General features: G+C 41.9%; 58 protein-coding genes (2 of these 58 running past the window's edge). 34 read left to right on the top strand and 24 right to left on the bottom strand.

Annotated elements, in window-relative coordinates; genetic code table 11:
• The 3 genes from bamB to HRT96_RS04325 all read left to right on the top strand — a co-directional run.
• A protein-coding gene (bamB, locus tag HRT96_RS04335) for an outer membrane protein assembly factor BamB (RefSeq protein WP_293152726.1) crosses the window boundary here: on the top strand, nucleotides 1-589 show its end. 602 nt of this gene lie to the left of the window's left edge; only the last 589 of its 1,191 coding nucleotides appear in the window; its start codon lies off the left edge, out of view; the stop codon is at nucleotides 587-589.
• 110 nt (nucleotides 590-699) lie between these two features.
• Nucleotides 700-2,181, top strand: coding sequence for a ribosome biogenesis GTPase Der (der, locus tag HRT96_RS04330; protein WP_293152723.1), 1,482 nt, complete (start codon nucleotides 700-702; stop codon nucleotides 2,179-2,181).
• A gap of 242 nt (nucleotides 2,182-2,423) precedes the next feature.
• Nucleotides 2,424-3,005, top strand: coding sequence for a flavodoxin family protein (locus HRT96_RS04325; RefSeq protein WP_293128706.1), 582 nt, complete (start codon nucleotides 2,424-2,426; stop codon nucleotides 3,003-3,005).
• 23 nt (nucleotides 3,006-3,028) lie between these two features.
• Here HRT96_RS04325 and HRT96_RS04320 read toward each other — a convergent pair whose 3' ends face one another.
• Nucleotides 3,029-3,493: a GAF domain-containing protein gene (locus HRT96_RS04320; RefSeq protein ID WP_293152720.1), complete on the bottom strand. Its 465-nt coding sequence runs from the start codon at nucleotides 3,491-3,493 to the stop codon at nucleotides 3,029-3,031.
• Nucleotides 3,494-3,796: 303 nt separating this feature from the next.
• Between HRT96_RS04320 and HRT96_RS04315 the strand changes: the two genes are divergently transcribed.
• Nucleotides 3,797-4,258, top strand: coding sequence for a tRNA-uridine aminocarboxypropyltransferase (locus tag HRT96_RS04315; protein WP_293152717.1), 462 nt, complete (start codon nucleotides 3,797-3,799; stop codon nucleotides 4,256-4,258).
• On the opposite strand, the gene HRT96_RS04310 is transcribed toward HRT96_RS04315, so the two are convergent.
• The gene (locus HRT96_RS04310) at nucleotides 4,239-5,297 is read right to left on the bottom strand and encodes an AraC family transcriptional regulator (RefSeq protein ID WP_293152714.1); all 1,059 of its coding nucleotides are present in this window, start codon (nucleotides 5,295-5,297) and stop codon (nucleotides 4,239-4,241) included. The genes HRT96_RS04315 and HRT96_RS04310 overlap by 20 nt on opposite strands.
• Nucleotides 5,298-5,490: 193 nt before the next feature.
• Between HRT96_RS04310 and HRT96_RS04305 the strand changes: the two genes are divergently transcribed.
• The 3 genes from HRT96_RS04305 to HRT96_RS04295 all read left to right on the top strand — a co-directional run bounded on the left by HRT96_RS04305 (nucleotide 5,491) and on the right by HRT96_RS04295 (nucleotide 8,489).
• Nucleotides 5,491-7,533, top strand: a complete 2,043-nt coding sequence (locus HRT96_RS04305; RefSeq protein WP_293152711.1) for an NADPH-dependent 2,4-dienoyl-CoA reductase — start codon at nucleotides 5,491-5,493, stop codon at nucleotides 7,531-7,533.
• A 256-nt stretch (nucleotides 7,534-7,789) separates the two neighbouring features.
• Nucleotides 7,790-8,131 (top strand): hypothetical protein, encoded by a 342-nt coding sequence (locus HRT96_RS04300; protein WP_293152708.1) that lies wholly within the window; start codon nucleotides 7,790-7,792, stop codon nucleotides 8,129-8,131.
• A 94-nt stretch (nucleotides 8,132-8,225) separates the two neighbouring features.
• On the top strand, nucleotides 8,226-8,489 hold the full coding sequence (locus tag HRT96_RS04295; protein WP_043994121.1) for a DUF5062 family protein: 264 nt from the start codon (nucleotides 8,226-8,228) through the stop codon (nucleotides 8,487-8,489).
• A gap of 58 nt (nucleotides 8,490-8,547) precedes the next feature.
• Here HRT96_RS04295 and HRT96_RS04290 read toward each other — a convergent pair whose 3' ends face one another.
• The 3 genes from HRT96_RS04290 to suhB all read right to left on the bottom strand — a co-directional run bounded on the left by HRT96_RS04290 (nucleotide 8,548) and on the right by suhB (nucleotide 11,786).
• Complete coding sequence (locus HRT96_RS04290; RefSeq protein ID WP_293152703.1) at nucleotides 8,548-9,384, bottom strand: patatin family protein; 837 nt, start codon at nucleotides 9,382-9,384, stop codon at nucleotides 8,548-8,550.
• Nucleotides 9,385-9,629: 245 nt separating this feature from the next.
• Nucleotides 9,630-10,640 (bottom strand): alpha/beta hydrolase, encoded by a 1,011-nt coding sequence (locus tag HRT96_RS04285; protein ID WP_293152701.1) that lies wholly within the window; start codon nucleotides 10,638-10,640, stop codon nucleotides 9,630-9,632.
• 342 nt (nucleotides 10,641-10,982) lie between these two features.
• The gene (suhB, locus tag HRT96_RS04280; protein ID WP_293152698.1) at nucleotides 10,983-11,786 is read right to left on the bottom strand and encodes an inositol-1-monophosphatase; all 804 of its coding nucleotides are present in this window, start codon (nucleotides 11,784-11,786) and stop codon (nucleotides 10,983-10,985) included.
• Between the two features lie 276 nt (nucleotides 11,787-12,062).
• On the opposite strand from suhB, the gene trmJ reads away from it, so the two are divergent.
• The 9 genes from trmJ to iscX all read left to right on the top strand — a co-directional run bounded on the left by trmJ (nucleotide 12,063) and on the right by iscX (nucleotide 18,585).
• Nucleotides 12,063-12,779: a tRNA (cytosine(32)/uridine(32)-2'-O)-methyltransferase TrmJ gene (trmJ, locus tag HRT96_RS04275; RefSeq protein WP_293152695.1), complete on the top strand. Its 717-nt coding sequence runs from the start codon at nucleotides 12,063-12,065 to the stop codon at nucleotides 12,777-12,779.
• Between the two features lie 123 nt (nucleotides 12,780-12,902).
• Complete coding sequence (iscR, locus tag HRT96_RS04270) at nucleotides 12,903-13,376, top strand: Fe-S cluster assembly transcriptional regulator IscR (RefSeq protein WP_293128697.1); 474 nt, start codon at nucleotides 12,903-12,905, stop codon at nucleotides 13,374-13,376.
• A gap of 87 nt (nucleotides 13,377-13,463) precedes the next feature.
• Nucleotides 13,464-14,678 (top strand): IscS subfamily cysteine desulfurase, encoded by a 1,215-nt coding sequence (locus HRT96_RS04265; protein ID WP_293152692.1) that lies wholly within the window; start codon nucleotides 13,464-13,466, stop codon nucleotides 14,676-14,678.
• 54 nt (nucleotides 14,679-14,732) lie between these two features.
• On the top strand, nucleotides 14,733-15,116 hold the full coding sequence (gene iscU, locus HRT96_RS04260; RefSeq protein WP_293128695.1) for a Fe-S cluster assembly scaffold IscU: 384 nt from the start codon (nucleotides 14,733-14,735) through the stop codon (nucleotides 15,114-15,116).
• Between the two features lie 9 nt (nucleotides 15,117-15,125).
• On the top strand, nucleotides 15,126-15,449 hold the full coding sequence (gene iscA / locus HRT96_RS04255) for an iron-sulfur cluster assembly protein IscA (protein WP_293145282.1): 324 nt from the start codon (nucleotides 15,126-15,128) through the stop codon (nucleotides 15,447-15,449).
• A 74-nt stretch (nucleotides 15,450-15,523) separates the two neighbouring features.
• Nucleotides 15,524-16,042 carry a co-chaperone HscB gene (gene hscB, locus HRT96_RS04250; protein ID WP_293152689.1) on the top strand — a complete coding sequence of 173 codons (519 nt, stop codon included), beginning with the start codon at nucleotides 15,524-15,526 and terminating at the stop codon, nucleotides 16,040-16,042.
• Between the two features lie 30 nt (nucleotides 16,043-16,072).
• A complete protein-coding gene (gene hscA / locus HRT96_RS04245; protein WP_293152686.1) occupies nucleotides 16,073-17,932 on the top strand; it encodes a Fe-S protein assembly chaperone HscA in 1,860 nt (619 codons plus the stop codon).
• Between the two features lie 3 nt (nucleotides 17,933-17,935).
• Nucleotides 17,936-18,274 carry an ISC system 2Fe-2S type ferredoxin gene (gene fdx / locus HRT96_RS04240; RefSeq protein ID WP_293152683.1) on the top strand — a complete coding sequence of 113 codons (339 nt, stop codon included), beginning with the start codon at nucleotides 17,936-17,938 and terminating at the stop codon, nucleotides 18,272-18,274.
• A gap of 113 nt (nucleotides 18,275-18,387) precedes the next feature.
• Nucleotides 18,388-18,585, top strand: a complete 198-nt coding sequence (iscX, locus tag HRT96_RS04235) for a Fe-S cluster assembly protein IscX (protein ID WP_293152680.1) — start codon at nucleotides 18,388-18,390, stop codon at nucleotides 18,583-18,585.
• 721 nt (nucleotides 18,586-19,306) lie between these two features.
• Here the strand turns inward: iscX and HRT96_RS04230 are convergent.
• A complete protein-coding gene (locus HRT96_RS04230) occupies nucleotides 19,307-19,834 on the bottom strand; it encodes a hypothetical protein (RefSeq protein ID WP_293152677.1) in 528 nt (175 codons plus the stop codon).
• A 1,262-nt stretch (nucleotides 19,835-21,096) separates the two neighbouring features.
• On the opposite strand from HRT96_RS04230, the gene HRT96_RS04225 reads away from it, so the two are divergent.
• Nucleotides 21,097-22,020 carry a tetratricopeptide repeat protein gene (locus tag HRT96_RS04225; RefSeq protein ID WP_293152675.1) on the top strand — a complete coding sequence of 308 codons (924 nt, stop codon included), beginning with the start codon at nucleotides 21,097-21,099 and terminating at the stop codon, nucleotides 22,018-22,020.
• Between the two features lie 262 nt (nucleotides 22,021-22,282).
• On the opposite strand, the gene HRT96_RS04220 is transcribed toward HRT96_RS04225, so the two are convergent.
• From HRT96_RS04220 to HRT96_RS04205, 4 genes are all read right to left on the bottom strand, one after another.
• Nucleotides 22,283-22,798, bottom strand: a complete 516-nt coding sequence (locus tag HRT96_RS04220) for a metal-dependent hydrolase (RefSeq protein WP_293152672.1) — start codon at nucleotides 22,796-22,798, stop codon at nucleotides 22,283-22,285.
• Entirely contained in the window at nucleotides 22,795-23,274 is a 480-nt protein-coding gene (locus tag HRT96_RS04215) for a hypothetical protein (protein WP_293152669.1), read from the bottom strand. The genes HRT96_RS04220 and HRT96_RS04215 overlap by 4 nt, the downstream gene beginning before the upstream one ends.
• Nucleotide 23,275: 1 nt before the next feature.
• On the bottom strand, nucleotides 23,276-23,524 hold the full coding sequence (locus HRT96_RS04210) for a hypothetical protein (RefSeq protein ID WP_293152666.1): 249 nt from the start codon (nucleotides 23,522-23,524) through the stop codon (nucleotides 23,276-23,278).
• Between the two features lie 148 nt (nucleotides 23,525-23,672).
• Entirely contained in the window at nucleotides 23,673-24,413 is a 741-nt protein-coding gene (locus HRT96_RS04205) for a hypothetical protein (protein WP_293152663.1), read from the bottom strand.
• A 272-nt stretch (nucleotides 24,414-24,685) separates the two neighbouring features.
• Here HRT96_RS04205 and pepB point away from each other — a divergent pair, with 272 nt between their 5' ends.
• Nucleotides 24,686-25,996 carry an aminopeptidase PepB gene (gene pepB, locus HRT96_RS04200; RefSeq protein WP_293152660.1) on the top strand — a complete coding sequence of 437 codons (1,311 nt, stop codon included), beginning with the start codon at nucleotides 24,686-24,688 and terminating at the stop codon, nucleotides 25,994-25,996.
• A 135-nt stretch (nucleotides 25,997-26,131) separates the two neighbouring features.
• Here pepB and fadE read toward each other — a convergent pair whose 3' ends face one another.
• A complete protein-coding gene (gene fadE, locus HRT96_RS04195; RefSeq protein WP_293152657.1) occupies nucleotides 26,132-28,648 on the bottom strand; it encodes an acyl-CoA dehydrogenase FadE in 2,517 nt (838 codons plus the stop codon).
• Nucleotides 28,649-29,084: 436 nt separating this feature from the next.
• Between fadE and lpcA the strand changes: the two genes are divergently transcribed.
• Nucleotides 29,085-29,675, top strand: a complete 591-nt coding sequence (lpcA, locus tag HRT96_RS04190) for a D-sedoheptulose 7-phosphate isomerase (RefSeq protein WP_293152654.1) — start codon at nucleotides 29,085-29,087, stop codon at nucleotides 29,673-29,675.
• 169 nt (nucleotides 29,676-29,844) lie between these two features.
• Nucleotides 29,845-30,621, top strand: a complete 777-nt coding sequence (locus HRT96_RS04185) for a class II glutamine amidotransferase (RefSeq protein WP_293152651.1) — start codon at nucleotides 29,845-29,847, stop codon at nucleotides 30,619-30,621.
• Between the two features lie 99 nt (nucleotides 30,622-30,720).
• On the opposite strand, the gene purN is transcribed toward HRT96_RS04185, so the two are convergent.
• Together purN and purM are read right to left on the bottom strand one after the other, a co-directional pair.
• Nucleotides 30,721-31,368 (bottom strand): phosphoribosylglycinamide formyltransferase, encoded by a 648-nt coding sequence (gene purN / locus HRT96_RS04180; RefSeq protein WP_293152648.1) that lies wholly within the window; start codon nucleotides 31,366-31,368, stop codon nucleotides 30,721-30,723.
• Complete coding sequence (gene purM / locus HRT96_RS04175; protein WP_006031183.1) at nucleotides 31,368-32,408, bottom strand: phosphoribosylformylglycinamidine cyclo-ligase; 1,041 nt, start codon at nucleotides 32,406-32,408, stop codon at nucleotides 31,368-31,370. The genes purN and purM overlap by 1 nt, the downstream gene beginning before the upstream one ends.
• A gap of 227 nt (nucleotides 32,409-32,635) precedes the next feature.
• Here purM and upp point away from each other — a divergent pair, with 227 nt between their 5' ends.
• On the top strand, nucleotides 32,636-33,262 hold the full coding sequence (gene upp / locus HRT96_RS04170; protein WP_006031182.1) for a uracil phosphoribosyltransferase: 627 nt from the start codon (nucleotides 32,636-32,638) through the stop codon (nucleotides 33,260-33,262).
• An 87-nt stretch (nucleotides 33,263-33,349) separates the two neighbouring features.
• Here upp and HRT96_RS04165 read toward each other — a convergent pair whose 3' ends face one another.
• Nucleotides 33,350-33,466, bottom strand: coding sequence for a uracil phosphoribosyltransferase (locus HRT96_RS04165; RefSeq protein ID WP_293152645.1), 117 nt, complete (start codon nucleotides 33,464-33,466; stop codon nucleotides 33,350-33,352).
• Between the two features lie 170 nt (nucleotides 33,467-33,636).
• Here HRT96_RS04165 and HRT96_RS04160 point away from each other — a divergent pair, with 170 nt between their 5' ends.
• Both HRT96_RS04160 and hda read left to right on the top strand, forming a co-directional pair.
• Entirely contained in the window at nucleotides 33,637-34,683 is a 1,047-nt protein-coding gene (locus HRT96_RS04160) for a DUF2066 domain-containing protein (protein ID WP_293152642.1), read from the top strand.
• A 97-nt stretch (nucleotides 34,684-34,780) separates the two neighbouring features.
• Complete coding sequence (hda, locus tag HRT96_RS04155; RefSeq protein ID WP_293152639.1) at nucleotides 34,781-35,494, top strand: DnaA inactivator Hda; 714 nt, start codon at nucleotides 34,781-34,783, stop codon at nucleotides 35,492-35,494.
• Between the two features lie 151 nt (nucleotides 35,495-35,645).
• On the opposite strand, the gene HRT96_RS04150 is transcribed toward hda, so the two are convergent.
• The 3 genes from HRT96_RS04150 to HRT96_RS04140 form a co-directional block, all read right to left on the bottom strand.
• Nucleotides 35,646-36,221: a DUF2069 domain-containing protein gene (locus HRT96_RS04150; RefSeq protein WP_293152636.1), complete on the bottom strand. Its 576-nt coding sequence runs from the start codon at nucleotides 36,219-36,221 to the stop codon at nucleotides 35,646-35,648.
• Nucleotides 36,222-36,234: 13 nt separating this feature from the next.
• Nucleotides 36,235-36,585: an arsenate reductase (glutaredoxin) gene (gene arsC / locus HRT96_RS04145; protein WP_293137626.1), complete on the bottom strand. Its 351-nt coding sequence runs from the start codon at nucleotides 36,583-36,585 to the stop codon at nucleotides 36,235-36,237.
• An 82-nt stretch (nucleotides 36,586-36,667) separates the two neighbouring features.
• Complete coding sequence (locus tag HRT96_RS04140) at nucleotides 36,668-38,158, bottom strand: M48 family metalloprotease (RefSeq protein ID WP_293152633.1); 1,491 nt, start codon at nucleotides 38,156-38,158, stop codon at nucleotides 36,668-36,670.
• 235 nt (nucleotides 38,159-38,393) lie between these two features.
• Between HRT96_RS04140 and HRT96_RS04135 the strand changes: the two genes are divergently transcribed.
• The gene (locus tag HRT96_RS04135) at nucleotides 38,394-39,113 is read left to right on the top strand and encodes a YebC/PmpR family DNA-binding transcriptional regulator (RefSeq protein WP_293152630.1); all 720 of its coding nucleotides are present in this window, start codon (nucleotides 38,394-38,396) and stop codon (nucleotides 39,111-39,113) included.
• Nucleotides 39,114-39,243: 130 nt separating this feature from the next.
• Here the strand turns inward: HRT96_RS04135 and HRT96_RS04130 are convergent, their stop codons facing one another.
• A complete protein-coding gene (locus tag HRT96_RS04130) occupies nucleotides 39,244-39,813 on the bottom strand; it encodes an alkylphosphonate utilization protein (RefSeq protein ID WP_293152627.1) in 570 nt (189 codons plus the stop codon).
• 195 nt (nucleotides 39,814-40,008) lie between these two features.
• On the opposite strand from HRT96_RS04130, the gene HRT96_RS04125 reads away from it, so the two are divergent.
• Together HRT96_RS04125 and yiaY are read left to right on the top strand one after the other, a co-directional pair.
• Nucleotides 40,009-41,130: an enoyl-CoA hydratase/isomerase family protein gene (locus HRT96_RS04125; RefSeq protein ID WP_293152624.1), complete on the top strand. Its 1,122-nt coding sequence runs from the start codon at nucleotides 40,009-40,011 to the stop codon at nucleotides 41,128-41,130.
• 206 nt (nucleotides 41,131-41,336) lie between these two features.
• The gene (gene yiaY / locus HRT96_RS04120) at nucleotides 41,337-42,485 is read left to right on the top strand and encodes an L-threonine dehydrogenase (protein ID WP_293152621.1); all 1,149 of its coding nucleotides are present in this window, start codon (nucleotides 41,337-41,339) and stop codon (nucleotides 42,483-42,485) included.
• A gap of 131 nt (nucleotides 42,486-42,616) precedes the next feature.
• On the opposite strand, the gene HRT96_RS04115 is transcribed toward yiaY, so the two are convergent.
• Together HRT96_RS04115 and HRT96_RS04110 are read right to left on the bottom strand one after the other, a co-directional pair.
• A complete protein-coding gene (locus HRT96_RS04115; protein WP_293152618.1) occupies nucleotides 42,617-43,531 on the bottom strand; it encodes a helix-turn-helix transcriptional regulator in 915 nt (304 codons plus the stop codon).
• Nucleotides 43,528-44,412 (bottom strand): formate dehydrogenase accessory sulfurtransferase FdhD, encoded by an 885-nt coding sequence (locus tag HRT96_RS04110; RefSeq protein WP_293152615.1) that lies wholly within the window; start codon nucleotides 44,410-44,412, stop codon nucleotides 43,528-43,530. The genes HRT96_RS04115 and HRT96_RS04110 overlap by 4 nt, the downstream gene beginning before the upstream one ends.
• 205 nt (nucleotides 44,413-44,617) lie before the next feature.
• Between HRT96_RS04110 and HRT96_RS04105 the strand changes: the two genes are divergently transcribed.
• The 8 genes from HRT96_RS04105 (at nucleotide 44,618) to HRT96_RS04070 (ending at nucleotide 53,316) form a co-directional block, all read left to right on the top strand.
• Nucleotides 44,618-45,100 carry a DUF3305 domain-containing protein gene (locus HRT96_RS04105; protein ID WP_293152612.1) on the top strand — a complete coding sequence of 161 codons (483 nt, stop codon included), beginning with the start codon at nucleotides 44,618-44,620 and terminating at the stop codon, nucleotides 45,098-45,100.
• Complete coding sequence (locus HRT96_RS04100; RefSeq protein WP_293152609.1) at nucleotides 45,090-45,746, top strand: DUF3306 domain-containing protein; 657 nt, start codon at nucleotides 45,090-45,092, stop codon at nucleotides 45,744-45,746. Before HRT96_RS04105 ends, HRT96_RS04100 begins: the two co-directional genes overlap by 11 nt.
• Before the next feature lie 273 nt (nucleotides 45,747-46,019).
• Nucleotides 46,020-47,723, top strand: coding sequence for a 4Fe-4S dicluster domain-containing protein (locus HRT96_RS04095; RefSeq protein WP_293152606.1), 1,704 nt, complete (start codon nucleotides 46,020-46,022; stop codon nucleotides 47,721-47,723).
• A 24-nt stretch (nucleotides 47,724-47,747) separates the two neighbouring features.
• Nucleotides 47,748-48,347: a molecular chaperone TorD family protein gene (locus HRT96_RS04090; RefSeq protein WP_293152603.1), complete on the top strand. Its 600-nt coding sequence runs from the start codon at nucleotides 47,748-47,750 to the stop codon at nucleotides 48,345-48,347.
• Nucleotides 48,348-48,369: 22 nt separating this feature from the next.
• Entirely contained in the window at nucleotides 48,370-48,573 is a 204-nt protein-coding gene (locus tag HRT96_RS04085; RefSeq protein WP_293152600.1) for a formate dehydrogenase subunit or accessory protein, read from the top strand.
• A 12-nt stretch (nucleotides 48,574-48,585) separates the two neighbouring features.
• Nucleotides 48,586-51,441, top strand: a complete 2,856-nt coding sequence (locus tag HRT96_RS04080) for a formate dehydrogenase subunit alpha (RefSeq protein ID WP_293152597.1) — start codon at nucleotides 48,586-48,588, stop codon at nucleotides 51,439-51,441.
• 12 nt (nucleotides 51,442-51,453) lie between these two features.
• Entirely contained in the window at nucleotides 51,454-52,071 is a 618-nt protein-coding gene (fdh3B, locus tag HRT96_RS04075) for a formate dehydrogenase FDH3 subunit beta (RefSeq protein WP_293152594.1), read from the top strand.
• Nucleotides 52,072-52,242: 171 nt separating this feature from the next.
• A complete protein-coding gene (locus tag HRT96_RS04070) occupies nucleotides 52,243-53,316 on the top strand; it encodes a formate dehydrogenase subunit gamma (RefSeq protein ID WP_293152591.1) in 1,074 nt (357 codons plus the stop codon).
• Nucleotides 53,317-53,399: 83 nt separating this feature from the next.
• Here HRT96_RS04070 and HRT96_RS04065 read toward each other — a convergent pair whose 3' ends face one another.
• From HRT96_RS04065 to HRT96_RS04050, 4 genes are all read right to left on the bottom strand, one after another.
• Nucleotides 53,400-55,037, bottom strand: coding sequence for an ABC transporter ATP-binding protein (locus tag HRT96_RS04065; RefSeq protein ID WP_293152588.1), 1,638 nt, complete (start codon nucleotides 55,035-55,037; stop codon nucleotides 53,400-53,402).
• A 10-nt stretch (nucleotides 55,038-55,047) separates the two neighbouring features.
• On the bottom strand, nucleotides 55,048-55,908 hold the full coding sequence (locus HRT96_RS04060) for an ABC transporter permease (protein ID WP_293152585.1): 861 nt from the start codon (nucleotides 55,906-55,908) through the stop codon (nucleotides 55,048-55,050).
• 1 nt (nucleotide 55,909) lies between these two features.
• Complete coding sequence (locus tag HRT96_RS04055; protein ID WP_293152582.1) at nucleotides 55,910-56,863, bottom strand: ABC transporter permease; 954 nt, start codon at nucleotides 56,861-56,863, stop codon at nucleotides 55,910-55,912.
• A gap of 222 nt (nucleotides 56,864-57,085) precedes the next feature.
• Nucleotides 57,086-57,671, bottom strand: partial view of an ABC transporter substrate-binding protein gene (locus tag HRT96_RS04050; protein WP_293152579.1) — the 3' portion only. It continues 899 nt past the right edge of the window; 586 of the gene's 1,485 nt are visible here — the last part of the coding sequence; its start codon lies off the right edge, out of view; it ends in the stop codon at nucleotides 57,086-57,088.

Here is a 57,671-nt window from a genome sequence, read left to right as displayed (position 1 = left end):
GCCAATCACCACCAATGGAGCAGCGATTTATGGTCGCAGTGATGGTAAACTAGCCGCCGTCTTTCTCGCTAATGGTCGATTGATCTGGGAAGTGAATGTTGCTAAGCCAAAAGGCGCCAATGACATTGACCGTTTAGTTGACGTTAATGGCCAAGCGGTTGCTCGTGGCTCAGAGGTTTATACCTCGGCGTTTAACGGTGAGTTAATGGCGATTGAACTACGTTCAGGTAAGGTACTTTGGAAGCGTGCATATGCATCGGTAAAAGATCTTACCGTTGCCGGCTTTGAACTGTTCTTAACCGATACTGAAGGTCGTATTCATGCAATCGATCGTCGTAATGGTTTGACCTTATGGTCACAGAATCGTTTAGCGTTGCGTGGTGTAACAGCACCCACTGTCTCGGGCAATAATATTGTTGTCGGCGACAAAGAAGGTTACCTGCACTGGCTAGACCGTAAAACCGGAAAGTTAGTTGCACAACAATTAATTGATAGTGATGGATTATTTTCTAAAGCCTTGAACTCAGATGAATATCTCTATGTTCAAAGCCGTGGTGGTGACTTGGTTGCGGTAAAAAAACCAATTTAACCGATTAGATAGAATATCATCGACCTAATTTATTGCGCCGAGAGGCGCATTTTGTCCTTTTAAATAAGTGACTTTATTTTACTAGAGCCGTATTGAGGCTGAGGTTAACTATGACCCCTGTAATTGCATTGGTTGGACGCCCTAATGTTGGTAAATCAACATTGTTCAACCGCTTAACTCGTACCCGGGACGCACTTGTTGCCGATTTCCCAGGGTTAACTCGTGACCGTAAATATGGACAAGCTAACTTAGCTGGTCGTGAGTTCATTGTTGTTGATACCGGCGGTATTAATGGCGATGAAGAAGGGATTGATGCAAAAATGGCTGATCAGTCGTTACTTGCGATTGAAGAAGCTGATGCCGTATTATTTATGGTCGATGCTCGAGCAGGCCTAATGGTAGCTGATCAAGCAATTGCCGAACATTTACGTAAGCAAGAGAAGAAAGTATTTCTTGTTGCCAATAAAGTAGATGGCCTTGATGGCGATGTTGCTGTTGCTGAATTCTATGCGCTTGCACTTGGTGATATTTACCAAGTTGCTGCATCGCAGGGACGTGGCATTAACATTCTTATTGAAGAAGCATTAGCACACGTTGAAGTTGCTGATGCTGAAGATGAAGAAGAATTCTCAGATGCAGACCCTTTTGTAAATGGTGAGTTATTACCAGAAGAAGAGGAAGGTGAGGAAGATGAGCAAACTGCGGAAGATTACGCGCGTTTACCAATCAAACTAGCCATGATTGGTTGCCCTAACGTAGGCAAATCAACACTGGTTAACCGTATTTTAGGTGAAGAACGTGTTGTTGTTTATGATATGCCGGGCACTACCCGTGACAGTATCTACATTCCGATGGAGCGTGCTGGTCGTAACTACATGCTTATCGATACTGCTGGTGTACGTCGTCGTAAAAATATCAATGAAGCCGTTGAGAAGTTCTCGATTGTTAAAGCATTACAAGCAATTGATGATGCTAACGTGGTATTAATGGTGTTGGATGCGCGTGTTGGTGTTACCTCACAAGATCTAACGCTATTAGGTTTTGCGATTAACTCAGGCCGTTCAATTGTGATTGCCATCAATAAATGGGATGGTTTAGATGCTGGCGTGAAAGATCGCATTAAATCTGAATTAGATCGTCGCTTAGGCTTCATTGACTTTGCACGTATCCATTTCATCTCGGCATTGCACGGTACGGGTGTTGGTAACTTATTTGAATCGATTACAGAAGCATTCGATTCATCAACTAAGCGTGTATCAACGTCTATGCTAACGCGTATCGTACGTATGGCTGTTGATGATCATCAGCCGCCAATGCATGCTGGTCGTCGTGTTAAGCTGCGTTATGCGCATGCGGGTGGTTACAATCCTCCACTGATCGTTGTGCATGGTAACCAAGTAACCAAATTATCGGGTTCATACCGTCGTTACTTAATCAACTACTTCCGCCGTTCATTAAAAATTATGGGCACGCCGATTAAAGTTGAATTCCGTGACAGTGACAATCCGTTTGCAGATAAGAAAAATAAGTTATCATTATCGCAACAGAAAAAACGCCGTCGTATGATGTCGCATTACAAAAGTAAAAAATAATAGCGTCGGTTATTATTGATGAAAAGGTCTGTTTTTACAGGCCTTTTTTTATGCCTGTGGATCAGTAAAAGGTTAGCTTTAGTCATATTTTAGTTATATTCTCGCTGTTAAGGTATATACCTTAACGTAAAGACTGTTACTATTTGTGGCACTATATAGTTACTTCAAGGTGTTATGTAAGCGGCTAGCTGGGTATCGAATAGGATATGGATAATGAATATGGATAGCATGAGAGGTTTTATTTGACCATAGTTGCAGTTGTGTATTTTTCGGAGTCTGGTTCAACTCAATCGCTTGCTCGTGAAGTGGTAATGGGTATCAACACCGTTGAAGACGTAAAGGCCATTGAATGTCAGGTGCAGGCCTGGGATTTAGTTGAAGGTCGTTTTGATAACGATGAGCTGATGTGTTTATTGGATAACGCCGATGCTATTATATTTGGTTCGCCAACCTACATGGGGGGGGTATCTGCACAGTTTAAAGCGTTTGCCGATGCGACAAGTGAGCGTTGGGATAGCCAACAATGGCGTAATAAATTTACCGGTGGTTTTACTGTTGGTAGTTGCCTTAACGGTGACCAAACTAACACGATTCAATATATGGCAACATTAGCGAGTCAGCATGGCATGTTATGGATTGGGCTCGATATTGCGGGTGGTTATAACAGCGTGGGGCTAAATCGTCTAGGATGTCAGTTGGGTGTAGTTGGGCATAATCCAGAAGGAGAAGTGCACCGCAGTGATCTCGATACCGCGAAGTACTTGGGGCGTCGTATTGCTATCATCACCAAGACCTGCGCTTCTCAGCTACAGGCCTTATCATGATTTATTATTTACTGTGCTATCAGTTATTCGGCGGTTAAACGCTTCACAAGTTGGGTAACCAGTAATTCTGCGCCGACTAAGTCATCATTATCAAACCGGCCAATACTTGGGCTATCGATATCCAGTACGCCGATTAATTTATCATTAACCACAATCGGTACCACAACCTCTGAGTTGCTGGCTGCATCACAGGCAATATGGCCTGGAAAGTCATGTACATCTGTGACTAATTGAGTTTGTAATGTACTTGCTGCTGTGCCGCACACACCACGCCCGACTGGAATGCGGATACATGCAGGTTGGCCTTGGAATGGACCTAATACTAACTCGTCATTCTCGTAAAGATAAAATCCTACCCAGTTAATATCTTCTAGTTCCATAAATAATAAAGCACTTAGGTTAGCTAAATTGGCAATTAAATGGCTTTCTTCAGCCATTAAAGCGTCAGCTTGTTGGGCAAGACGCTGATAAAGTTGGATCTTAGACATGTATTCCCTTTATGAATAGATAAGATGAAAGTGTAAGACGCATCTTATCTATGATAGTAATGTGTACCTTATCTGATGGTTATATCGTCATAAAGGTTATATTGGTTTGAGCAGGTTCGTTAGGACGAAAAAACAGTGATAAGATATAGTGTAATTTACTGATGATGTGTTTACTCAATGTGAACATAGTAGATCCTCGTCATACTTACAGCTAGTTAAGACTTACTGTAGAGTATAATGATAGCGGTTACTTTACCTCTTATTTAATATTTATCCTGTTTTATCGACAGAAGTTAGAAATTCATGCACATATACTTAGTTACCCACGAGAGAGAGTTCTCGCGCCGCAGTAATACTGGCAAATTAGTTAAACAGTTTCTCCCCGATGAAACAAGTGTTGTGCCTTGGCGTCGTAAAGAGCCGGATAGTAAATTGTTAACGGCGATCAAATCCGGTCGGGTGGCAATTTTGGCACCAGACGCAGAAGGCGAACATGAAATAAGTGATTTTGATAGTTTGGTATTGCTGGACAGCACCTGGCAAGAAGCCCGGAAAATGTATAGTCGCAGTGACTATTTAAAAGATTTACCTAAGGTCACCTTAACTGCGCCACAAGCATCTGAGTTTATTTTACGCGCCAATCAAGTTGACGGCGGGTTAAGTACCGTTGAATGTGTGATTGAACTGCTACGTTTGCAGCAACGCGAACCTGAAGCAGAACAACTAAGATTAGAATTTAAGGCATTTATTCGCGCTTGTTTATAAACGTTTGTCGGTAATTCTTTGGGGTGCTTTCCGTCCAACGTCGAAAGGCTTTATAAAATGCCGCTGGAGTGGCAAAACCCAATAAATACGATATTTCACTGAAGGTAAGCAGGGTATCGCGGACATAACTCAATGCCAGACCTTTTCTGGTGGTATCCATGATACTTTGATAGTTAGTCTTTTCTTTGTATAAGCGGCGTCTTAATGTCCAGGCTGATGTCCCCAGTAGTTCAGCCACTTGATTAATATCAGGCATGTTACCGACCAAATTATGACTGACTTTTTCAATAACCTTAGTTTGCCAATCCTGATTTTGTTGCAGCAGTTGTAGTTCATTTTGACATAACTGTTGTGCTTGCAGATAACTGCTCATGCAGGCATCGGGTAATGGAGTCTGGATATGCTGGCTATTTAATACTAGACCATTAAATGTGGAATTAAAAATAACCGGGCATTGGAAAAATGCATGATAGCGCTCGCTGTTCTTTGGCTCTGGGTATTCAATATGCACCGCTTTAACAATACTGATCGGCTGGTTTAAGTACGTGGCTCGAGAGGTCAATAAGGTGAACCAACTTGCTAACACAGAATCAACCACAAAATAATTATACGGATTATATGGGGCTATCGAATAAAAGGTCAGTGTCGGCTCTGGCGTTGTGATAAACGTGGAATGACCCCGTACATTTTGACTTAACAAACTTTCATATTGGGCGAGTACTTGTGCCATGGTGCTAATATTAATGGCCGACATACAGGCAAATCCCAGCATCCCATAATGTTGAAAGCAGACATTCTCGCCCATCAGTAAGCCTAGGTCTTCGCGCCCCGTTTGTTGCATTAACTCAAAACCTATGCGCATATATTTGGGAATAGATAAGCGACCATGATGGGCACTGAGCTGCGCGATGGAGACATTGTATTTGGCTAAAATAGGATTAATATCGCAACTGATCTTATTACTGGCTAAACTCATTTGCTGCAAAAAGTTAACCGAAATATCCCCTAAGCTTACTTTTGAATTTATTTTTTCCGTCATTGAATTCCTATCCGTCATCGCACATGCTAGCCAAGAATTCACCTTTGCTAACTAAAGATAATTAATTGTATATCATGAGCATTGTATCCGTTGTGCTTTAACGCTACTTTTAACAAAAATAAGAACCAATAAATTTTTAATAACATAAAAATAATAAACTCTGAACCAAATAGCCAAAGCAATGGGGTGAACCATGTCAGCAAAAAATAATTATCCAAATTTATTAACACCACTCGATCTGGGTTTTACCCAATTGAAAAACCGCGTATTAATGGGGTCCATGCATACCGGACTTGAAGAAGTCAGCAATGGTTTTACCCGTATGGCGGCTTATTTTGCCGAACGTGCAGCAGGTGGTGTTGGCCTGATTGTGACTGGCGGTATTGGTCCAAATCCTGAAGGTGCGGTGTTTCAAGGTGGTTCGAAAATGGATACCGTTGAAGAAGCTGAAGCGCATAAAGAGGTCACTGCCGCCGTGCATGCCGCGGGTGGTAAAATTTGTATGCAGATCTTACACGCGGGTCGTTATGCGTATAGCAAGCAACCTGTCGCGCCATCAGCAATCCAAGCCCCGATTAATCCTGTGCGCCCACGTGCGCTAACCACGGAAGAAGTCTATCAACAGGTCGCTGCATTTGTTAACTGTGCCGGACTTGCACAATCAGCGAATTATGATGGTGTTGAGATCATGGGGTCGGAAGGTTATTTGATTAACCAGTTTATTGTTGAGCACACCAACCAACGTGACGATGAATGGGGTGGCAGTTTTGAAAACCGTATCCGGTTCCCAGTTGAAATTGTCAGACAGGTACGCGAGAAAGTCGGCACCGATTTTATTATTATTTATCGTTTGTCTATGTTAGATCTGATTGAGAAAGGCAGTACTTGGCAAGAAGTCGTGGCGCTGGCAAAAGCCATTGAGAAAGCGGGTGCAACCATCATTAATACCGGTATCGGCTGGCACGAAGCGCGGATACCAACGATTGTCACGAAAGTGCCAAGAGCAGCATTTACCAAAGTGACTGCAAAATTGAAAGGCGAAGTATCGATTCCGTTGATCACCACAAACCGCATTAACACCCCCGAGATCGCAGAGTCAGTACTCGCGCAAGGTCATGCTGACATGGTGTCGATGGCACGACCATTCTTAGCCGACCCTGAATTTGTAAATAAAGCGGCAGCTGGAAAGAGTGACGAGATCAATACTTGTATTGGCTGTAATCAAGCGTGTTTAGATCATACTTTTAGTATGAAGTTAACCTCTTGTTTGGTTAACCCGCGCGCTTGCCGTGAAACGGAACTTATTTATCTGAAATCACCAGTGAGCAAACGTATTGCTGTGGTCGGTGCTGGTCCTGCAGGATTAGCGTTTGCAACCGTCGCTGCGCAGCGCGGGCACAAAGTTACTATTTTTGATGATAAGTCAGAACTGGGTGGACAGTTTAATGTTGCCAAGCAAGTGCCTGGTAAAGAAGAGTTTTTTGAGACTTTACGTTATTTCACTACGATGACTGCAAAGCTTGGCGTAGAAATTATGTTGAATAAGCGCGTGTCTGCCGATGAGCTTATCGCTAACGGTTTTGATGATGTGGTATTAGCGACCGGTATTGCGCCGCGTACACCTGCTATTGAGGGTATTGGTCATCGCAAAGTATTGTCTTATCTTGATGTGTTACGAGATAAAAAACCGGTAGGTAGTAAAGTGGCCATTATTGGTGCTGGTGGTATTGGTTTTGATGTCGCGGAATACCTTGCCCATGATCATCAATCAACAGCGCCAACAGCCAGTCAGGATATTGACACCTTCATGCGTGAGTGGGGGGTTGATTTAACCATGCAAAATCGCGGTGGTTTAATGCCCGCTGAAAAACCGGCTGCAGCACGTGAGATTTATTTATTACAACGCAAAGCAAGTAAGGTTGGTGCTGGGTTAGGTAAAACCTCTGGATGGGTGCATAGAGCGGGTCTCGCGAGTAAGAAAGTAGCAATGATAAACAGTGTTGAGTACGTTAAAGTTGATGACCAGGGACTGCATATTCTAGTCGCTGGAGAGCCTCAGGTATTGGATGTTGATCATATTATTGTTTGTGCTGGTCAAGACCCATTACGCGAGCTACAAGCGCAATTAGTGGCTGCTGAGCAACAAGTGCACCTGATTGGCGGCGCTGATGTCGCGGCGGAACTGGATGCCAAACGTGCGATCAAACAAGGTTCTGAGTTAGCTGCGGCGATTTAGCCCATATATTAGGAAAGGCATGTTAGATCCGCCTTTCCTAATGACTATGTTGACGATAGTCGCTGAGCTTATTACTGAGAGAATGTCTTAAGCTGATGTTTTAGCATAGTCCGCTCAGATTTGTGATTTTAATGTGTATATGAGAGCCGTATTTTAGCGTGGCTAAAAATTGAATTATTTCACTTAATATCAGTGCGGTCGTGCAAATGTACTCTAGTCTTGAAGTCTAAGTTTAACTTTTATGATGAGTGTAAGAATGCCCAGAAAACTATGTTATTTATTGGAACTGCCTGATTCTAAAGTGACATTTAGTGTATTACTCATAGCAGATAAAGCCTGCTTGTCTGTGCCTGGTATTGATGAGTGTTACGCCATCGATCGCATCATGATCGTTGAAAATCCCAGTACACAACTACAAGGTTATTATATCTGTGATTATGCAACACCAGTCTGGTCACTTGAGGACTTGTCACTACAAGATATCGGCTTACTCTCTGCGCATTTTGGCTTGCTGATTGAGCATGAGTATAATGACATTTATGCAATGGAAGCACATCAGCTTATTGATGCTGGACAATATCAGTCAATTAAAACCTGATTTATAATTTAAATGTCACATTCATTCTTTCTTAATCGTGCTATAACAGTGTGTACTCAGCGAGATTAACTGTCTGTGATGTGAAGAGGAAATGATGGCTAAACTGAAAAATGAAAAGAAATTATTTAAAGCTGCGATTGCCTTAGGTACTCAGTACTTACAGCAACGTGGTAGTACATTTACAACGACAGACCCAGAAGACGTTAAAGCGCAATATATTTATAAAGCGTTAGTGTTTGATAAACTGATGCAGCCTCTGGCTAAAGATCAAGAAAGCACCCTCAATATTAAACATAAATTAGCTATTTGGATCTCTCGAAAATTACCGGCTGACCACCCTTTACTTACCGGCGAATAATAATTCGATGTTGGGTTGAATACGTTATATAACGTGTTCAGCCCATTTTTATGGACGCTTAATGACGCTGTAAGAATAACGTCGCGGCCTTAATACCTGCACTATAATCGCCTTCGAGCGTGTTAACTTGACGTGTTAAGGTGGGCGTTTGTAGTTCTTCATCCGGTGCTATTTCGATAATATTGACACCTGCTGGAGGATTTCGCATAAACTCGCAAGTGCTGTTGTATTCTTTGCTGTAATTATCAAGCAGCTTGGTGAGTACGGTATCGTGCCTAACCCAGTAGGTAAGTAAGCGTTCTAAAACGGATAGTTTTTCTACCCAATGTCGGGTTCTGGTCCTGATCACAATAATATGATTCGCCCCTAAATCGACCGCCTTCTTTACCGGTATCGGATCGACGAGCCCGCCATCGATATGAATATCATTACCAAGTTTAACCCCTGGACGAAACACGATGGGTAAGGCACACGAGGCTATTATCTGCTGAAACCAACGGCTTGGTTCTGCATTTTGATAACTTGCTTGGCCTTTTGATTTGTCACAACTGGTGATCACAAAAGGGCGGGAGTTTAAACGTCGTTTTGCTTGAATCAGATCGATAGGATCATGTAGCGTTAATATATCATGTAATTCAGCCAATTCCATGGCATTACCACCTTTGATAAAGCGCCTCCAATCAACAAAGGTAGTTGATTTAGCAAGGTGATTAATAAGTCGTAGCGAATATTTCTTTTGCCCAGCAATAAATGCAGATAAGTTTAAGGTGCCAGCAGAGCTGCCAATAAACAGATCGAAAGGGTCATAACCATGGTCTAAAAAGGTATCTAATACTCCAGCCGTAAATACGCTGCGCATACCACCGCCTTCAACAACAAGTGCTGTTTTAATCATAGCAACCTCGATATATGTACTTATTCTAACCACCATGTCTTCAATGGGTATAACAAGCGTAGGGTAAATACCAAAATTTGGTAGTTATGTGCATCTGTGTTACTTGATAAGTATCAAATAAGACTGTGACAGCTAAGTGAAGCAAGGATGATATTATGGTGACAAAAACTAGAAGGCGTTGACTAACCGTCGGGGATACTGGTGAAGGTGGTGATGCTACCTTCATCAGTATTTAAAGTGAGGGTTTATTTAAAATTAATAAAAGTAAGCGCGTCTTGCAAGGTTTGCTGTGGTATTTCTTCCATTGGTACATGACCAGCATCAGGGTAAGTGATCAAGGTTGAGCCCGAGATATTAGTGAGCCATTGTTCACTCAGCGTAGCTGGAACCCAAATATCTTTTTCCCCCCACATCAGTAACGTCGGTGCAGTGATACTACTGAAGTTTAGCGGTGCGTGTTGGTCGTTTTTTTCAGCTAACATGGCAATGGTATTGGCATAAGCTTGCTTCGCACCAGGACGCAATGACAGATGAATGTAGCGGTCCATGTTGGCTTTAGTGATCCGTTCAGGATCGCCATAGACATCTTTTACCCCCATCGCGATAATAAAAGGTGGGAATACATTGGCAGCCAGGCTATTGATACCGGGCATACTTGCAAAACTTAACAGAAATGGCAGTTCTTGTGGGGCGCCAGCAGGATCGATAAGGATAAGTTTTTTTATTTTACCGGGATTGTTCGCTGCATACTGAGCTGAAATATAACCGCCGAGTGAATTACCGACTAAAATAAAATCATCGAGTTGTAATTCGGCTACGAATTGTTCGAAAGATGAATGTAATAGGGTTTCAGCGTAGTCATCTGGATTTTCAGGTCCACCTGTTAAGCCAAAACCTGGCACATCGAGGCTGATGATCCGGTAGTCGGCCGCTAAGCCTTTATGCCACTCATCCCAAGTATGCAATGATGACAAAATCCCATGGACTAAGACAATCGGTTGACCATTTTGATTCCCTTCGTCACGGTAGTGAATACGCATACCATTAATATCCATCCACTGTGATTCTTCGTTGGCATATAGCGCATTGAGGTCTGCAATTGGCATTTCCCCAATTCCCCAAACACTGCTTATCGTTGGACTAGCGGATACCGCATCTTGCATACTTGAGCAGCCTGTTAAGCTTAAGCTTAAGCTTGCTGTTACAGCTAAGGCTACCGCGAAAGGTAATATTTTAGGTCGTCTGAAGGTCATCATCACTGTTTCATCCTTGAAATCTGGGTCGGTTCGATTAAAAATTAAGTGTTGGTGCGCTATACAATAAATAGTTAGTGCGGTGTAAATTAAACTGTTAGTACTATATAAAAGTAAAAAGTGCTTAAGCATAAACGAGTTTATTTTAAACTAATGCCTAATTTGATTACTTAATTTAGTAATGGGGCAATTGATCACGAAATAGTGGGCTTTAAGAGGACGGGCATTATCTTGTTCAACATAAAAAAGCCCCGAACTTGCATTAAGTCTCGGGGCTTTTTAAATTTTAATCTTCTTGTATTAAATAATGTAGCGCGTTAACGCTAATATTTAATTAAAAATAAGCTATTTAGCTAAAGATTCAGTCAGGTTAGGACGGATCTTAGCAAGCATATCTTTAAGTACACGTGGTGATGCAGCAACTGAGTTACCAGACTTGAAGAAGTCATGGCCGCCAGCGAAATCAGTGACGATAGCGCCTGATTCAGTAGCGATTAAGTTACCTGCTGCAGTTTCCCAAGGTTTTTGACCCATGCTCCATAAACCGTCGATACGACCAGCTGCTAGGTAAGCAAGGTTAAGTGCAGGACAACCAGCTGCACGAATATCAGCACATTCAGAGAATAATGCGCCGAAGATGTTCATGTAAGTTTCTTGCTGATGCTTCATGCTGTGTGGGAAGCCTGTCGCTAAAACAGTACCAGATAAATCTTTAGCAGAACCAGCACGTAAACGGAAACCGTTTAATTGAGCGCCTTTACCACGACAAGCAGAGAAAATTTCATCACCGATAGCATCAAAGATAACTGCAACTTCAGATTTACCTTTAACGTGTAAAGCGATAGAGATAGCGAAGTGTGGAATACCTTTGATAAAGTTAATATGACCGTTTAGTGGGTCAATGATCCACTGGTAGTCTGTATCTGCACCAGTTGTAGCACCGCTGTCTTTTGCGATGATCGTATGCTCTGGGTAAGCTTTTTTAATTGTAGCGATAATAGCTGCTTCAGCTTCTTTTTCTACGTTAGTCACAAAATCATTTGTGCCTTTTTGCTCAACCTTAGTTTTACTAGGATCGCCATAAGCTTTTACGATTACATTGCCTGCGTCACGCGCAGCACGGATCGCTATTGTTAGCATCGGATGCATACTATTACCACCAAATTTTTGAAAGAACGGGAATTAGGGCGCGGAGTATACCCAACTTAACGTAAAGATCCAAAGTAATTTTCATAACTTTTTACGCCTTATATTTATTCTTTAGTATATTTACGTTTTCACCGCTGCTTATTACATCAGCTACGGGTTAATTGTGCTAGAATTCGCGACCATAAATTAACAACTCCAATAATAGTCTAACTCTTGCTTTCAACCTGTGGTTTAAATAGCTTGTTTGACTATTATGCATCTTTTTAGGTATTAATTATGTTAGCAAACGTAAAAGTTGTATTAGTCGGTACATCTCATCCTGGTAATATTGGTTCTGCTGCTCGAGCAATGAAAACCATGGGTTTCACGCAATTAGTGCTAGTGGCACCGTTATGTGAGATTGATGAGAAATCAGTAGCATTAGCTGCGGGTGCTGCCGATGTATTAGAGAATGCAACGATCGTCGATACCTTAGAAGAAGCGGTAGCAGACTGTGGCCTTGTGATCGGTACAAGTGCGCGTTCACGCACGCTGCAATGGCCAATGCTGGATTCACGTGAAGCTGGGTTAAAATTAATTGAAGAAGTGCCGAATTATCCAGTGGCATTGGTATTTGGTCGTGAGCGTATTGGTTTGACTAATGATGAGCTACAAAAATGTACTTATCATGTATGTGTTGCTGCAAATCCTGAATACAGCTCATTGAATTTAGCCATGGCAGTACAGATCTTAACGTACGAAACACGTATGGCATATCTTGCTACCAATACTTATCCTGAACAAGATAACCCGTATCCCAAACAAGAGGAACTTGAAATGTTCCATACGCATCTTGAACAGACATTGTGGGATTCTGGTTTTATTAACAAAGCCCATCCAGGTGTTGTGATGAATCGTTTACGTCGACTCTTCACCCGTGCTCGTCCTGAAACTATTGAATTAAATATTTTACGTGGTGCATTGGTGTCTATTCAGCGTAATTTTAAAAAATAGTCGCGTTGAAGTAGCGCAATGGGTGACGCTAAAATAATACCTGAGTAAATTAGTCAGGTATATACTTGACCATTTCAGTCGGGTATGTAACCATAGCTTTAAATAACAGTTTTAGAGGTTGCTATGCGATTGACATCGAAGGGACGTTACGCCGTTACAGCTATGATTGATCTTGCATTGCACGCAGAAATGAAGCCTGTACCACTGGCTGAAATATCCGAACGGCAAAGTATTTCACTGTCGTATTTGGAGCAGTTATTCTCTCGATTACGTCGAAAGAATCTGGTAGCAAGTGCACGAGGACCCGGTGGTGGCTATAAATTAGGCATGTTACCTGGGGATATTTCTGTTGGTATGATCATCGATGCAGTTGATGAGAATGTAAAAGCGACGAAGTGTGATTCTTCGGGTGGTTGTAATGATGGGAAACGTTGCTTAACGCATTCACTTTGGGATGATTTAAGTAAGCGAATCAGTGATTTTCTTGATAACATATCGCTTGCTGATTTGATGACAAATAATGAGATAAAGCAGATCGTCAATGAACAAGATCATGACCGTCAAATGTTAAATAAAATTGATGTAAATATTATTTGATAATTGTTTAATTAAACATAATATAATTATAATTATAAGTATGAACACGGTTAGCGGTTTAACTGTGTTGTATGGAGCAATGACTAGATGAAAAAACCTATTTATTTGGATTATTCTGCCACTACGCCTGTAGATCCACGTGTAGCAGAAAAAATGATGCAATGCTTAACGATGGACGGCATTTTTGGTAACCCTGCGTCTCGTTCACACCGTTTCGGCTGGCAAGCAGAAGAAGCAGTAGACATTGCTCGTAATCAAATTGCAGATTTAGTAAATGCAGACCCCCGTGAAGTTGTAATTACTTCGGGTGCCACTGAATCAAACAACCTTGCTATTAAAGGTGCCGCGCATTTTTATAAGAAGAAAGGCAAGCACATCATCACAAGTAAAATTGAGCACAAAGCTGTGCTGGATACTTGTCGCCAACTTGAGCGTGAAGGATACGAAGTAACTTATTTAGACCCAACACCTGAAGGTCTAATTACGGTTGAAATCCTTGAAGCTGCAATCCGTGAAGATACAATCATTGTTAGTATCATGCACGTGAATAATGAAATTGGTGCGATTAATGATATCGCTGCATTGGGTGAACTTTGTCGCTCTAAGAAAGTCTTATTCCATGTAGATGCTGCGCAAAGTGCGGGCAAATTACCAATCGATTTCTCAGAACTGAAAGTAGATATGTTATCAGTATCGGCGCATAAAATTTATGGCCCTAAAGGTATTGGTGCACTATACGTACAACGTAAACCGCGTATCCGTCTTGAAGCACAAATGCACGGCGGCGGTCATGAACGTGGTATGCGTAGTGGTACATTAGCAACTCACCAAATTGTAGGTATGGGTGAAGCTTTCCGTATTGCGAAAGAAGAAATGCAACAAGATACAGACCATGCGGAAGCATTACGTAAACGTTTCTGGGCAGGCATTGCCGATATCGAAGAAGTATATCTAAATGGCCACGCTGAACAACGTATCGTAAGTAACCTAAACGTAAGTTTCAACTTTGTTGAAGGTGAGTCATTAATGATGGCACTGAAAGACCTTGCGGTTTCTTCTGGCTCTGCTTGTACATCTGCAAGTTTAGAACCATCTTATGTACTGCGTGCATTAGGTCTAAACGATGAAATGGCGCATAGTTCAATTCGTTTCTCATTCGGTCGTTTTACGACGATAGAAGAAGTGGATTACGCAACCAGCATCATTAAAGAAAACATCAGTAAGCTACGTGACATGTCGCCTTTATGGGAGATGTTTAAAGATGGTATCGATTTAAGCACTATCGAGTGGGATCACCACTAAAATCGACCACCCTTGTTTCACGAAGATTTATATTCAGTTTGAAGGAGTTATATCATGGCTTATAGCGAAAAAGTAATCGACCATTATGAAAACCCACGTAACGTAGGTTCATTTGATAAAAATGATCCATCTATCGCAACTGGTATGGTTGGCGCACCTGCGTGTGGCGACGTAATGAAGTTACAACTTAAAATTAATGATGACGGCATTATTGAAGATGCTAAATTCAAAACTTATGGTTGTGGTTCAGCGATCGCATCAAGCTCACTTGTTACCGAATGGGTAAAAGGCAAGAGCATTGAGCAAGCGGGCAAAATCACCAATATGACTATTGCTGAAGAGTTAGAATTACCACCAGTGAAAATTCACTGTTCAATTCTTGCTGAAGATGCAATTAAAGCTGCAATTGATGATTACAAAAAGAAAAAAGCGTCTTAGGAGCTAAATATGGCTGTTACCTTATCAGACTCTGCTGCAGCACGTGTTGCGAGCTACCTTGATAAACGTGGTAAAGGTGCCGGTTTACGCCTAGGTGTAAAAACATCTGGTTGCTCTGGCTTGGCTTATGTCCTCGAGTTTGTTGACTCGATTGATGAAAACGATGAAGTTTTTATTGAGAAAGGCGTTACCGTTATCGTGGATAAAAAAAGCCTCGTTTATCTTGACGGGATCGAGTTAGATTTCGTTAAAGAAGGCCTTAATGAAGGGTTTGAATTTAATAATCCCAACCTTAAAGGCGAATGCGGCTGCGGTGAAAGCTTCAACGTGTAATAATGAGATGAAAAACCCAAATAACCTGGTTATTTGGGTTTTGTTTATTTAATCTATTCATTGAAGGTCGTCAGATGAACCATTTTGAGCTGTTTGGTTTACCCGTTATTTTTGAACTAGATAGTGCCGGTTTAGCAACAACATATCGAGAATTACAGCGCACACTACACCCGGATAAATTTGCCAATAGCAGTGAGCGAGAGCGCTTATTATCGGTGCAAAAATCATCGCAAGTTAATGATGCTTATTCAATTCTTAAGTCGCCTATTCAACGTGCAGAATATATGCTAGCCGTTTGCCATGAAGATATTCGTGGTGAGCAAAAGACATTGCAAGATCCAGTGTTTTTAATGCAGCAAATGGAACTACACGAGCGTCTTGAAGACATCCCTCACTCCGCTGATCCTGAACAAGAAATTGCAGACTTTGATGATGAATTAACATTATCCATTAAAGCGTATCTGCAAGAATTTAATAAATTAATCAGCGCTGAGCATTATAACGACGCGGCAAATGTAGTGCGTAAATTAAAGTTTGTCTACAAACTACAAGCACAATTAAGTACACTTGAAGATAGTTTACTTGATTACTAATCAAATAATTTAAATTTAAGAACCTAAAACATGGCATTACTTCAAATTGCTGAACCGGGACAAGCGGCAGCACCTCATGAGCATAAACTTGCTGTTGGTATCGATCTCGGTACAACTAATTCATTAGTGGCAAGTGTCCGTAGTGGCAGTGCTGAAACGTTAGTTGATAAGATTGGTCGAGATATTTTACCGTCAGTGGTGCGTTATACTGCAGATTCAGTTGTGGTTGGTGACGACGCTGCACAACAAGCGATAACCGATCCAGAAAATACCATCTCTTCGGTCAAGCGTTTGATGGGTAAAGCATTCTCTGATATTGATCCTGCGCGTATTCCGAATATACTGGTTGAATCGGCATCGGGCCAACCGTTAATTAAGACGGTGGCAGGTGAGCTTAATCCGGTACAAGTATCCGCAGAAATTCTAAAAGCATTAGCAGCACGTGCAACAGAGACACTTGCAGGTGAACTTAATGGTGTGGTTATTACGGTACCCGCTTATTTTGATGATGCACAACGTCAAGGCACGAAAGACGCTGCAAATATTGCAGGGTTAAATGTTTTACGATTATTAAACGAGCCAACTGCAGCCGCAATAGCGTATGGATTAGATGCCGGTCAAGAAGGTATTATTGCGGTTTATGACCTTGGTGGCGGTACGTTTGATATATCCATCTTACGTCTGCATAAAGGTGTTTTCGAAGTACTTGCAACCGGTGGTGACTCTGCGCTGGGCGGTGATGACTTTGATCATTTAGTTGTCGACTGGATCTGTGCTGAAGCCGGACTTGTGGGTAAGCAGTCGCTAGCGATGCAACGTCTGCTGCTAACGGAAGCTAAACATACGAAACAAGCACTAACAGATAGCGATAGCGCTGCGATTAATATCGTATTGGATGATGTTAATTGGCAGGGAATATTAAACCGTTCAACATTTGAAGGTCTTATTCAGCCATTAGTTAAACGTACTTTATTAGCCTGTCGTCGTTCGTTAAAAGATGCTGATATCAGTAAAGACGATGTACTTGAAATCGTGATGGTTGGCGGTTCAACACGGGTGCCATTAGTCCGTGAGAAAGTTGGTGAGTTTTTTGCCCAACAGCCACTGACCAGTATCAATCCAGATAAGGTTGTTGCAATTGGCGCGGCTATCCAGGCTGATGTATTAGTCGGTAATAAACCAGATTCAGATTTATTATTACTGGATGTTACGCCGTTATCACTTGGTTTAGAAACCATGGGTAACTTGGTTGAAAAAGTTATCCCACGTAATACCACTATCCCAGTCGCACGCGCGCAAGAGTTTACCACGTTTAAAGATGGTCAAACTGCCATGACAATTCATGTGTTGCAGGGCGAACGTGAATTGGTCAGTGATTGCCGTTCATTAGCGCGCTTCTCACTTACTGGTATTCCACCGATGGCAGCGGGTGCCGCGCATATTCGAGTGACGTTCCAAGTGGATGCAGACGGTTTATTAAGTGTATCAGCGATGGAGAAATCATCGGGAGTATCAGCCTCTATCCAAGTTAAACCGTCTTATGGTTTAAGTGATGATGAAGTGGCTAACATGCTTAAAGATTCAATGACGTATGCGAAAGAAGATGTGACTGCGCGTATGCTAGCTGAACAACAGCTAGAAGCAGACCGTGTCATGGAAAGTCTGATTGTTGCCTTGCAGCAAGATGGTAAAGCTTTATTGTCAGATGCAGAACAAAATGCGATTGAAACAGCGATGCAAACGCTTTATCAGATCCGTCAAAGTGATGACAGAGATGCTATTGAAAAACAAATTGAAACAGTCGATAAATTAACACAAGATTTTGCTGCTCGTCGTATGGATGCATCAATCCGTAAGGCGTTGCAGGGTCAGTCGGTAGATAAGGTCTAAGAAATGCCAAAAGTTATATTTTTACCTCATGCAGAGTTATGCCCAGAAGGTCTCTCTGTAGAGGTTGAGAAAGGTGAAACCATTCTTGATGTTGCATTAAGAAATAAAATTATCATTGAACATGCTTGTGAGAAATCATGTGCCTGTACTACTTGTCATGTGATTGTACGTGAAGGCTTTGATTCATTAGAAGAAAGTGATGAACTTGAAGATGACATGTTAGATAAAGCATGGGGTTTAGAACCCGACTCTCGTTTAGGTTGCCAAGCGATCGTCGCAGATGAAGACTTGGTTGTAGAGATCCCTAAATACACGATCAACATGGTATCTGAAAGCCATTAATTGATTGTGAAGCTAAGGCATCTTTATCCTACGCATAAATAGCGTAAGCAAACTAAACTGAAAGTAACTGTGCAGCCTATTTGTTGCTGCACCTATTTTTAGGGAGGTTTTTTATGGCATTAGCGTGGTCGGATAGTACAGAGATTGCCATTACATTAGCTGACAATTATCCAGAGCAAGATCCGCAGCAAGTTCGGTTTACAGACTTGCGTCGGATGATATTAGGGTTAGCAGAGTTTACCGATGATCCTAATCATTGTGGTGAACGTGTTCTTGAAGCTGTGATGCTTGCTTGGATTGATGAATATTAACTATTTCATTGTTAATAGGTAATCGTTAATACAGAATAAGCCCATAGTTAGCATAACGCTGACTATGGGCTTTTTTTTGTGCTTTAACTTGTTAATATTAAAGTTCAAATTAGTGAGTTTTACATTTGGCAACCTTGGTTACGTATGTAAAATTAGTCTAACTATGTTCTTTTGGCTACTTTGACGTAAATATTTGTTACATGTGACAGATTTTTATTGGTTGTCTTCATGACTACGGTTGCCGCCAGATCATCCCTGCTGTGCAGTAATACCAGCGGCCTCCCGTGCCCAAGTTTCGCTTCATAGACTGCGCCAAATGCACTGTAAAAACCCACAGAGCATGTGGCTTGCCCATTACGCAAACTTCGGCACCCGCCACGCCCGAAGCCGGTCGCTGGGTTGATTCCGCGCTTGGCTTAATTGCTGTTGATGGGTTTTGGTGTGGTTGCCGCCAGGTCATCCCTGCTACGCAGGAATACCAGCGGCCTCCCGTGCCCAAGCTTGCTTCATAGACTGCGCCCAATACACTGCAAAAAACGCAGAGTATTTGGCTTGCCCATTTCGCTGCTTCGGCACACGCCACGCCCGAAGCCGGCCGCTGGATTGGCTCCGCGCTAGGCTTAATTATTGTTGGTGGGTTTTAGTCTTCTGATTTCACATAACGTGCGTTATGCGCAGTGCCGCAACAATCAATAAATTGATTGTTGCATCTTAAGTTGTCTTACTCGGCTTTTGTATCTAATGCTGATAACGTCTCTAGGAATGACATTATATTCATTCTGACACTACCTTCATTTGCTAAGCGTAGTCTGGTTGCAGCTATTAGTGCGTCTGACATTGTTGCGGTGTAAGGTGCTGATATCACCTTCTTAATAAGTACTTTTTGCGTTTTGTTTTCTATCAAGACATATTTTATCTTTGAGTTAACTTCAAAATCAGCCCCGAAAATAGGTTGTTCTGCATCCATAAATTGAGCAGATAACTCATAGTCAGGCGCTTTGTTTATAGCGATTAAATCTAAGTTTTTTAGAGACTTAAATAATGCCAGTTCAAAATCTTCAGTTTTTATCAGACCGTACTGAACGCCAATGTTCCCTACTTTTTCAAGTTTTATGCTTTTCTTAAAGCTTTCATCGAACACCATGGTTGTTGTTTCTTTTGCAGCCATTTCGTCTACATTGGCTGGGGAAGCACACCCAAAAAGAAGTCCGCTAGCTAATAGAATAAAAATAAATCTGATTTGTTTCATGTGATACGCCTATAAACGTGATAATTATGATATTTAATCAATAGCTTACCACCGTTCTATGGTTAGTGTAACATTGCGTAGAACACTTAAGAGTATTTTAAAATACACTGTAAAACCTCTTAGTTACCCCATAAGACCACTTAGTCGTTAATTTAACCATTCGTAGTGTTATATTTTAATGTTGCTGAATCACCAATGAAAAATACTTACTATGATTTCACTTTCTTTTTATCGCTCAAAATAGAATGAGTAGACCATTTACATACTGTAAATGATAATTTATTGGAATCTTTATGGGGTTTATTCCTGAAATAGTAATTGCAGTTCGCACTCTTGAGCCTATACATATGGCGTTTATTCTGAAGGTATCTGTACTTATTGTTGTGCAAACGGCACTTGTAGTTATTTGTAAAATGAGCTAATTAATAAAGTGTAGTGGTTCATTGAATTTGGCCTCCTAATTGGAGGCTTTTTAGATCTTGGGATTAAATCGTCTATATACGGCTTATTGAACATAAAGGTGATAACGCGCATAACGATGATCGGGTTTTAAATATTACTAGGTAATACTTATCTGTTGTCACAACAGGAAATCTCATTGGGATGTTTGATGTCCGACAGCTACGCGCCTAGAATTATTCTTGGTGGGAGTTAGTTCGCTAGAATTCACGTAGCGAACCATCATCTTGTTCTCGATCTTACATAACATGCGTTATACGCAATAGTGATGTTCGGGGTTTAAAACTAAAAATGACGTATCAAAATAGACATTTTATTTACTTATACCCCCTTAAACTGGAGTAAGCAATACGACAAACTCAACAGCCTTTCAGCTGAATCCCAGTAATGGCGCTTGACCTGTAAATATCCCAGAGAAAAAACTAAGTACTTAAAAGATAAAGGCCAAACCGTGGTTTAACTACAAATGAATCAGAAGGAAGAAGCTGGTTTAAATACAAAACCGTTCCCCCAATTAGTTGACTCCTGTAATCACGATCTACTCAAACAAAGACTTATGAGTATTCAGCACCCAAATAGATATAAAAATAACCACTTAAATTGAATCGGTTTTTTTATATAGATTTTATCTATATTTTCAAATAAAGTAATTTACAGATGCTACTTGGATTAGCACTCAGCTCGCAGCAGCAAAGTCCCTCTAGGAACAATTCAATACCAAATAAACTCATTGTTTACTCAAAAGTTTTATAACATTTATTTGCGGGCGATATCTGATGTAAGACATTGATTGAGATAAAAACATGAGAATCACTGAACTATCCCTTAAAAATCTAGCAAAAAAACTAAAGAAAGAACGAAGTATTCCACATTCAGAAGCTTTAGATCTTGCAGCCACAAAAGCTGGATTTAATAACTGGAAGCACTATAAATCTTCATCTATTCCGACACTTCTTAATTATGTTGAGCTTAAAGCATTTGAGGTCCTTCTAAAAATCATACCAGCAGATGAAGTCGAAGAATATATTTATTCTTCGAAGTTAACTTGCAAAATTAAAGTTAACAGCCTGCGTATTAATCAGATTGGTGAACATTTCCTTGGCAAAAGAATGTATGTTATGGCTGGAAATATATTCAACATTGCAGCGAAAATGAAAAATTCTGCAGCCATGAACAGTCTTGGTACAATGTATTTAAGGGGGCAAGGATTTGAAAAAGATAATAAAGAAGCTTTTAACTTATTTTATCAAGCAGCTCAATTAAATAACCATCAAGCTAAAAATAATGTTGGGGCTATGTATCAGCAAGGTAAAGGTGTTGAAAAAAACATAACCAATGCAGAATACTGGTATAAAAAAGCTGATGAGAGTGGTTCTATAGAAGGAACATCAAACCTTGCCTGGCTGTATAAATTCGAAGACGAAAATATAAGAGACTATAATAAGGCCAGCTTATATTTCAAAAAAGCAGCAGAGCTTAATGATGCAGATTCCCAATTCTATATAGGGATGATGCATTACAATGGTGAAGGAGTTGTTAAAGACAACCAGCTAGCTATACAGTGGCTTAGTAAAGCTGCCGATAAAGGCAACGCCACTGCCCAGTGTAATTTAGCCAATGTATATCATCAGGAAGGTCTGTATCGTGAAGCCAGGTTTTGGTATGAGGAAGCCAGCCAAAACGGACATGTACAGGCCAGAAAAATACTGGAGAGTTACATATTCTAGTTTAAGTGTAGTGGACTAGTGAATTTGGCCTCCTAATAGGAGGCTTTTTAGATCTTGGGATAAAATCATCAATTGAACATAAAGGTGATAACGCGCAGCGTCAAAAGGTTGTTGGATTAAAATACCACTCGTAAAGTTTAAAACCCCGCTTAAACCTTGATGGTTACCACTTAAATTCAAAGTTTAATTTTGCACTGATTTGGTGATCTTTAGTTTCAGGTAAGATGGCCGTAAATCACTGTATTAATCTATGTTTGGTTCGTTACATCAACCTAAATCGATTTGCTTTCCATTCACTCGCGTCAATCATGCCCTCGGCATACAGCCCGGACCAATCGTAAAAGTACGGCGCGAAGCTATCCCCGATCATCGCATTGAGCGTGAGTGAGATCATAACGATTACTGCAGAAATCGCATATTCAATCGGGTCACCGGTTCTGAATCGTCCGCCGAATAAATGGAATTTTCGATCTGAGTAGGGCGAGAACGGTACGCCGCTTACTGTCATTGCATCCGTTAGGATATGAGAAAAACCGCCCCAGCAGAATGCGGCGAAAATGCCGTGAAAATCCCACAGGAATGACGTTGCGATCCCCGCGATTAGCCAATGCGTGAATACGTGCGTGGTGGTTCGGTGTTTAACGGGCCTACCAACCGCTTTAAGCAGACTTTCCATCCAATCCGGAGCTGTTGCACCGGCTATCGCCGGTGCAACGAGTGAGGGGGATATGACCGCCGCAATGGAACCCGCGATCAGTATGTGGTTGATCCACTTCATTGCGTTTGTACTGTGCTGGGTAGGTTGGCTACGTTAACCAGGTAACTATTCAGATTGCCTGATTTTTCGCTGTCGCACATGGCGACAAGCGCGAGCCGGTGTTCGGTTGCCTCTGCCGTTGTTTTGATAATGTTGCGCTGTGCGCCAGCTGTCTTTTCTAAATATTTTATCTGCTCATCTACACCGACAATGCCTTGGGCAACCCGCGCTTGCGCGCGAGCTTCCATGGCGATGTAAATGCCAATTTCACGATAGGCATAATTGCGGTTGGCCAGTGCCTGGGCGAAGCCGGCAACGTGCGAGGCTGTTTTTACGCGCCGGTTGTATTCTCGATCTCGGGATCGGCTTCGATCCGTGGTGTCGTAGATCGGCATTTTGGCCACAATGCCAATATAGTGCTCGGTTATGTCTGGCCAGTCGTCATCATCAAACTGATCGGTATTGGCTTTGTAACCGGCTACCAGGTTAATCGACACTTTAAAGGCGGATTGCTCCGGGTAACAGTTCAGCGTAATAGATGCTGTCGGTATCGATAAGGGGGGCGCGGCTTAATGGATCCACAGGGCTTTTGAATGATTCACTGTGCCCGTGCAATCGCGGTACTTCAAACGGTAGCACGGTTGGTTTTTCTTCTGCTTGTTGCCAAGGTAGTTCAATTGCGCTAGCAAGCGAAATGCTCACTAGCTGCGTCGCAATAACTAGTGCGCATAAATTCCATTTCTGCATTCGTTTCCCTGTATGTTTCAAATAATTCGATGTAGCCGGTTAAATAACTTGGTCCTGCTGGAGTTGGTATTACTGCGAAGGTTAATAAAGTCAGTAATGTGCTGGCTGCGGTGATACGTAGTGCGTTTTTTATTTTTGGTTTCATTTTCTAATCCGGTTTGGCGGCGTTACGGCCGGCGCCTAGCATTTGTAAACCGCCGAGTATTAGCGCGGCTTCCCATACACCGGATACCGTAAATCCAGCGATCATTAACCACAACATGATCCGCGTAGCATCGTAACTCGCGTCACTGTCTAACTCAGTTCGCTGCGGGCTTGCCCGTTCTACTAGCGTGCGTAAGCTCGGCGATAGCCGATTTTCAGCGTTCGCGGTCATGATCCAGATCCGCGTCGACATCATCAGCTGGCGAGCAAACTGCAGTTTGCGGCCGGTGAGCTTGTGCGCATCGTCCAGGAACAACAACGTCCCAGTTTCATGTAAGTAGCGCGCGGTTTCGCTGATGCGCTGCTTTTGGCTCAGCTTGCGCGAGGTACGCACTTCGTGATCCGTTTGTTCTGCTGCTTCTCGTTCTTGTTTTTCAAACCACTTGGCAACGTGCGCAGCATCGACCCAGTCGGAGACTGGATCCAGAGCTGAAATATAAACCAGTTCACTTTTTATCTTTGCGCTCCAAATCGGTTCCCAGTCGTCATAAAGGCGCTCTAACCAACGGGTTTTTCCCGAATCGTGCGCGCCAGTAATGAGCTGGCTCTTGGTGCGCTTGATACACGTTTCTTTGCGCTCGTGACTTTTGGGAAAACGCCGCGGCGTGTCGATAATCGACGCCGTTTTCATTTCGCTGCCGTCGGCTCTAGGAGCCTTAATCCGCTTAATTTTCAAGAATCTCATGTTCGGAACCCGTGACACTTTTTCCGATTTTTTTTGCAAAAAAACCAGTTCGCTAAGGGGGATAAAAAAATTGTAGTTTGTAATTATTCAGCTGGTCATGAAATGTTCGAAAAAAACGAACGTTTAAGTCGAACGAATTATTCACGGATAAATTAAATATTCAACTCGCTTTTCAATGAGTGGAATAATAAAAATTTATGACCCACAACCAAACAAACCATCAAAGTATTGTTATAGTATCCACACTAACACGTCGATATTAAGGATATTCAATGAAGGATTTCATGAACGTTGAACTAACGCTTGCGCCTGCGGAAGGTTTTTGGGGCAAGAATGCATTAATTAGTTTCAATGCGGGGAATACATTTATTCACCTCGATGAAGACAGTGCAGATCTTGGTGCCGAGAGTGCATTACAAGTACAACGTGCTGCACGTAAGCTATCGAATCAAGGCATAGGCAAAGTAACCTTAAAAGGCGAGTTATGGAATACTGAATTACGTATTGCATTTGATCAAGGTTATTACACCGCGAAAGAAAATCAACAAGCTTGTTTTGGTTTAGATCAAGTGAGCAGTATTGAAAAAAAGGCGTTTATTGATTTTCAACAAGCCAGCCATTGGGTGCGTAAAACCATTAATACCGATGCAGAAGAAATGTATCCGCTTAAATTAGCGCAAAGTGCGGCAGACTTATTATTACAATTGGCACCAGAATCGATTACTTACAAAATTATTGCTGGCGATGATTTGTTAACCCATGGTTTTACGGGTATCCATACTGTTGGTCGTGGCAGTCAACATCCGCCTGCAATGCTGCAATTGGATTTCAATCCTACGGGTGACGCTGATGCACCTGTAGTGACAGCATTAGTAGGTAAGGGCATTACGTTTGACTCGGGCGGTTACAGCATTAAACCATCAGAGCCAATGACTGCCATGAAGAGTGATATGGGCGGCGCGGCGACATTGACTGGCGCGCTAGCATTAGCAATCCGCCAAGGTTTAAACCAACGCGTGCAGTTATTCTTATGCTGTGCAGAAAACATGATCAGCAGCAATGCATTTAAACTCGGTGATATCATCAAGTACAAAAATGATATTACAGTAGAAGTACTTAATACCGATGCTGAAGGTCGGTTAGTCTTAGCTGACGGTTTACTTGCCGCCGAAGAAAACTCGCCTCAGCGTTTGATTGATGCTGCGACATTGACTGGTGCTGCTAAGATGGCGCTTGGCCGTGATTATAATGCGGTATTTGGCTTTGATCAGGATTTTGTTAACTCTTTCTTGGCGAATGCGAAAGCAGAAAATGAGTTTGCTTGGCAGCTGCCTTTAGAAAAATGGCATCAACAACAGTTACCATCAAGTTTTGCTGATATGGCGAACATCCATGCCGGAGAAGGACGTGCTGGGGCATCTACAGCTGCAGCATTCTTATCGCGTTTTGTGCGTGAAGATGGGCAAGGTTGGTTACATTTAGATTTAGCGGGTTCGTATCAAAAAGCGGCCAATGATTTATGGGCGACTGGCGCGAAAGGGCACGGTATACGTACATTAGCTAAAACATTACTAGACGCTTAAGTTATTAGCTTCAATTTCTGTGGTTATAAAATTTAACAGCTAAAAAAAATCCCACTGTCATCAATGATGACCAGTGGGATTTTTTTATGTTGCGATTAATCATTACTGATTCATCGCGACTTGTTTCGTAACGACCTAAGCAACCGCTTCAGTTTTTACTTTTTTATTTTTAGTTGGTTTAGCTGTACCATTTGCACGTGCACGCCAGTCACCGTTTAGTTGGTTAACTAACGATTTATCTGCAGCAAGTACTTCCGGATCAAAGTCATCAACGTTAATCGTACGTAAACGACCTTCTTCAGCAACTTTCAATAGTTCTGCTTCATCTGCTGTGATCTGTTTGTTAACCAGTGCTTCGTCAGCAAATTTGTCTAGGTAGATAAATGGTAATCTAACACCATTCTCTTTACAAACACGGATGAAGATAGGCTCAGCAACAATGATGTCTCTTAAGGCTTTCTCTTGTAGACCAACAGGATTGCCTTCTTCTTCAGTTAGGTACATGTCTGTTGCTAGACGGCTACGCGCTGCAGAAGGAACTTGTAGTAAAGCGGCTACAACATGGTCTAGCTTATCAGTTGGACGTGATAGACGCGTACCAGCTGGCAATACCATTGCACGAAGTGCGATACCTACAACACGAACAGGGAAGTTACGTAATAACTCATCAATTGCTTGCTCAGCTTTAAATAATGAATCTTGTAGTGCCCAATGAACGAATGGTAAATCATCTTTTTGACGACCTTCATCTTCAAAACGTTTTAGCGTTGCAGATGATAAGTACAGTTGACTTAAGATATCACCTAGACGTGCTGAAACACGTTCTTTACGTTTAAGTTCACCACCAAGAACACCCATCGCTACATCAGATAGGAAGGCTAAGTTAGCACTTAAACGGTTCATCTGTTGGTAGTATTGTGCAGTTTCATCTTTAAATGGAGCTGCAGAACCTTTACCGTTAGTAATACCCATTACAAATGAACGGAAGAAGTTAGACATTGCAAAACCAACGTGACCGAATAATGCGGCATCAAAGTCTTGTAAGCTTTTGTTTTGATCTTCAAGTGCTGCTGCATTTAATTCAGCTAATACGAACGGATGACAGCGGATAGCCCCTTGACCATAAATAATCAAGTTACGGGTTAGAATGTTTGCACCTTCTACCGTAATTGCAATTGGCGCCGCTTGGTAACTACGACCTGCCATATTATTTGGACCAAGACAGATACCTTTACCACCTGAGATGTCCATTGCATCGATTGCACATTTCTGTGCGCGGTCGGTTAAATGCATTTTAATAATCGCAGTGATCACAGATGGTTTTTCACCTAAATCAATGGCACTTGTTGTTAACGTCGATGCTGCACCCATAAGGTAAGCATTACCACCAATACGTGCTAGTGGCTCTTCGATACCTTCCATTTTACCAATCGCAACTTTAAATTGGCGACGGATAGCAGTGTAAGAACCCAGGCCTAGTGCAGCCATCTTAACGGCACCTGCAGAGCAAGACGGTAGCGTGATACCACGACCCACAGATAGACACTCAACCAGCATACGCCAGCCTTGACCAGCCATTTCTGGTCCACCAATAATGTAATCTAATGGTACGAATACTTCGTTACCTTTAGTTGGACCATTTTGGAACGGTAAATTAAGTGGGAAATGACGACGACCCGTCTCAACACCTGAGATATCCGTAGGGATAAGCGCACAAGTAATACCGATGTCTACTTTATCACCGATTAGACCATCTGGGTCGCGCAGTTTAATCGCAAGACCAAGTACAGTCGCAATTGGTGCCAGTGTAATGTAGCGTTTGTTCCAAGTCAGTTTCATACCGAGAACTTCTTTACCTTCGAATTCGCCTTTACATATGATACCGAAATCAGGGATCGCACCTGCATCAGAACCAGCTTCAGGACTTGTTAGTGCGAAACATGGAATTTCTTCACCAGTAGCAAGACGAGGAAGGTAGTAATCTTGTTGCTCTTTAGTACCATAGTGTTGTAATAATTCACCAGGTCCTAATGAGTTAGGTACACCAACTGTACTCGCCATTACAGCGCTTGAGCCAGTTAATTTTTGTAGTACCATTGATTGTGCTAATGCAGAGAATTCGAGACCACCGTATTTTTTCTTGATGATCATGGCGAAGAAACCCTTATTTTTAAGGAATTCCCACAGCTCTGGAGGTAAATCAGCACGGTTATGTGTGATATCAAACTCATCAGCCATACGACATGCTTCTTCAACTGGACCGTCTAGAAAAGCACGTTCCTCAGCAGTCAGCGTTGGCACTGGCACGTTATGAAGTTTTTCCCAATTTGGTTTGCCGCTGAATAAATCTGCGTCCCACCAAGTGGTACCGGCTTCTAATGCTTCAGTCTCTGTTTGAGACATTTCCGGCATGATCTTACGGAAGCCTTTTAAGATAGGCGCTGTTAAATAGCTTTGACGAATACTGGTTATATTTAATGGTATCGCAATTACAGCTGTTATTATCCAGATAGCTAATGGCACATCACCGAAATATGAAACGGCTGCAAGTGCAATAAAAAACGCACCAGTAAAAGCAGCTAATGATGCTCTTTGGTAAGATAATGTACCAAATATTGCCACTAAGGCTAATAGTGAAATTGTGGTTGCCATGATTTTCTCCTTTCATTAAGCAACTAAATAGCAAAGTCAGAGGTCAGACCAGAAGACTGGTTTGAGTATTAGTTCTAGTTGATAATTATTAAATTAGCAAGTTTTTTACATGCAATTTACATACTATTTATAGAACCTGTAACTAAACGCTTGTTTTTGCCCCATTGGGGTTACAAGTGTTCACTGATAATAGCGTTATTGAATTGATAATTTAATTGCCGATTTGTTTTTATTTTAGGTCAGTTTGGTCAAGAAATTGGACTTTAACTTACTCATAAGTAGGTATTAAGTGGGTGTTAACTAAGCACTTTTTAATGCCTTTCGCTTATTTTTGATGATGTTTAAGTTTTTATTTATGTGGGTGATATAGGTACATTATTTTGTGAAACAATAGTACTATTATAGAAATATATTTTAGGCATAGAGGCGATAATAAATGACAAATTATCAAGGCTTAATTCAGCAAGAATTAGTCGAAGCAGCAAAAGTTTTAAATGATTTTTTAGCAGACCCGAAACAGAGTGAAAATATTGAAGCCGCAGCGGTATTATTAGCTGATTCATTTAAAGCCGGTGGTAAAGTATTATCTTGTGGTAATGGCGGTTCACATTGTGATGCGATGCATTTTGCTGAAGAGTTATCAGGCCGTTATCGTGAAAATCGTCCTGCAATGCCAGGTATTGCAATCTCTGATGTGAGCCATATGTCTTGTGTTAGCAACGATTTTGGCTATGAATATGTATTTTCACGTTATGTTGAAGGCATTGGCCAGCAAGGTGATGTGTTATTAGGGTTAAGTACCAGTGGTAACTCACAAAATGTAATCAATGCATTTGCGGCAGCGAAAGCAAAAGGCATGAAAACGATTGCCTTAACGGGTAAAGACGGCGGTAAAATGGCGGGTATCGCTGATATCGAAATTCGCGTGCCACACTTTGGTTATGCTGACCGTATTCAAGAGATCCACATTAAAGTGATCCACTTATTGATCCAGTTAATTGAAAAAATGATGGGTTATGCCGATTAAACTAAAGTATTTTGTTATATGACTTTCGTTATATGACAGTAGCCAATAATACCGTTTATTGTGGTATTTACCGTAGACAGCGGCTTGGCATTAAGTAGAATGAAAGAGTGTAAAATTAATTTAACCCTGAGGTTAATGTTGTCAGCTATAAAAGTGAAGTTATCAGTATATGTGTGAATTATTAGGTATGAGCGCAAATGTACCTACCGACATTTGTTTTAGTTTTTCTGGGCTGATGCAGCGTGGTGGTAAGACTGGACCGCATTCTGATGGTTGGGGAATTACTTTTTATGAAGGCAAAGGTTGCCGTACTTTTCGTGATCCCAAGCCAAGCTGTGAATCGAAAGTCGCGCAATTAGTCAAAAATTACCCGATTAAAAGCCAAGCGGTTATTTCACATATTCGCCAAGCTAATCGGGGTGGTGTGGCATTAGAAAATACCCATCCTTTTACCCGTGAGTTTTGGGGTAAAAATTGGACTTATGCGCATAATGGTCAACTAACCGATTATCAAGGTTTAGCGACGGGTTTTTATACGCCAATTGGTGAGACTGACAGTGAGCTCGCATTCTGTTGGATCTTACAAGAAGTAAGTAAACAGTTTCCAGTTAAGCCTGATGATATGAAACCTGTGTTTCGCTTTATTGCTAACTTATGTGATCAGTTAAGGGCATTAGGTGTGTTTAATTTGTTATTAACAGATGGCGACTTTGTATTTGCTTACTGTACTAATAATTTACATCATATTATACGTGAAGCACCGTTTGGTCATGCCCAGTTAATTGATGAAAATATTGAAATTAATTTTGCGAATGAAACGTCAGACTCTGATGTTGTCGCTATAATCGCGACACAACCGCTGACGGATAATGAAGTGTGGCACAAAATGCAGCCGGGTGAGTATTGTGTGTTCTGTCGCGGCACGATCATGCTAACGAATAAGTAGCGCTTAATTTGATTACCGCTATAAAAATTACAGTCACAAAAAAGCCTTTATGCAGTAATGCGATAAAGGCTTTTTATTATCTAGGTTCAATGAATTAACTTAGTCAGCAGCGTAACCGCTTGGTGCTAATTCTTTACCATCAAGTACGGCATTACCATCGGTCATCGCTAACCGTTCAGCGCAGAACCATTGCACAACCATAGGATAGATCATATGTTCTTGAGTTTGCACCCGCGAACTTAAATCATCGACGCTATCGTCAGCAAATACAGGTACTTTGGCTTGCAAGATAACAGGACCGGAATCTAATTCTTGCGTAACAAAGTGCACTGAAGCACCGTGTTCTTCATCGCCATTATCAATTGCACGTTGATGTGTATCTAAACCTGGATATTTAGGTAATAGAGAAGGATGTATATTAAGCATCTTGCCAGCATAGTGCTGTACAAAGTTATCACTCAGAATACGCATATAGCCTGCTAACACAATTAGATCGGGTTGATACTGATCTATTTGTGTCATTAACTCGGCATCAAATGCAGCACGGTCAGCAAAATCACCTTGAGCCAGTGATATTGCGTCCACACCTGCTTGTTGTGCTCGCTCTAAGCCATAAGCAGTACTTTTGTTACTAAAAACGGCAGTTACTTTACCGTTAATAGAACCTTGTTCGCACTGGTCTAGAATGGTTTGTAAATTACTGCCATTACCAGACACTAATACTACGATAGATGCTTGTTTAGACATTATTTTATCTCTACTTGTTCTTCATTTTCTGCAGCGTCTGCAATTTCACCGATTAGCCACGCATTTTCGCCGTGTGCAGTGAAGATTTCCAGTGCTTTTTCAACTTGTGATTCAGGTAGCGCAATAACCATACCTACACCACAGTTAAACGTACGATACATTTCTGTACGTTCAACGTTACCTTTTTCTTGTAACCAGTTGAAAATTTCAGGCCACTGCCAGCTATTTTCATCAATGACCGCTTTTGTTAGTGCTGGTAGTACACGTGGGATATTTTCCCAGAAGCCACCACCAGTAATGTGTGATAAAGCATGAACTTCACACTCTTTTAGCACAGCTAGCACAGACTTAACATAGATGTTAGTTGGCGTTAGCAGCGTATCACCTAGCGTTGAATCACCAAATGCTTGACTTGGATCTGCTTTTGAAACTTCAAGGATCTTACGCACTAAAGAATAGCCGTTTGAGTGAGGGCCACTCGATCCTAAAGCAATAAGTTTATCACCCGCAGCAACTTTAGTGCCGTCAATGATATTTGCTTTCTCAACAATACCAACACAGAAGCCAGCAATGTCAAAATCTTTATCGTGGTACATACCTGGCATTTCAGCTGTTTCACCACCTGTTAATGCACAGCCAGATAATAAACAACCTTCGCCGATACCGGTAACAACAGCTGTCGCTACATCTACATCTAGCTTGCCTGTTGCATAGTAATCTAAGAAGAATAGTGGTTCAGCACCTTGTACAATAAGGTCGTTCACACACATAGCAACTAAATCAATACCAACCGTATCATATTTAGCTAAATCGATAGCGAGGCGTAGTTTAGTTCCTACACCGTCTGTTCCTGCGACCAACACTGGTTCTTTATAACCAGTAGGTATTTGGCAAAGAGCGCCGAAGCCACCTAGACCGCCCATAACTTCTGGGCGTTTAGTTTTTTTCGCTACACCTTTAATGCGTTCTACTAATGCATTACCTGCGTCAATATCAACGCCTGCATCTTTATAACTTAGAGAAGTATTTTGGTTGCTCACTGGATCCCTCACAAACTAATCGTATCAATTGGATTAAAAAATCGCCGCCATGTTAACAATTTTAATCACAGAATAGAAACAATATTATACCTTGTTTGACCTGCTAATAGATTTTATTCTTAACTCTGGCTTTTCCTTGGAATAAGCTATCATTATATTGGCGTTATTGGTAATATTACGCGTTTTTATATTGCACTTACTTTGATTTTATTTTATTAGGAGATTCCATGAAAGTTGTTGAGGTTAAACACCCGTTAGTACGTCATAAATTGGGTTTAATGCGCGCGGCTGATATCAGTACTAAACGTTTTCGTGAATTAGCCACAGAAGTGGGTAGCCTACTTACTTATGAAGCAACGGCTGATTTAGAGCTAGAGCAGAAGACCATTGAAGGTTGGAATGGTGATGTTACCGTTGATCAAATCAAAGGCAAGAAAGTAACTGTTGTTCCAATTCTACGTGCTGGTTTAGGCATGATGGATGGTGTGTTAGAACATATGCCAAGTGCACGAGTAAGCGTTGTTGGTATCTACCGCGATGAAGAAACATTAGAAGCAATACCTTACTTTGAAAAAATCGTTCACAGTATTGACCAGCGTTTAGCGATTGTAATTGACCCGATGTTAGCAACGGGTGGTTCTATGATCTCAACATTAGATCTGTTAAAAGCAAAAGGTTGTAAACGCATTAAAGTACTTGTTCTTGTTGCGGCACCAGAAGGTCTAAAAGCGTTAGAAGAAGCACACCCAGATATCGAACTTTACACTGCATCTATTGATGAGCGTTTAGACGAAAAAGGTTATATCGTTCCTGGTCTTGGTGACGCAGGCGATAAGATCTTTGGTACTAAATAGTATCCAGATAAGATCTTAATTGAGTTCGACAGACATCAGCCGCTACTATTGATGTCTGTTTCTTTGTTCTTTTGTTCTTTCTTTCTTTTACTCAGCTTGATTTCCGATTAGATATCCGCCCCACAGCAACAATATATTTAATACATATATCTCTTCAATATCGATATCAAAATATCGGTCATTTTCAGTTTGTTTATTATCCATCGCTATTATTCCTTCATTTTAATCTAACTCCTTGATACTTTAGTATGGTCACTCTTTCTCTATCTCGCTAATTAGTTAATGCGATGGAATATGTTTGGACATAGCGAATGGTTTGGTTATTATTATCCCATCATCAATTTGAGTCATCACGTTACTCTTAAAAGGATCGTATGAAGCGTTTATTTCCTATTTTATTATCATTGTTATCTCTTCTCCCTCTCACCACGCGTGCGGTTGAGGTTGAGCAGTTGTATTCTGCATCTGTTATGGCGGAGAATAATCAGTCTAACCGCACTTTACAAAAAGTCGCCTTTGCTGAAGTGCTGGTTAAAGTTTCTGGCAATGCCACAATAACTGCGGATCCGGTAATCAAAAAAGCGTTAATCAATGCACGTCAATATTTAGTTAAACAAGCTGAAGAGCGTGTTGATGGCGAACGTTATTTACAAACAAGTTTTAATGATCAAAAAATAAACCGCTTATTACGCAGCAGCAAATTTGGTGTGTGGAGCTCGAATCGTCCACAGTTAATTGTGTGGTTAGTCGTTGATGAAGATTTTAGCCGCAGTGTCAGAGGCGAAAGTGACAGTGACTATGCAGAGTTTATTGATGCGATTAAAGCGCAAGCAAATAAACGTGCGATCCCGGTATTATTTCCAGTCATGGATCTCGATGATCAATTGCAAGTAAGTAGTCGCGATTTATGGGGTAAATTTACCGATCCGGTAGAACTTGCTTCAACCCGTTATGCCGCTGACAATTATATTATTGCTAAGATAATTAAACAGAATGATGATTATAAACTAGATTGGAGTATGTATGGTCGCAGCAATAGCAAGCAAGCGTATGAGGTTTGGTTGCATGGCCAAGGTCAAGGTGCGCTTACTGTGATCGGTACCGAACTAACAGATAATCTCGCTAACCACCTTGCTGAACGTTATAGCGTAAAAGCATCCGGAAATAATGAAGTGGTGTTTTTAAATGTTGATGCAGTATCTGGCATTACTGATTATGCCAAGTTAATTGAGATGTTTTCTGAGTTATCAGCAGTTGTTCAAGCTGATCTTGAAGCTGTGTCAGGATCAAGTATTCAATTAAAATTGGTGTTACTCGGTACCCAGCAAGATCTATTAATGGAATTGTCGTTAGATCAACGGATCAAAAGTAGTGAAAATGCCTTTGGTGACATGAATTTCCAGTGGAACGCGATAAATTAAGCAATTTTATAATGTGTTTTTTTACTAGTCGTATTCTATCGGCCATTGAGATGCTACAATGGCCACACTAATCTTATGATTGTATGAAAGGGTGATATTGAACACTCCAGCACAACTTTCTTTACCAGTACAATTACCCGATGGTGAAACTTTCGCGAGTTTTTACCCCGGTGCTAATGTCCAGCTACTGACAGCGCTAAAAAATGCCGCTGTAGGCGACGGTGATCCATTTATTTATCTATTTGGTAACCGGAGTTCCGGCACCTCTCATTTACTTCATGCTACGTGTACTGAATGTTCCGATGCTGATCGCTCAGCGGCTTATTTACCGATGGAAATGTCTTCTATGATGACGCCATCCGTACTTGATGGCATGGAACATCTTGATCTTGTATGTATCGATAATATTGAATTGATCGCGGGGAACCGTGAGTGGGAAGTGGCCTTATTCAACTTTTATAACCGTTGGCTCGATAGCCATGATAAAAATACCCCAGGTTCACTAATCGTCACCGGTAATAGCGCGGCGCGACATTTAGGTATTCAGTTACCAGATCTGTTATCGCGATTAGATTGGGGTGTGAGTTACCAATTGCAGTTATTGGATGATGATGGCAAGTTAGCTGCACTGCAACTACGTGCTGAGTTTAGAGGATTGAAGCTGCCAATGGATGTAGCTCGCTTTCTGTTAAACCGTTCATCACGTGATATGAAAACGCTCATCGCCACATTAGATCGATTAGACCAAGCGTCAATTAGTGCGCAACGTCGACTGACTATCCCCTTTGTAAAAGAAACTCTTTCTTTATAATTAACAAAGTAAAAACGACTTACACCATCTTGAAAAAGTAAAAAGTAAAAAGTAAAAAGTAAAAAATAAAAAGGAAATAGGATCTATGACACTATTTCCTTTTTGTTATTCTAGTGTGGCTGTTCGCTCGAGCCTTTAAACATACCCAACGTTAATCTTTGTGTTGCGCTTTGTATGCTTCTTCTCGTTCTTTTTCTTCAGCCATCACTACTTTTAGCTTATCAAGACCTAGACCTAACTCTTTGCCCTGCATCCGGGCATAAAGGCCATTACCAAACAACATACAGTTGGCTAAGGCAAACTCTAGGATCGCAAGATAACGTTCATCTGGATCGGTATACATGATGGTTAATGAATGCATGTAATAGATCATCACCACAAAATTACTCCAAGCGGCCGTGTAAGGCTTGCCTTTGATCAATCCGTAGAAAGGGAATAATAATGGCAAGATCCAAATAAAGGCTTTGGCTAATGGATTTGACTCGTGTGATGCTTGGCGCTCTAACCATTTTAGTTTTTCAGCTTCAACCTGCGGTAATAATTCTGGATTCACTTCTGCCATTGCTGTTAATTCAGCTAATGCTTGTGATTGGGTATGGTCTTGTAGTTTTTCTGGCGTTAGCCATAACTGCCATACGAACATGAGTATGAGCAGGCCAAAGAAGCCAAACAGTCCCAGAAATCGGTACTGCGTAATACGTTTTTGTCTTTCTTGTGTTGTTTGCATTATTTGCTCGTTGTTAGAGAATGGCTAAAACATTTTCAGGTGGACGGCCAATCGTAGCTTTACCGTTTGCTAGCACAATTGGACGTTCGATTAATTTTGGTGTTGCGATCATTGCGGCAATGAGCTCGTCATTAGACAAGCTTTCATCATCTAAACCAAGTGCTTTATATTCAGCTTCTTTAATACGCATTAATTGACGAGGAGCTAATGCGAGTAAGGTTAGGATTTCTTGCAGTTGTGCTGCTGATGGTGGCGTTTCGAGGTATTTTACGATGCTAGGCTGCACGCCTTGTTCTTCTAATAATGCAAGAGTTTGGCGGCTTTTAGAGCAACGCGGATTGTGATAAATAGTGACACTAGTCATGGCTTGGTTTATTCCTTAAAACAATCTTAAAATAAATTGGGATCCTTAAAGTCCCCATTTTGCCTTGTTTCCCGTCCCTTGGCTAGTTTTGCAATGTCTGCATTTCTTGCTTTTCTAACTCAATTTGCTCCATATGCGCATCAATGCGTGCTATATCAGCCGAGCTTGTCGCGAGTGTGCGGGCAGATTGCAGCTCGTTTAGAGCTTTTGGATAGTTAGCACTGAGTTGCGCCATATTTGCACGTTGCATATACATTATTACTTTATCATCGGTTTTATTAAGTAAATCAATATAAACACTCAACGCAATCATATCGGTTTCATTACTGCGTAAATAATCCCGAATGAGTTTTTTCGCTTGGTTATATTTTTTTGCTTGCTGCAGCGCTACGGCTAAATTGATGGTGGTAACTGGGTTATTGGTATATCTGTTATTGGCTTTCTGTAATCGTGCGATGGCTTCGTCATTGTGTTTGAGGGCTAAATCGATATCGGTAAGGGTATCAAGATAAAATAGGTTGTTTGGCTGTGCTTTCGCCAATTCGACCATAATCTTCTTCGCTTGTTTATTTTTGTTTAATTGCAGCAACGCCAAAGCTTGGCCGTAGAGTGCCGCATCTTTTAGCTTGAACGTTCTGGTTTTAAGCTGATGCTGAAAAAATTGCAGTGCTTCTTCTGGTTTTAATACGCCATAACGGACTTGAATACGGGCTTTGGCTAATTGATAGTCGAGGCTTGGTGGGTAGTATTTATTTGGGTACAGTGCGGCCCTGTCACGTGCTTCGGTGATCCGAGTGGTTGGTAATGGGTGAGTGATCAACATTTGTGGTGGTGTTGAACTAAAACGATATTGCTCGGATAACTTACCAAAGAATGTCGACATTGCAGTCGGATCGTAACCCGCATTCACCATGACCTGAATACCAATACGGTCGGCTTCAAATTCATTAGCGCGGGTATAGTTAATCGCAGACTGAGCATTAATGGCAACAGTGGTTTGTAACATGGCAATACCAGCTACCGGATTAGCAATACCTAATAATACCGCACCGACTAAACCTGCCACTGTAAGTTGGCTATTGCCTGCTTGAGCTTCTAAACTACGAGCAAGGTGGCGTTGGGTAATGTGTGAGATCTCATGGGCAATAACGGATGCAAATTCAGCTTCGCTTTCGGCATATAAGAATAAGCCAGTATGCACTTTTACATAACCACCAAGAAAAGCCGCGGCATTGATTTCATCATTTTTGATAAGGAAAAAATTAAACGGGAAGCGTACTGAATCGGCTTGGCTAATGAGTTTAGCACCCAGTTCAGCAATGTATTCTTGTAACACCGGATCGCTGACCATCGGAAAAGATCCTCGCGCAACTTTAATAAAAGCCGCGCCGTATTGGCGTTCTTGGTCGATCGATAAGGCCGTAATACCTGCGGTACCGATTTCGGGCAGTTTATTGTTAGCCTGTGCTGTGCTAACCGAACCAACAGTGCTAACGAGACCTAACGCGCCGACAAATAATGCTGTACTGGTCAAACGTAATATTTTTTTGAGATACATTTTTTTTAAATACAAGTGGCGACCTATGCGATGAAAACTAAGTAAATACTAGTTAACATAGTAGAACATATTATTAACTGATAACAATGACAAATAGTCAGATAGCCTATATTGGTTATAGTTCCGTGGGATGTTTAGCCAATTTTTGTTGATGAAAGATAAGATATTTACGCTTTTGTGGAAAAAATGCTGTTAATCCTGTTAAAATCGATAAGTATTTATTTCAAATTTAAAATGAGAGTGAATTAAGATGGGCAGAGCGTTCCAAAACCGTAAATTATCGATGGCTAAAACAGCTGGCATGAAAACTAAGATCTACTCTAAATATGGTAAAGAGATCTATGTCTGTGCAAAAACGGGTGGTGGCGATCCTGACCACAACTTAAGTCTTCGCCGCATCATTGAAAAAGCGAAAAAAGATCAAGTGCCTAGTCACGTTATTGAGCGTGCAATTGAAAAAGCATCAGGCGCTGGTGGTGAAGATTATGAACGCGCAAGTTATGAAGGTTTTGGTCCTGGTAACTGCATGGTTATCGTTGAATGTCTAACGGACAACGGTAAACGTACTTTCACTGAAGTTCGTCAAGCATTCGTTAAGAATGGCGCGAAACTGGGTGCTCAAGGTTCAGTATCTCACATGTTCGATCATCAAGCGGTATTCGAATTCAAATTTGATGACGAAGATGCGGTATTAGAAACATTGATGGAAGCGGAAATTGATGTTGCTGATGTTGAGAACGAAGACGGTACGATCACTGTTTATGTTCCACATACTGAATTCTACAAAACGAAAGTAGCATTATCAGACGCATTTGCTGGTATTGAATTTGATGCAGAAGACATTACATTCTTACCACAAGTTGAAACTGAAGTTACCGGTGATGACGCTGAAATGTTCGAACGTTTTCTTGACGCACTAAATGATTGTGATGATGTACAAGATGTATATCACAATGCAATTATTGACTAATTAGTCAATAATTGCGGTTATTAACACCGCGCATAAAAAAGGCCGATTACCGCTTCTTTATTAGATTGGATAATCGGCCTTTTTTGATCTGGTTAACTGTCACGTTTAATAACGAGACAAGCTAAGCAAATTACATTTTTTTGCAGTATGCAGAAATGATCACCATTGCAGTACCGTTGGCACGGCCTTGAATGTGTAATGGATTATCGGTTAAACCGATATTACGCACTGCGGTACCGCGTTTAATCACTAAGCTTGAACCTTTAACTGGTAAGTCTTTGATGATGTTTACGTTGTCGCCAGCTTTTAAGATTGTACCGTTCACGTCACGTGCCGGTGTATCTGTCATCGCCGCAATTAATACGCCTTTTTCAGCCCATGCTTTAACATCTTCTTCCATATACATCATATCAAGTAGGTCACGTGACCAATCTGCATCTAGACGGTGTAACATGCGGTATGCAAGTACTTGTACTGCTGGTACTTGGCTCCACATGCTGTCGTTTAGGCAGCGCCAGTGGTTTTCATCAAGAGTATCTGAGTTGTTGATTTGCTCAAGGCAAGTATCACAAACCATTACTGCACAGTCAGAGCTTTTTTCTGGTGATTCAGGTAGCTCATAAGCGGTTAAGTTAGATTCTGATGTGCACATTTCACATTTAGAACCACTGCGTTGTAATAGCGTTGTTTCGATAGTCATTGAATTAATCCTCTAAATTTTGTGGGGCTATTATGCCACAGCGTAAGTATTTTGGGTATCTCACAATAGGTTTCAATCTGATGATATCGGTTAAATGGGTGAATGTGCTTGGCTAAATTCACAATCAATACCTTAGCGAGTTGAATTACCCCCCCTAATCTAGCTACACTGGTTTTTTATCAAGTCGGAGTTCACATGGAAGCAAGCGTATTATTTGATGAGTTAGCCACGGATGATGGTCATGTCATTGGTATTATCACCCTTAATAAAGCACGACAGTTACATGCTCTGAGCGCCGATATGTTCCCCTTGTTACATCGGCAGTTACTGGCTTGGCAGGATGATAAACGTATCGTCAGTGTGTTGCTGACCAGCACTGGCGAGAAAGCCTTTTGTGCCGGTGGCGATGTTAAATCATTACAACAAGTGTTAGTAGCCACTAAGGATTATGAGGCTAAGCAGCAGGTCGTGAGTGAATATTTTATTGCTGAGTATCAAGTGGACTATCTACTGCACAACTTTGGAAAACCACTGATTGTTTGGGGTGATGGCATTATCATGGGTGGCGGGTTAGGGCTGTTTATGGGGGCAAGTCATCGCGTTGTTACTGAAACCGCACGTATTGCCATGCCAGAGATCACTATCGGTTTATTCCCAGATGTTGGTGCGACTTGGTTTTTAAATCGTTTACCACAGCCGGGTGTTGGACTATTTCTGGGTCTCACTGGAGCAAGTATTAATGCCAAAGATGCTAAATACCTTGGTTTAAGCGAATATTTAATCCCCGCAGTTCAGCAAGAACGAGTACTTACTGATTTACGTGGAATTAATTGGCATTCAGACTCTGCGGAGCATTCGGCTCAAGTTGATTCGGTGCTAAATGGGCTTTATGATGACAGTCTGTTTTTAGCGGATAATCTCTCTAGCCATCAAGATTTATTTACCGAGTTAAGTTTAAAAACCAGCTTAACAGATGTGATCAGTTGTATAGAAACGCATGACTGTGATGATACTTGGTTACAGAAAAGTATTAATAAGTTACTGCTGGGCAGCCCAATATCGGCGCATATCTTATACCGACAGATAAACCAATATACTGAGTTGTCGTTAGCGGCTTGTTTTCAGCTGGAGTTAGATTTAGCTGTGAACGTTTGTTTAAACGCGGATCTGGTCGAAGGTGTAAGAGCCTTGTTGGTCGATAAAGACAATCAGCCGAATTGGTTATATAAACAAATCGCAGATGTGCCCGTTGATTTTGTTGATGGTTTATTTGTATCGCCTTGGGAAATGGAGTCTCACCCACTGCGTACACTGTAATTGACATCTAGATTACCTAATTATGTGACTTCTATGCCAAAGTGAATAGATTAGGCAGTCTTATTTTATAAAACCCTTTATTTTATAATGATAAATACTATAATTACCTCAAAGTGGTTAGCTGGTTGAAGTGGCTAGATGATTATTGCTTACAATGTATTTGTAAAGTGTATTGCAGCAACAATTATTTATTTTGGAGATATATTATGAGCACTGCATTCTTTATTCCTGCTTACAACCTAATGGGCGCAGGCTGTTTAGTTCAAGCCGCGGACGCGATCAAATCTCATGGTTTCAAAAAAGCATTAATCGTTACCGATAAAGTGATTAAGAGCATAGGTATGGTTAAGCAAGTTCAAGACCTATTAAATGCGCGTGATGTCGCATCTGCAGTATTTGATGGCACCCAGCCAAACCCGACAACGGCTAATGTAGTCGCTGGTCTGGCATTGTTGAATTCAGAAAATTGTGATTTTGTGATTTCGTTAGGCGGTGGTTCACCACATGATTGCGCTAAAGGTATTGCACTTGTGGCTACCAATGGTGGGCATATTGCTGATTATGAAGGCCTGGATCAATCAGAAAAAGCCCAGCTACCGCTTGTTGCAATTAATACCACGGCAGGTACAGCGTCAGAAATGACCCGTTTCTGTATTATTACCAATGAAATAACACACATTAAAATGGCGATTGTTGATAAAAATACCACCCCGTTAATGTCTGTTAATGATCCTGAGTTGATGTTAGCGAAACCCGCTTCATTAACTGCAGCTACGGGTATGGATGCATTGACTCATGCGGTCGAAGCGTATGTATCAACAGCGGCAACGCCAATTACTGATGCCGTTGCCATTAAAGCGATGGAATTAATTCAAGCACATTTACGTACAGCCGTTGCACATGGTGACAATATCGAAGCGCGTGAGCAAATGGCCTATGCACAGTTCATGGCGGGTATGGCATTTAATAATGCCTCACTAGGTTATGTACACGCGATGGCGCATCAGTTAGGTGGTTTCTATGACTTGCCACATGGCGTATGTAATGCGGTATTACTGCCACATGTACAAGCGTATAACGCCCTGGTTTGTCCAGCACGTCTCCGTGATGTAGCTAAAGCAATGGGCGTTGATGTGACCCACATGACCGCAGAGCAAGGTGCTGACGCGGCGATTGCGGCAATTAAAGAATTAGCGCTAGCGGTAGGTATCCCTACGGGGCTAACAAGCTTAAATGTGAAAGTGGAAGATATTCCTGAGCTGGCTAAAAATGCCTTAAATGATGCGTGTGGGTTTACTAATCCAAAACAAGCAACCCACGAAGAGATCTGCGCGATCTTTAATGCGGCGATGTAATTAGTTAAAGAACTCCAGTAAGGTAATGTAATTAAGCCCAGATATCAGTATTGATGTCTGGGCTTTTTTACATGTTTATTCTGCTTGTTATTTTAATATCTTGTATTATCTACCCAGCAATACCGGGTGTATTAACTAGCACTCCACACTTGCTGACCGGTGCGGCTAAAGTTATAACCACCCAATTGCTCGCCTTTGGCTTGGATCTGCCTAGCTGATAGCGACTGTAGTAATTGTTGCTGCAAGGTGCGGAAGTAGATATTTTTCGGGATCACCAATTCAAATGCTTCGGTACTTATAGGAATAAATCCTAAACCAAATTCGCCTGCTGTGCTTTGACTCGCGCAGCCCACATCCGCTTCTCCACGGGCAATGCAAGATGCTAATTCTCGTTCACTGTGACAAGTTTCCGCTGCGGTAAGCATATCGACCGTGTAAGCATGATTGTGTAACCACTCGCCTAAGGCGCGCATACTACCAGCGCCTTCTTGACGTAATGCCCAACGCCAACGTGAAGCCAATAACTCTTGTGGATTTAACGAACGTGAATTGACTAAATCGGCTAACTCTTTACTGACGACTAAACCTTGCTGACGTTCAAAGGCGTGGATCAGCACCCAGTTTTTATGCCCTGGATATTGCTGTAATAATGCCGGATGCCGTAAGCCTGCTTCTTCTGCATTACCCCAATGGATCGCACAAATGTCCACATGTCCTTTACTGAGCATGGCCAAACCTTGGCGAGTGCCTGTTGAGGTGTAACCAACCAGTGCGGTGCTGCCAAGCTTTTGCGCCATCTTTCCCACGACCAGTTGTAGCAGTGGATCATCAGAACCAGCGATGAGTAAGCGGTCATTGAGTACGCCGTTATGACAAGATTCCAGTAGCCATTTATCCAGCATTGCTTTGGGAAATAACCATTTACCTGTTACTTTCGTTGCAGGTAAATTGCCATCGTTAGCCAGACTATAGACCTTTTTTTCATTCAGGTCTAAATACTCAGCGACTTGCTTTACATTCATAAACGCAGGGAAGTGTTCGCTCATGCACTGTTACCGGTTAGCGTTGATGGTTGTTCTTGTTCTTGTGCTAGCGCTTCTGCGTCAGGGCCTTTTACATCCAAGATCAAGTTTGTCATGCCATTATACACTTGGAAGCGATTGCCTTTGGCACGGGCAATCATGGTGATCCCGAGTTGCTTTGCTAAGTCGTAACCCATTTGTGTAGCACCCGAGCGAGATAGTAATACCGGAATACCCATTTGCGCTACTTTGATCACCATCTCAGACGTGAGGCGGCCTGTAGTATAAAAGATCTTATCGTCACCTGTTTGACCTTTTAACCACATCTCTCCAGCCAAGGTATCAACGGCATTGTGACGACCTACATCTTCGACAAACGATAAAATCGTGGTGTCTTTACACACAGCACAGCCATGGACTGCACCGGCCGCTTTATAAGTGGCGTTGTGGTGAGTTAATGCCTCTAACAAAGCATACAGCTTTGACTGGCGCAGTTTAGGTTGTGGCAGTGTGATACCTTCTAATTTTTTCATTACGTTGCCAAACATGGTGCCCTGACCACAGCCAGAGGTAACGGTTTTTTTCGATAACTTATCTGCTAAACCATCGGTACTTTCACGGGTGATCACGGCTGCAGAATTTGTATCCCAATCAATAATCACTGATTCAATCGCGGTAATGTCTTCAATGAAACCTTGGTTTTTTAAATATCCAAGCACGAGGTCGGCAGGGCGGACACCGAGCGTCATCACAGTGACGATTTCTACCCAGTTTAAATAAATCGTTAACGGATGTTCACACGCGATCTCTTTGGTCATGGTATCGCCATATTCATCCATGATGTCGACGGTCATGGTGTGCTCAACTGAAGAATTAGTTCTAATTATTTTTGGTAATTGCGGCATCCGAAAGTCCTGCTGGTTTATATATCTATCAAGAGGTAAGCAAAGTTCATTCCAACTTGTACCCAAGCATCTTGAAGTAACTTGGGTACAACCCTTTTATTTGTCACTTATTTTGGACTTGGTCTAAATTTTGCTGAGTAGGGGGCGTTATAGAAGAAATTATACAAATACTAAATAATTATAAAAAGAAAATAAAGGAGCATGTGTGCAACAAATTGATGAACATAAGCGCTTAGAAAAAGACGAATCAAGTTGGCCAATCAGGTTTCGTCTTCGCTCTGAAGAAAAGCAAATTGGACGTTGGACGACGCTGTCTTGGTGTATTGATAATGTCGAATTATATGACCATAACCGCACGCAAGAAGACCCCAGCATCGGTATTTGTTATGAACGTGTATTAACGTTATATCGCGATGAACGCACTGATTATCGTTTCAACCTCAGCTCACAAGACCCGCATCTGTTTATTGTTTGTGAAGAAAGTGATGAGCAGTTATCGCCGTTACTTATCACTGTCGCGCAAAGTGTCGCCAGCAGTTACATGGATGGCGACTATCAAGTGTTACATATTCAGATGCCCTTACCCGTGCAAGCTTGGATGGAAGCATTCATTGGTCGTCATGGCGAACTGATTGAATTTAAAAAGAAATGTTATAAAGATAAAAAAGGACGTTCAAGTGGCAACTAACTTTTTTCAACGTTGGTCTAGCCGCTCTCTGACGGCTAAAAACAAGGCTGTGGCAACGTCATCGGTAACGAATGCAGCCGTTACAGAGTTAGCCGGATTTGAGCAAGTTGTGGAGCCGGTTGATGATGCTAACGCACAACTAAATCAAACAGTTATACCGGATGAAGTGACGTATGACGTTGTCGATAAGCAGACCGCTATTGCAGATAAAAGCAGTGATGACGTATTAACAATTGCTGATGCAGACTGCGTAACATTTGACAGCGGCGTTGCTTCATTTCTAAAGCAGGGGGTTAATAAGTCCGTAAAAAAAGCCGCGCTGGCTAAATTATTTCATTCCGATGAATTCAATTATATCAGTGCTATGGACGATCATACTGAAGATTTTTCGAACATTCCTAAACTCGACGATAGTATCGCCAAGCAGCTACGTGGTTGGGTTAAGGCGGTATTAGAAGAACCTGAGCAAGAAACGGATCGAGTGTCGGAAACGGATAGAGCAGAAGCCCCCAGTATTGAACAAACAGAAGAAGCAGAAATGTCAGCTGTTGAAGATGAAACAGTTGAACCCGTCACGGAAGATTTCAAATTATCGCTAGGCTGCGATGAGCCACATCACAAGACTATTCAGCAAGGTGAGACATAAAGGGACTAATAACCCTTTTTTTCATCGGGACAATTTGATACAGGTGTGATCATTTGTAGCGACAAAATGTCTCAGTTGGAAATACCTCAACGGTCCTTATCTGACTTTAGCTCTTTATAGGTCATTTTTTTCCGTTAAAAGTTGGTTCGGTTATTGCTCTATTAGCTACAGCATAAAGTACGGTAAAAATCGTACGGCAGAAAGAGCAGCGGGCACTCAACTCGCAGTTTAATCGACACCAATTTTAGCGGTGACGAGTATACAGGAATAGCAATGTTAAAAAGTATTCTAGAAACATTTACAGATAGCAATGGTCAAGCACGCTTAAGTGCAATCGCTGGTACGGTTGAATTATCGAACTTGATCCCACCAACGGTTTCTTATGAGAGCCGAGGGAATTTATTGATCGTTGGTGCATACGATACGATCACGGCATTAGCGCCGCAATTTGCCACGCTTAACTCGGTGACACTATTGGCAACATCAGCAGCTGAGACAGTGTCAGTGGGCCTAGATACCAAGGTGTTTTTTAGTCATGACGTCACGATCAAAGGCTACCTTGGCGCGTTCGAAGTCAACTGTCGTGTAGCGGGTCGCTTGCTGAATACCTATACCAACCTCGCGGAAGTCACGATTGGTGGTGACAGCTTTGATTTAGTGGTTGATATGAGCGTCGAGAGCATCATCAATACCGAGATCCCGGCACCGGGTTATTACCCTGTTGGCAGCGGTAAAACGGCGATTGCAGATGTGATTGAAACCTTACCGGACATGCTTGGTATGTTTGATAAACCAAAATATTTCCGTTTAAACAATGATATTTGTGCGCATTCTTCCCGTGGTGTGAGCGGTTGTACGCGTTGTGTTGATGCGTGTCCTGCCGGGGCGTTATCAAGTAATGGTCATGCGATCGAGATTAACCCGTTCTTATGTCAGGGGGTTGGTACTTGTGCAACGGCTTGTCCGACAGAAGCGATCACGTATGCATTACCAGATCCAGAGAAAACCCAGAACTTCATTTACCGTTTGTTAAACAGTTATCAAATGGCGGGTGGTGTTAAACCGACGATCTTATTCTTTGGTAACCGTGATGAAGAAAACGTTGCAGCACAATTACCGTCATTACCATCGAATGTGATCCCGATTGCACTGGAAGAGTTAGCCACTGTTGGTGTGGATACCTGGTTTAGTGCGCTGATTTATGGTGCGCATCAAGTACTGTTAGCCACCAATATCGCTTATATGCCTGCGACAATTGATCGCGTGTTAAAAGATGAGTTAGCCATTGCCAATAACTTCTTAACTGAACTTGGTTTTGAAGCAGATCGAATTTGCTTGTTTGAACTTAGCTCCGCGGCTGAATTTGTGGCGTTCCCTGCATCTTTGTTGCCTGTTACAGATAACAAGATCGCTGTGATGGATAGCGGTGTATTGGCCGAGCAATTATCAGGGACAAAGCGTGAAAAACTGTTTAGTGCATTAGATAGATTGCATGCGCAAAGCACAGTTAGACCAACAGTATCTAGCGTACCTGAAAATGCACCTTACGGTAGCGTTGAATGTAAGACCGATGATTGCACGCTATGTATGGGCTGTGTGGCGGTATGTCCAACCCGTGCATTACATGCTGTTGGTGGACGCCCCGGTTTGCAGTTTAGAGAGCAAGATTGCGTGCAATGTGGCTTATGTGAAAAAGCCTGCCCAGAGCAAGTGATTAGTCTTAAACCGGGTGTTAATTGGGATGTAGAAAGCCGCCAAAGTACCGTGATGATCCATGAAGAAGAGCCTGCCTGTTGTTTAAGTTGTGGTAAAGCGTTTGCGCCAGCGTCGATGATTAAAATGCTGACCGAGAAATTACAAGGTCATTCCCAATTTCAGGGTGATGCTATTCGCCGTTTATCTATGTGTGAAGATTGTCGTGTACGCGATATTTTTTCTGACATGGCTGATGATCCAACCAGTCAGTTACGAGTGTAAAACGAAATGATGGAAACACAAAAAATGTCACAGCCAGCTGCTGAAGAAACAAGATTACGTATTGATATTTATAGTTTACTTGCTCATCTATTACGTAAAGCCCCCGATGCTGACGTTATTGATTGGTTAGCTAATTTAGATGTGGATACACCGAACGAACTCATTCAAACCACGGGTATGTCAGCGGCTTGGCCGTTATTAAAACTCGCGTCACAAAAGACCTTATTAACCGCGGTTGAAGATGAATACCAAGATCTATTTATTGGTATTGGTCATGGTGAGATCGTGCCGTTTTGTTCCTGGTATCTCACTGGTTCGTTAATGGAAATGCCATTAGCACATTTACGTCATGATTTGAAAAAGCTGGGTTTTCAACGCGATGAAGACGTGAAAGAACCGGAAGATCATATTGCGGCATTGCTCGAAGTTATGACGATGTTAGCCGCAGAAAGTAATCACAAAGTACAAGCCGAATTTTTTAATCGTCATCTCGATACTTGGTTTGAGCGTTTTTGTCAGGATTTAAAGGTAGCGAAAAACGCGGTGTTTTATAGCGCCGTTGCCGAGCTAGCTTTGCAATTTTTAAGCATTGAAAAAGTACGTTTTATCGACATAAAAAAATAATAACGATAGAGGATCAAACTGGATGAGTAAACAAAATAAGCCGGATGAAAACCGCCGCCAATTGTTAAAGAATATTGGTTTAGGTGTCACTGCTGGTGTGATAGCAACAGGTGTATCGACCTCTGCGTGTGCATCGAACGACACGCAAGATATGAACACTAAGCAAGAACAGACAACAGGTTACCATGAAACTCAACACATTCGTGATTACTACGATTCTCTATAAGCGGAGCTCTAAATGAAATTAACTAAACGTTCCGATACGGTCAACAAGGACGAAAAACAACTGGGTATTTCGCGCCGTTCGTTTATGCGTAACTCTTCAATTGCTGCCGTTGGTGGTGTAGTCGGTGTTGGCATGTTTGCACCGGGCATGATGAAAAAAGCCGAAGCGAAATCTGTTGATCCAGAATCACCTGTTGAAATCAAACGTACGATTTGTTCTCACTGTTCAGTGGGCTGTGGTATTTATGCCGAAGTACAAGAAGGGGTATGGACAGGCCAAGAACCTGCATTTGATCACCCGTTTAATGCGGGTGGTCACTGTGCAAAAGGTGCTGCATTACGTGAACACGGTCATGGTGCGAAACGTCTTAAATATCCAATGAAACTGGTTAACGGTAAATGGATAAAAATGAGCTGGGAAACAGCACTTGAAGAAGTCAGCCAGCAAGTACTTAAGATCCGTGAAGAATCCGGTCCTGATTCTGTTTATTGGTTAGGTTCGGCAAAACATAACAATGAACAAGCGTATTTGTTTCGTAAAATGGTCTCGATGTGGGGCACCAATAATGTCGATCACCAAGCGCGTATTTGTCATTCTACAACCGTAGCTGGTGTCGCAAATACTTGGGGTTATGGGGCGATGACCAATTCGCTAAATGATATGCAGAACTGTAAGTCAATCTTGTTTATTGGCTCTAATCCTGCAGAAGCTCATCCTGTTGCTATGCAGCATATCCTTATCGCCAAAGAAAAAAACAACTGTAAAATTATTGTTGCTGATCCACGTCGTACCCGTACCGCGGCAAAAGCAGATCACTATGTGTCTTTACGCCCGGGGTCTGACGTTGCTTTTGTTTGGGGAGTGTTATACCACGTATTTAAAAATGGTTGGGAAGATAAAGAGTTTATTCGCCAACGTGTTTACGGCATGGAAGACGTGCGTGCTGAAGTCGCTAAATGGACACCTGCAGAAGTCGAACGCGTATCTGGCGTAGCTGAAGCCGATGTTTATGAAACCGCGAAACTGCTGTCTGAACACCGTCCCGGTTGTGTAGTCTGGTGTATGGGGGGGACTCAACATACCACAGGTAATAACAATACCCGTGCTTATTGTATCCTGGAACTGGCATTAGGCAACATAGGCAAATCGGGAGGTGGTGCCAATATTTTCCGTGGTCACGATAACGTACAGGGTGCGACTGACTTTGGTGTATTAGCAGATAACTTACCGGGTTATTACGGTCTTTCTGAAGGTGCTTGGCAGCATTGGGCAGGGGTATGGGATGTTGATTATGAGTGGCTAAAAGGCCGCTTTGATCAAAATGCTTACCGGGGTAAAAAACCAATGAACCATGCGGGTATTCCGGTATCTCGTTGGATTGATGGGGTATTAGAAAATAAAGACAACATCGAGCAGAACGATAATATCCGCGCCATGTTCTATTGGGGTCATGCGGTTAACTCACAAACCCGTGGTCCTGAAATGCGCACGGCGATGGGCAAACTGGACATGATGGTAATTGTTGATCCGTATCCAGGTGTTGCTGCTGTGATGAATGGACGTACCGATAATGTGTATCTATTACCTGCTACGACGCAGTTTGAAACCACGGGTTCAGTTACGGCAACAAACCGTTCAATTCAATGGCGTGATAAGGTCATTGAGCCGCTGTTTGAGTCTAAACCTGATCACGAGATCATGTATTTACTCGCTAAGAAGCTTGGTTTAGCGGAGCAATTGTTCAAGCATATTGAGGTGAAGAACAACCAACCAGTGATTGAAGACATCACCCGCGAATACAACAAGGGGATGTGGACCATTGGCTACACAGGTCAAAGTCCTGAACGTCTAAAAGCCCATCAGAAAAACTGGCATACATTCCACAAAACCACGTTAGAAGCTGAAGGTGGTGTTGCTCACGGTGAGACTTACGGTCTGCCTTGGCCATGTTGGGGTACGCCAGAGATGAAACACCCGGGTACCCATATTCTTTATGATACATCGAAGCCTGTTGCATTAGGTGGCGGTAACTTCCGTGCACGTTTTGGTGTTGAACGTAATGGCGAAAGCTTATTAGCAGTCGACAGTTATTCAAAAGATTGTGAGTTAGAGAGTGGTTTCCCAGAGTTCAGTGACAAACTGCTTAAGCAACTTGGCTGGTGGGACGAACTGACGGCTGACGAAAAAGTGAAAGCAACAGGTAAAAACTGGAAAACTGACGTATCTGGCGGTATTCAACGTGTGGCAATTAAACACGGTTGTATCCCTTACGGTAACGCGAAAGCGCGTGCAGTGGTATGGACATTCCCAGATGCAGTGCCGCTTCATCGTGAACCGTTATACACACCGCGTCGTGATCTTGTGGCTGATTACCCAACGTGGAATGACAGTGAAGCGATGTTCCGTCTGCCAACCTTATACAAATCAATTCAAGATAAAGATGTATCAGGTGAATACCCGATCGTGCTTACTTCTGGGCGTTTGGTTGAGTATGAAGGCGGTGGTGATGAAACCCGTTCCAACCCATGGTTAGCAGAACTACAACAAGAAATGTTTGTTGAAGTAAATCCGAAAGATGCCAACGATTTAGGTTTCCGTGATGGTGACATGGTGTGGGTTGAAGGTGCTGAAAAAGGCCGTATCCATGTAAAAGCCATGGTTACCCGTCGGGTGAAACCGGGACTAGCATTTCTGCCGTTCCACTTTGGTGGTTATTTCCAAGGTGAAGATTTACGGGGCAACTACCCAGCAGGCTCTACGCCGTATGTATCGGGTGAATCAGCGAACATTGCCACAACCTATGGTTATGATCCGGTGACACAAATGCAGGAAACCAAAGTAACCCTCTGTAAAATATCTAAAGCGTAAGGAGTCATTCTAATGGCGAGTATGAAATTTTTGTGTGACTCGAAACGTTGTATTGAATGCAATGGTTGTGTCACCGCATGTAAGAATGAAAATGATGATGCACTACAATGGGGTATCCAACGCCGCCGCGTCGTTACCTTAAACGACGGTGAGCCGGGAGAAAGCTCAATCTCTGTGGCCTGTATGCATTGCACTGATGCACCGTGTATGGCGGTTTGTCCTGCGGATTGTTTTGAACGTACTGAAGATGGCATTGTGCGACACGACAAAGACCTGTGTATCGGTTGTGGTTATTGCTTGTTTGCCTGCCCGTTTGGCGCACCGCAATTCCCGAAACAAGATGCCTTTGCTGAACGTGGCAAGATGGACAAATGTACCTTCTGTGCTGGTGGACCGGGTGTAGAACCTGGTTCTGCAGAAGAGAAGAAAAAATACGGCTCGAACCGTATTGCAGAAGGTAAATTACCTATGTGTGCATCGCTTTGTTCGACTAAAGCATTGCTTGCTGGTGACGCTGCAAAAATCTCTGATATTTATGCTGAACGTGTTGTTGCACGCGGTGCGAAAAACGCGGGCTGGGCAAGCACTGACGACCTTGCTTATGATGCAAGTAAACCCCAAAGCAGTTAATTTTTATGCATGGCTAAGTGATTAGCCATGTATAAAGTCTGTGTTCCCTCATCGTTAATGGGCACAGAATTAACGGATAATTGTAATAACTAACATAAACATGGGTGAGCGACTTTGGCGATAAAGCTGCTCCCTATTAGCGCTGTTGTTTAGATACAGTGAGGAGATTTAATGACTAAGCGAATTCAACGTTGGTTCACTCTGTTAGTGAGTGTATTAATGCTGAGCGTTACCTTGTCAGCATTTGCTAGTGAAACAGCAGATAACAAGACTCGCAGTGAGCGTTTCGGTGAATCAGCAGTAAAAGGTGAGCTTGCTGGTTTTGCTGGCGCTGATTATTGGCGTGCAGTACGAGATGGTCAAGCAGGCTACACCACATCAAAATCACCCGAACACGGGGTATTGGTCAGTGTACCGGGGCAAGCTTGGTTTATTCTGAAAGAGAAATGGATGTCACCATTAGGTGCACTCGCTATCTTTGGCAGCATTGGTTTAGTGGTATTAGCGTACTTCACCATCGGCCCATTAAGACTAAGTAAAGCGAGAACGGGTCGTAAGATCCAGCGCTGGAGTCTGGTCGATCGTACATTGCATTGGAGTATGGCGTTTACCTTTTTAAGCTTGGCGTTTACGGGCTTAATGTTGGTTTATGGCAAGCATTTTCTGAAACCGGTGATCTCCCGCGATATTTGGGCGATGATTATTTATGGCGCGAAACAGTTCCACAACTATGTCGGGCCATTATTTGCGATCTTACTGTTTACGGTGATGATTAAGTGGTGGCGTAAGAGTTTGTTTACCAAGGTCGATATTAACTGGTTCATGAAAATGGGCGGTATGGTCGGTAAACACAAGGGCACGCATCCATCAGCTGACTTCTCTAATGGTGGTGAAAAAGCGCTGTTTTGGTTACTGATATTTTGTGGTGTGTTTATTATATTTAGTGGCTTTATCCTTGATTTTCCTATGTTTGAACAAACCCGTCGCGATATGGAACTATCTAATTTAGTGCATATGCTGGCATCACTGGTACTGATTTGTGGTTTTGTATTTCATATCTATGTGGGCTTAGTGGGGATTGAAGCATCATTAGAAGGTATGGTGACAGGCGAAGTTGATGAAACATGGGCCAAAGAGCACCATGATATTTGGTATGAAAAAGTAAAAGACTTACCAGAGAATCAATCGGAAACTGCAGTTGTCACGGATCCAGAATGCAAAAAAAACACTAAAACTGAGCATTAAGTCTAGCGCTTAATGAGGTATTCTCCTTCTAAACCAGCCTGCTGATTTAGGAGGAGAACACGTTAAGCTGTTCTTCGTTCAGATCACATATTTATTTCTGGTTTTAGAACTGAGTTTAATAAGGTTTTTGTGTATGGGTGGCTCGGATTAGCAAATACTGACTTGGTTTCACCGACTTCACAAATTCGACCTTTGTTCAGTATGGCAATTTGATCTGCAATCGACTCGACAATCGCTAAATCATGGGCGATAAAAATATAACTGGTATTAAATTTTAGTTGCAGCTCTTTGAGTAATGTCAATACGGTAGCTTGCACGGTTACATCTAAGGCGGAGGTTATCTCATCACAAAGTAATAACTCGGGCTCGGACGCAAAGGCTCTTGCTATTGCCACTCGTTGTTTTTCACCACCTGACAGCATGGTTGGGTTGCGATACAGATAGTCTGGATTGAGGTGAACTTGTATCAATAATTCTTTTGCTCTTTCATGGCATTGAGCGCTATTCATATTAAAATAGAGTTGTAATGGCTTAGATAAAATCTGCAAAATAGTTTGCTTGGGATTTAACGAAGCATCCGGATTTTGAAATATCATTTGGATTTGTTTTTTCTGTTCTTTGGTCCGTTTTTCCAGGATCTCTAATGGTTTTCCATTAAAGATTATTTTACCACCGTTGGCTTTGTTTAATCCTGCAATGGTTTTAAGAATCGTCGATTTACCACTACCAGACTCACCAATCAAGGCCAGTGTTTCACCTTTCTTTAACGTTAAATTGATATTGTCGACGGTGGCTTCAGGCTCTGCTTGTCGGGTTATTGATTGCCATAACGTGTTACGGTGATAGGATATTTTCAGATCATTTAACGAGATGCTGGTTTCTTTTTGCACCTCATCTTGCGGCGTTACTGGCAGGGCGTTTTTTTGGTTTTTACCAATAACCGGTACTGCTTTTAATAACGCTTGGGTGTAGCTATGTTCAGGTTCTAATAAAACTTTTTTAATGTCACCGTGCTCTACTATCTCGCCTTTGTACATCACACATACTTTATTACACAGTCGAGAAACCGCACCAAAATCATGACTTACAAAAACCATCGCCACGTTATGTTTATGGATTAATGCTTTTAATAAATCCAGAATATGGACCTGAGTGGTCGCATCAAGGCCTGTGGTTGGTTCATCTAAAATGAGTAGCTCAGGTTTGACCGCTAACGCCATCGCAATTGCTACGCGTTGTTGTTGACCGCCTGACAGTTGGTGTGGGTAACGTGAGAATATTTGTTCTGGATCCGGTAATTTAACATCGTTTAATAGCTCAATGACTCTAGATTTATAATTTGCTTTGTCAATATCACTATGAAATTGTAACACTTCTTGTATTTGCGGACCCACTTTCATGGTTGGCGTTAATGCTTGCCCTGCATTTTGAGGTATTAATGCGATCTGACTACCTCGGATTGCGGCTAACGCTTCTATGGGTAACTGTACGATATCTTTATTATCAAAATGGATAGCGCCAGATTTAATAAAACAACCGTCATTAGTGTATCCCATTAAAGCCAGGGCTAAGGTACTTTTTCCTGAGCCAGATTCACCCACCAGACCGATAATGTCTTTGGGTTTAACTTGGAGATTGACATCTTTGAGAATATGACAAAAATCACCTGATTTGTTGTTGAACCCCAAATTTAAATTTGAAACTTCGATTATATGATTCATCTTTTTCTCCTTATACTGGCGAGCTGTTATCACGATTTAGACCAACCACTTTTGATAAGGCGTCTGAAATAATATTGATTGAAAATATAAGTGAGCTTAAAGCGATTAACGGTGCAAGGGTAGCCCAAGGTGCAACAGACATAAATCCTCGCGTATCTGCGATCATCAAGCCCCAATCTGGCGTAGGAGGGTTAACGCCAAAGCCTAAGAAAGATAAAGAACTGAAAATAAGTAACATCCATGACCAACGCATCGCGCCATCCACTAAGATAACATTCATGATATTAGGCAAGATTTCATAGCGAATGATAGAGCTGGTGCGTTCTCCGCGTAAGCGTGCGGCTAAAATATAGTCATGAGTAATAACGTCAAGGGTGGCACCCCTAACAACTCTGATCACCGCAATACCGTAGAAAAAGCCTAAGGTTAAAATTAGTGTCGCATCGCTCTGTCCGATCACACTGATGATCAGCAGCAAAAATAGGATCCAGGGAATTGATAATAACGCATCGATGAAACGCATGACGACTTCATCAAAACGACCGCCTACAAAACCGGTAATAATGCCTAAGCAGCTGCCCCATAGTATGGCGATGAAACTACCCGCAAAGGTAATCATTAGCGCTGCTCTGCCTCCCATAATGGTACGGCTTAAGATATCTCGGCCTAATTGATCGGTGCCGAACCAGTGTTCGAGGCTTGGACCCTTAAGAATATTAAAGCTGTCGGTTTGTCCATAATCATAGGGAATGATATAGGTAGCAAAACAAGCTAATACAATATGGGAAATGAATAAGATTAAACCAACTTTAGCGGATGGTGTTGCGCTAAGTTGTTTAAAAAAGTCCATAAACAATTTAATCTGACTCATTTTAATATCCTTGCAGTGTGCGAAGTTTGGGATTAAGAACACCGGTTAGCAGATCTGCACAAAGGTTAACCAAAATATAAATAACCGCTAAAGCGATGGCGATACCTTGAACGACCGGGAGGTCTCTATCGTAAATAGCTGCAATCATCAGACTGCCAATACCAGGGTAGTTGAATACTTGTTCAATGATAACAACACCACCAAGTAGCCAGGCAATAGTAAGCGCGATAATGTTAATAGCCGGAAGCAGGGCATTAGGAAGTGCATGATAAAAAACGATATGCCAATAAGGCATGCCTTTTAAGTGACACATTTTAATGTAATCTGAATTCATCACGGTGATCATACATGCGCGTACCATGCGTAATATATGGGCAATCATGACCATCGACAGGGTAATGGCTGGTAATACTAAGTTAGGCAGTAATTCAGAAAACGTAGCACTGTCTCCGATTAACGTCACGGCTGGAAACCAGGGCAGCCAGATGCTAAATACCAGCGTTAATAGGGTAGCGGTTACAAATTCAGGCACTGTCATGGTGAAAAGGGAAGCCATTGAGATCATGTGGTCTGATTTTGTATTGACTCTAAGGCCGGCGATACAGCCAAGTAGAATGGCGATTGGGATCCCTATCGAAGCTGCTATGCCACCCAGAATTAAGGTGTTTTCTAATCGAGGAATAAGTATGTCACTAACGGGCTTTTGACGTTTTAACGATGTGCCCAAATTGCCATTAACAATATTTTCGGACCAAAGCGCAAAACGTTCAATTAAAGGGGCATTTAAATTATTGTCGATGCGACATTGTTCTAATCGAGTGCCGCTGGCATTTTGTCCGAGATAACTAGTACAAAAGTCACCGGGTAATGATTCAGTAACAAAAAAAACCAGTACACCCACAATCATAAGCGAAAACATTGCGGTGAAAAGGCGTTTATAAATCATGGTAAACATGAAAGTCCTTATTATATTAAAGGTATATACCCAAGCTACTTCATCATCCCGAAGATGCCTTATTTCTACTTGCCCTGCGGGAGGTTAGTTGATATTGCATATTGAAGTAGCTTGGGTATAAATACAGATATACGTAAGTTAAAATTTATAACGAATAAAAGCATGAAAATAGAATTTTAACTCTACTTTTATGCCGTTTAAATTTAACTGTATTGTTATAAATTAATCTTTAGTGACGAGGTCCCATCGAATTGAAAAATCGTCCACAGCAGGGATCGTTACATTTTTCATTGTTACTCGATGATTGCGCAAGTGGAATGGAATTAAGCTACCACCTTCTTCCCATAGCATTTTTTGAGCATCGATATACAGCTTCTTACGGGAATCAAAGTCTAACGTTAGACGCGCTGTATCTAATAGCTGATCAAAATCAGTGTTATTCCAAACCGACTCATTCCATGATGCGCCGCTACGATAGGCTTCATTAAGTATTTGATCGGTTGGTCGCTGGCCCCACACTGTAGTAAATGCAGATTTTTTCATCCAAACGTCATTCCAATAACTGTCAGACGGGGTCATTTTTATATGCACACGAATGTTGGCTTTGGCGGCTTGACGTTGGTAGATTTCAACTAAAGGTCGGAAGTAGGTATCGGTGTTACTCGTATAAAGATCGATATCGATACCATCAGGAAAACCTGCTTCGGCTAATAATTTTTTAGCGCCTTCGATATCTTGGTTACACTCTATCTCCATGCGATATTGATCGCCTTTCCATACTGGTGTGTCGCAGCTAGTTGCCCCGCCA

It is taken from the genome of Moritella sp. (assembly GCF_013215705.1).
In the GTDB taxonomy this organism is placed as follows: domain Bacteria; phylum Pseudomonadota; class Gammaproteobacteria; order Enterobacterales; family Moritellaceae; genus Moritella.
Note: the sequence above shows the minus strand (reverse complement) of the source record. Positions and strands in the feature narration are given on the sequence as shown.

Bases quoted from the DNA above. Each gene is read 5' to 3' on its own strand.
- der (WP_293152723.1), top strand. From the start codon at position 700: ATGACCCCTGTAATTGCATTGGTTGGACGCCCTAATGTTGGTAAATCA.
- HRT96_RS04320 (WP_293152720.1), bottom strand. From the start codon at position 3,493: ATGTCTAAGATCCAACTTTATCAGCGTCTTGCCCAACAAGCTGACGCT.
- HRT96_RS04315 (WP_293152717.1), top strand. From the start codon at position 3,797: ATGCACATATACTTAGTTACCCACGAGAGAGAGTTCTCGCGCCGCAGT.
- HRT96_RS04310 (WP_293152714.1), bottom strand. From the start codon at position 5,297: ATGACGGAAAAAATAAATTCAAAAGTAAGCTTAGGGGATATTTCGGTT.
- HRT96_RS04305 (WP_293152711.1), top strand. From the start codon at position 5,491: ATGTCAGCAAAAAATAATTATCCAAATTTATTAACACCACTCGATCTG.
- HRT96_RS04300 (WP_293152708.1), top strand. From the start codon at position 7,790: ATGCCCAGAAAACTATGTTATTTATTGGAACTGCCTGATTCTAAAGTG.
- HRT96_RS04295 (WP_043994121.1), top strand. From the start codon at position 8,226: ATGGCTAAACTGAAAAATGAAAAGAAATTATTTAAAGCTGCGATTGCC.
- HRT96_RS04290 (WP_293152703.1), bottom strand. From the start codon at position 9,384: ATGATTAAAACAGCACTTGTTGTTGAAGGCGGTGGTATGCGCAGCGTA.
- HRT96_RS04285 (WP_293152701.1), bottom strand. From the start codon at position 10,640: ATGATGACCTTCAGACGACCTAAAATATTACCTTTCGCGGTAGCCTTA.
- suhB (WP_293152698.1), bottom strand. From the start codon at position 11,786: ATGCATCCGATGCTAACAATAGCGATCCGTGCTGCGCGTGACGCAGGC.
- trmJ (WP_293152695.1), top strand. From the start codon at position 12,063: ATGTTAGCAAACGTAAAAGTTGTATTAGTCGGTACATCTCATCCTGGT.
- iscR (WP_293128697.1), top strand. From the start codon at position 12,903: ATGCGATTGACATCGAAGGGACGTTACGCCGTTACAGCTATGATTGAT.
- HRT96_RS04265 (WP_293152692.1), top strand. From the start codon at position 13,464: ATGAAAAAACCTATTTATTTGGATTATTCTGCCACTACGCCTGTAGAT.
- iscU (WP_293128695.1), top strand. From the start codon at position 14,733: ATGGCTTATAGCGAAAAAGTAATCGACCATTATGAAAACCCACGTAAC.
- iscA (WP_293145282.1), top strand. From the start codon at position 15,126: ATGGCTGTTACCTTATCAGACTCTGCTGCAGCACGTGTTGCGAGCTAC.
- hscB (WP_293152689.1), top strand. From the start codon at position 15,524: ATGAACCATTTTGAGCTGTTTGGTTTACCCGTTATTTTTGAACTAGAT.
- hscA (WP_293152686.1), top strand. From the start codon at position 16,073: ATGGCATTACTTCAAATTGCTGAACCGGGACAAGCGGCAGCACCTCAT.
- fdx (WP_293152683.1), top strand. From the start codon at position 17,936: ATGCCAAAAGTTATATTTTTACCTCATGCAGAGTTATGCCCAGAAGGT.
- iscX (WP_293152680.1), top strand. From the start codon at position 18,388: ATGGCATTAGCGTGGTCGGATAGTACAGAGATTGCCATTACATTAGCT.
- HRT96_RS04230 (WP_293152677.1), bottom strand. From the start codon at position 19,834: ATGAAACAAATCAGATTTATTTTTATTCTATTAGCTAGCGGACTTCTT.
- HRT96_RS04225 (WP_293152675.1), top strand. From the start codon at position 21,097: ATGAGAATCACTGAACTATCCCTTAAAAATCTAGCAAAAAAACTAAAG.
- HRT96_RS04220 (WP_293152672.1), bottom strand. From the start codon at position 22,798: ATGAAGTGGATCAACCACATACTGATCGCGGGTTCCATTGCGGCGGTC.
- HRT96_RS04210 (WP_293152666.1), bottom strand. From the start codon at position 23,524: ATGCAGAAATGGAATTTATGCGCACTAGTTATTGCGACGCAGCTAGTG.
- HRT96_RS04205 (WP_293152663.1), bottom strand. From the start codon at position 24,413: ATGAGATTCTTGAAAATTAAGCGGATTAAGGCTCCTAGAGCCGACGGC.
- pepB (WP_293152660.1), top strand. From the start codon at position 24,686: ATGAAGGATTTCATGAACGTTGAACTAACGCTTGCGCCTGCGGAAGGT.
- fadE (WP_293152657.1), bottom strand. From the start codon at position 28,648: ATGGCAACCACAATTTCACTATTAGCCTTAGTGGCAATATTTGGTACA.
- lpcA (WP_293152654.1), top strand. From the start codon at position 29,085: ATGACAAATTATCAAGGCTTAATTCAGCAAGAATTAGTCGAAGCAGCA.
- HRT96_RS04185 (WP_293152651.1), top strand. From the start codon at position 29,845: ATGTGTGAATTATTAGGTATGAGCGCAAATGTACCTACCGACATTTGT.
- purN (WP_293152648.1), bottom strand. From the start codon at position 31,368: ATGTCTAAACAAGCATCTATCGTAGTATTAGTGTCTGGTAATGGCAGT.
- upp (WP_006031182.1), top strand. From the start codon at position 32,636: ATGAAAGTTGTTGAGGTTAAACACCCGTTAGTACGTCATAAATTGGGT.
- HRT96_RS04165 (WP_293152645.1), bottom strand. From the start codon at position 33,466: ATGGATAATAAACAAACTGAAAATGACCGATATTTTGATATCGATATT.
- HRT96_RS04160 (WP_293152642.1), top strand. From the start codon at position 33,637: ATGAAGCGTTTATTTCCTATTTTATTATCATTGTTATCTCTTCTCCCT.
- HRT96_RS04150 (WP_293152636.1), bottom strand. From the start codon at position 36,221: ATGCAAACAACACAAGAAAGACAAAAACGTATTACGCAGTACCGATTT.
- arsC (WP_293137626.1), bottom strand. From the start codon at position 36,585: ATGACTAGTGTCACTATTTATCACAATCCGCGTTGCTCTAAAAGCCGC.
- HRT96_RS04135 (WP_293152630.1), top strand. From the start codon at position 38,394: ATGGGCAGAGCGTTCCAAAACCGTAAATTATCGATGGCTAAAACAGCT.
- HRT96_RS04130 (WP_293152627.1), bottom strand. From the start codon at position 39,813: ATGACTATCGAAACAACGCTATTACAACGCAGTGGTTCTAAATGTGAA.
- HRT96_RS04125 (WP_293152624.1), top strand. From the start codon at position 40,009: ATGGAAGCAAGCGTATTATTTGATGAGTTAGCCACGGATGATGGTCAT.
- yiaY (WP_293152621.1), top strand. From the start codon at position 41,337: ATGAGCACTGCATTCTTTATTCCTGCTTACAACCTAATGGGCGCAGGC.
- HRT96_RS04115 (WP_293152618.1), bottom strand. From the start codon at position 43,531: ATGAGCGAACACTTCCCTGCGTTTATGAATGTAAAGCAAGTCGCTGAG.
- HRT96_RS04110 (WP_293152615.1), bottom strand. From the start codon at position 44,412: ATGCCGCAATTACCAAAAATAATTAGAACTAATTCTTCAGTTGAGCAC.
- HRT96_RS04095 (WP_293152606.1), top strand. From the start codon at position 46,020: ATGTTAAAAAGTATTCTAGAAACATTTACAGATAGCAATGGTCAAGCA.
- HRT96_RS04090 (WP_293152603.1), top strand. From the start codon at position 47,748: ATGTCACAGCCAGCTGCTGAAGAAACAAGATTACGTATTGATATTTAT.
- HRT96_RS04085 (WP_293152600.1), top strand. From the start codon at position 48,370: ATGAGTAAACAAAATAAGCCGGATGAAAACCGCCGCCAATTGTTAAAG.
- HRT96_RS04080 (WP_293152597.1), top strand. From the start codon at position 48,586: ATGAAATTAACTAAACGTTCCGATACGGTCAACAAGGACGAAAAACAA.
- fdh3B (WP_293152594.1), top strand. From the start codon at position 51,454: ATGGCGAGTATGAAATTTTTGTGTGACTCGAAACGTTGTATTGAATGC.
- HRT96_RS04070 (WP_293152591.1), top strand. From the start codon at position 52,243: ATGACTAAGCGAATTCAACGTTGGTTCACTCTGTTAGTGAGTGTATTA.
- HRT96_RS04065 (WP_293152588.1), bottom strand. From the start codon at position 55,037: ATGAATCATATAATCGAAGTTTCAAATTTAAATTTGGGGTTCAACAAC.
- HRT96_RS04060 (WP_293152585.1), bottom strand. From the start codon at position 55,908: ATGAGTCAGATTAAATTGTTTATGGACTTTTTTAAACAACTTAGCGCA.
- HRT96_RS04055 (WP_293152582.1), bottom strand. From the start codon at position 56,863: ATGTTTACCATGATTTATAAACGCCTTTTCACCGCAATGTTTTCGCTT.